The sequence below is a fragment of the Pseudomonas knackmussii B13 genome, assembly GCF_000689415.1.
Lineage (GTDB): Bacteria > Pseudomonadota > Gammaproteobacteria > Pseudomonadales > Pseudomonadaceae > Pseudomonas > Pseudomonas knackmussii.
Genome location: NZ_HG322950.1, coordinates 5,192,202 through 5,249,872 on the forward strand (window position 1 = coordinate 5,192,202; position 57,671 = coordinate 5,249,872).

51 protein-coding genes, 2 tRNA genes and 1 pseudogene (2 of these 54 cut by a window edge) are annotated in these 57,671 nt (G+C 63.9%); 25 read left to right on the plus strand and 29 right to left on the minus strand.

Features of this window, described 5'->3' with window-relative positions:
* Window positions 1-689: the beginning of a penicillin-binding protein 1B gene (mrcB, locus tag PKB_RS24275; protein ID WP_084166718.1), read on the minus strand. Its footprint begins 1,642 nt before the window's first position; 689 of the gene's 2,331 nt are visible here — the first part of the coding sequence; it begins with the start codon at window positions 687-689; its stop codon lies off the left edge, out of view.
* 218 nt (window positions 690-907) lie between these two features.
* Between mrcB and PKB_RS24280 the strand changes: the two genes are divergently transcribed.
* The 3 genes from PKB_RS24280 to PKB_RS24290 all read left to right on the plus strand — a co-directional run bounded on the left by PKB_RS24280 (window position 908) and on the right by PKB_RS24290 (window position 3,850).
* Window positions 908-2,470: a bifunctional aminoglycoside phosphotransferase/ATP-binding protein gene (locus PKB_RS24280; RefSeq protein ID WP_043255239.1), complete on the plus strand. Its 1,563-nt coding sequence runs from the start codon at window positions 908-910 to the stop codon at window positions 2,468-2,470.
* Window positions 2,471-2,667: 197 nt separating this feature from the next.
* Window positions 2,668-2,955, plus strand: a complete 288-nt coding sequence (locus PKB_RS24285; protein ID WP_043255241.1) for a TfoX/Sxy family protein — start codon at window positions 2,668-2,670, stop codon at window positions 2,953-2,955.
* A gap of 94 nt (window positions 2,956-3,049) precedes the next feature.
* Complete coding sequence (locus PKB_RS24290; RefSeq protein ID WP_043255243.1) at window positions 3,050-3,850, plus strand: cyclic nucleotide-binding domain-containing protein; 801 nt, start codon at window positions 3,050-3,052, stop codon at window positions 3,848-3,850.
* Window positions 3,851-4,730: 880 nt separating this feature from the next.
* Here the strand turns inward: PKB_RS24290 and PKB_RS24295 are convergent.
* Both PKB_RS24295 and PKB_RS24300 read right to left on the minus strand, forming a co-directional pair.
* A complete protein-coding gene (locus tag PKB_RS24295) occupies window positions 4,731-5,498 on the minus strand; it encodes a heme ABC transporter ATP-binding protein (RefSeq protein WP_043255245.1) in 768 nt (255 codons plus the stop codon).
* Window positions 5,498-6,481, minus strand: a complete 984-nt coding sequence (locus tag PKB_RS24300; RefSeq protein ID WP_156958150.1) for a FecCD family ABC transporter permease — start codon at window positions 6,479-6,481, stop codon at window positions 5,498-5,500. Before PKB_RS24300 ends, PKB_RS24295 begins: the two co-directional genes overlap by 1 nt.
* Window positions 6,482-6,815: 334 nt before the next feature.
* On the opposite strand from PKB_RS24300, the gene PKB_RS24305 reads away from it, so the two are divergent.
* On the plus strand, window positions 6,816-7,142 hold the full coding sequence (locus tag PKB_RS24305; RefSeq protein WP_043255250.1) for a Rieske (2Fe-2S) protein: 327 nt from the start codon (window positions 6,816-6,818) through the stop codon (window positions 7,140-7,142).
* On the opposite strand, the gene sfsA is transcribed toward PKB_RS24305, so the two are convergent.
* Window positions 7,139-7,846: a DNA/RNA nuclease SfsA gene (gene sfsA, locus PKB_RS24310; RefSeq protein WP_043255252.1), complete on the minus strand. Its 708-nt coding sequence runs from the start codon at window positions 7,844-7,846 to the stop codon at window positions 7,139-7,141. The two genes, PKB_RS24305 and sfsA, sit on opposite strands and share 4 nt — an antisense overlap.
* The gene (locus PKB_RS24315) at window positions 7,846-9,018 is read right to left on the minus strand and encodes a pyridoxal phosphate-dependent aminotransferase (protein ID WP_043255253.1); all 1,173 of its coding nucleotides are present in this window, start codon (window positions 9,016-9,018) and stop codon (window positions 7,846-7,848) included. Before PKB_RS24315 ends, sfsA begins: the two co-directional genes overlap by 1 nt.
* A gap of 191 nt (window positions 9,019-9,209) precedes the next feature.
* Between PKB_RS24315 and dksA the strand changes: the two genes are divergently transcribed.
* From dksA to pgi, 11 genes are all read left to right on the plus strand, one after another.
* A complete protein-coding gene (gene dksA / locus PKB_RS24320) occupies window positions 9,210-9,653 on the plus strand; it encodes an RNA polymerase-binding protein DksA (RefSeq protein ID WP_043255255.1) in 444 nt (147 codons plus the stop codon).
* 95 nt (window positions 9,654-9,748) lie between these two features.
* The gene (gluQRS, locus tag PKB_RS24325) at window positions 9,749-10,636 is read left to right on the plus strand and encodes a tRNA glutamyl-Q(34) synthetase GluQRS (RefSeq protein ID WP_043255257.1); all 888 of its coding nucleotides are present in this window, start codon (window positions 9,749-9,751) and stop codon (window positions 10,634-10,636) included.
* Window positions 10,637-10,720: 84 nt separating this feature from the next.
* Window positions 10,721-10,897, plus strand: coding sequence for a hypothetical protein (locus tag PKB_RS29700; RefSeq protein WP_015478907.1), 177 nt, complete (start codon window positions 10,721-10,723; stop codon window positions 10,895-10,897).
* Window positions 10,881-13,832 (plus strand): sensor histidine kinase, encoded by a 2,952-nt coding sequence (locus tag PKB_RS24335; protein WP_156958069.1) that lies wholly within the window; start codon window positions 10,881-10,883, stop codon window positions 13,830-13,832. Before PKB_RS29700 ends, PKB_RS24335 begins: the two co-directional genes overlap by 17 nt.
* 26 nt (window positions 13,833-13,858) lie before the next feature.
* Window positions 13,859-15,298, plus strand: a complete 1,440-nt coding sequence (locus PKB_RS24340; RefSeq protein ID WP_043255261.1) for a sigma-54-dependent transcriptional regulator — start codon at window positions 13,859-13,861, stop codon at window positions 15,296-15,298.
* Between the two features lie 765 nt (window positions 15,299-16,063).
* A complete protein-coding gene (locus tag PKB_RS24345) occupies window positions 16,064-17,461 on the plus strand; it encodes a polynucleotide adenylyltransferase PcnB (RefSeq protein ID WP_043255263.1) in 1,398 nt (465 codons plus the stop codon).
* On the plus strand, window positions 17,458-17,943 hold the full coding sequence (gene folK / locus PKB_RS24350; RefSeq protein ID WP_043255265.1) for a 2-amino-4-hydroxy-6-hydroxymethyldihydropteridine diphosphokinase: 486 nt from the start codon (window positions 17,458-17,460) through the stop codon (window positions 17,941-17,943). Before PKB_RS24345 ends, folK begins: the two co-directional genes overlap by 4 nt.
* 123 nt (window positions 17,944-18,066) lie before the next feature.
* Complete coding sequence (gene panB, locus PKB_RS24355) at window positions 18,067-18,867, plus strand: 3-methyl-2-oxobutanoate hydroxymethyltransferase (RefSeq protein ID WP_043255267.1); 801 nt, start codon at window positions 18,067-18,069, stop codon at window positions 18,865-18,867.
* On the plus strand, window positions 18,864-19,715 hold the full coding sequence (panC, locus tag PKB_RS24360) for a pantoate--beta-alanine ligase (protein WP_043255270.1): 852 nt from the start codon (window positions 18,864-18,866) through the stop codon (window positions 19,713-19,715). The genes panB and panC overlap by 4 nt, the downstream gene beginning before the upstream one ends.
* Window positions 19,716-19,832: 117 nt before the next feature.
* Window positions 19,833-20,213, plus strand: a complete 381-nt coding sequence (panD, locus tag PKB_RS24365; RefSeq protein WP_043255272.1) for an aspartate 1-decarboxylase — start codon at window positions 19,833-19,835, stop codon at window positions 20,211-20,213.
* Between the two features lie 68 nt (window positions 20,214-20,281).
* Window positions 20,282-21,946 carry a glucose-6-phosphate isomerase gene (gene pgi / locus PKB_RS24370; RefSeq protein WP_043255274.1) on the plus strand — a complete coding sequence of 555 codons (1,665 nt, stop codon included), beginning with the start codon at window positions 20,282-20,284 and terminating at the stop codon, window positions 21,944-21,946.
* Between the two features lie 61 nt (window positions 21,947-22,007).
* Here the strand turns inward: pgi and PKB_RS24375 are convergent, their stop codons facing one another.
* Window positions 22,008-22,973 carry a GlxA family transcriptional regulator gene (locus tag PKB_RS24375; RefSeq protein ID WP_043255276.1) on the minus strand — a complete coding sequence of 322 codons (966 nt, stop codon included), beginning with the start codon at window positions 22,971-22,973 and terminating at the stop codon, window positions 22,008-22,010.
* A gap of 103 nt (window positions 22,974-23,076) precedes the next feature.
* Here PKB_RS24375 and PKB_RS24380 point away from each other — a divergent pair, with 103 nt between their 5' ends.
* From PKB_RS24380 to PKB_RS24420, 9 genes are all read left to right on the plus strand, one after another.
* Complete coding sequence (locus PKB_RS24380) at window positions 23,077-24,171, plus strand: DJ-1/PfpI family protein (protein WP_052355371.1); 1,095 nt, start codon at window positions 23,077-23,079, stop codon at window positions 24,169-24,171.
* 63 nt (window positions 24,172-24,234) lie between these two features.
* Complete coding sequence (gene acs / locus PKB_RS24385; RefSeq protein WP_043255280.1) at window positions 24,235-26,172, plus strand: acetate--CoA ligase; 1,938 nt, start codon at window positions 24,235-24,237, stop codon at window positions 26,170-26,172.
* Between the two features lie 93 nt (window positions 26,173-26,265).
* Window positions 26,266-27,144: an oxygenase MpaB family protein gene (locus PKB_RS24390; RefSeq protein ID WP_043255282.1), complete on the plus strand. Its 879-nt coding sequence runs from the start codon at window positions 26,266-26,268 to the stop codon at window positions 27,142-27,144.
* A gap of 114 nt (window positions 27,145-27,258) precedes the next feature.
* Window positions 27,259-28,437 (plus strand): acetyl-CoA C-acetyltransferase, encoded by a 1,179-nt coding sequence (locus PKB_RS24395; protein ID WP_043255284.1) that lies wholly within the window; start codon window positions 27,259-27,261, stop codon window positions 28,435-28,437.
* 77 nt (window positions 28,438-28,514) lie between these two features.
* Window positions 28,515-29,123 carry a response regulator transcription factor gene (locus PKB_RS24400; RefSeq protein ID WP_043255286.1) on the plus strand — a complete coding sequence of 203 codons (609 nt, stop codon included), beginning with the start codon at window positions 28,515-28,517 and terminating at the stop codon, window positions 29,121-29,123.
* 102 nt (window positions 29,124-29,225) lie between these two features.
* Window positions 29,226-32,438, plus strand: coding sequence for a DUF748 domain-containing protein (locus tag PKB_RS24405; RefSeq protein ID WP_043255287.1), 3,213 nt, complete (start codon window positions 29,226-29,228; stop codon window positions 32,436-32,438).
* A gap of 11 nt (window positions 32,439-32,449) precedes the next feature.
* Window positions 32,450-32,740, plus strand: coding sequence for a DUF2845 domain-containing protein (locus tag PKB_RS24410; RefSeq protein ID WP_043255288.1), 291 nt, complete (start codon window positions 32,450-32,452; stop codon window positions 32,738-32,740).
* 15 nt (window positions 32,741-32,755) lie between these two features.
* A complete protein-coding gene (locus PKB_RS24415) occupies window positions 32,756-33,058 on the plus strand; it encodes a DUF2845 domain-containing protein (protein ID WP_043255290.1) in 303 nt (100 codons plus the stop codon).
* A gap of 61 nt (window positions 33,059-33,119) precedes the next feature.
* Complete coding sequence (locus PKB_RS24420; protein ID WP_043255293.1) at window positions 33,120-34,568, plus strand: rhomboid family intramembrane serine protease; 1,449 nt, start codon at window positions 33,120-33,122, stop codon at window positions 34,566-34,568.
* A gap of 48 nt (window positions 34,569-34,616) precedes the next feature.
* Here the strand turns inward: PKB_RS24420 and PKB_RS24425 are convergent, their stop codons facing one another.
* From PKB_RS24425 to rlmE, 18 genes and pseudogenes are all read right to left on the minus strand, one after another.
* On the minus strand, window positions 34,617-34,814 hold the full coding sequence (locus PKB_RS24425; RefSeq protein WP_043255295.1) for a CsbD family protein: 198 nt from the start codon (window positions 34,812-34,814) through the stop codon (window positions 34,617-34,619).
* Window positions 34,815-34,842: 28 nt separating this feature from the next.
* A complete protein-coding gene (locus PKB_RS24430) occupies window positions 34,843-35,193 on the minus strand; it encodes a BON domain-containing protein (protein WP_043255297.1) in 351 nt (116 codons plus the stop codon).
* Between the two features lie 196 nt (window positions 35,194-35,389).
* Complete coding sequence (locus tag PKB_RS24435) at window positions 35,390-36,808, minus strand: tetratricopeptide repeat protein (RefSeq protein WP_043255298.1); 1,419 nt, start codon at window positions 36,806-36,808, stop codon at window positions 35,390-35,392.
* Window positions 36,809-37,041: 233 nt separating this feature from the next.
* Window positions 37,042-39,147, minus strand: coding sequence for a polyribonucleotide nucleotidyltransferase (gene pnp, locus PKB_RS24440; RefSeq protein WP_043255300.1), 2,106 nt, complete (start codon window positions 39,145-39,147; stop codon window positions 37,042-37,044).
* Between the two features lie 167 nt (window positions 39,148-39,314).
* Entirely contained in the window at window positions 39,315-39,584 is a 270-nt protein-coding gene (gene rpsO, locus PKB_RS24445; RefSeq protein WP_017518939.1) for a 30S ribosomal protein S15, read from the minus strand.
* Window positions 39,585-39,681: 97 nt separating this feature from the next.
* Window positions 39,682-40,596 (minus strand): tRNA pseudouridine(55) synthase TruB, encoded by a 915-nt coding sequence (gene truB / locus PKB_RS24450; RefSeq protein ID WP_043255303.1) that lies wholly within the window; start codon window positions 40,594-40,596, stop codon window positions 39,682-39,684.
* A gap of 3 nt (window positions 40,597-40,599) precedes the next feature.
* Window positions 40,600-40,989, minus strand: coding sequence for a 30S ribosome-binding factor RbfA (gene rbfA, locus PKB_RS24455; RefSeq protein WP_043255305.1), 390 nt, complete (start codon window positions 40,987-40,989; stop codon window positions 40,600-40,602).
* A gap of 106 nt (window positions 40,990-41,095) precedes the next feature.
* Window positions 41,096-43,630 carry a translation initiation factor IF-2 gene (gene infB, locus PKB_RS24460; protein ID WP_043255307.1) on the minus strand — a complete coding sequence of 845 codons (2,535 nt, stop codon included), beginning with the start codon at window positions 43,628-43,630 and terminating at the stop codon, window positions 41,096-41,098.
* Between the two features lie 27 nt (window positions 43,631-43,657).
* A complete protein-coding gene (gene nusA / locus PKB_RS24465) occupies window positions 43,658-45,139 on the minus strand; it encodes a transcription termination factor NusA (RefSeq protein WP_043255309.1) in 1,482 nt (493 codons plus the stop codon).
* 46 nt (window positions 45,140-45,185) lie between these two features.
* Window positions 45,186-45,644: a ribosome maturation factor RimP gene (gene rimP / locus PKB_RS24470; protein WP_043255310.1), complete on the minus strand. Its 459-nt coding sequence runs from the start codon at window positions 45,642-45,644 to the stop codon at window positions 45,186-45,188.
* 129 nt (window positions 45,645-45,773) lie between these two features.
* Window positions 45,774-45,850, minus strand: a tRNA-Met gene (locus PKB_RS24475).
* Between the two features lie 91 nt (window positions 45,851-45,941).
* Window positions 45,942-46,027, minus strand: a tRNA-Leu gene (locus PKB_RS24480).
* A gap of 11 nt (window positions 46,028-46,038) precedes the next feature.
* Window positions 46,039-46,431: a preprotein translocase subunit SecG gene (secG, locus tag PKB_RS24485; RefSeq protein ID WP_043255311.1), complete on the minus strand. Its 393-nt coding sequence runs from the start codon at window positions 46,429-46,431 to the stop codon at window positions 46,039-46,041.
* A gap of 3 nt (window positions 46,432-46,434) precedes the next feature.
* Window positions 46,435-47,190 (minus strand): triose-phosphate isomerase, encoded by a 756-nt coding sequence (tpiA, locus tag PKB_RS24490; RefSeq protein ID WP_043255313.1) that lies wholly within the window; start codon window positions 47,188-47,190, stop codon window positions 46,435-46,437.
* Window positions 47,191-47,255: 65 nt separating this feature from the next.
* Window positions 47,256-48,596, minus strand: a complete 1,341-nt coding sequence (gene glmM / locus PKB_RS24495; RefSeq protein ID WP_043255316.1) for a phosphoglucosamine mutase — start codon at window positions 48,594-48,596, stop codon at window positions 47,256-47,258.
* Window positions 48,593-49,462: a dihydropteroate synthase gene (gene folP / locus PKB_RS24500; protein ID WP_043255318.1), complete on the minus strand. Its 870-nt coding sequence runs from the start codon at window positions 49,460-49,462 to the stop codon at window positions 48,593-48,595. The genes glmM and folP overlap by 4 nt, the downstream gene beginning before the upstream one ends.
* A gap of 19 nt (window positions 49,463-49,481) precedes the next feature.
* Window positions 49,482-51,389 (minus strand): annotated as a pseudogene (gene ftsH / locus PKB_RS24505) (ATP-dependent zinc metalloprotease FtsH); the annotation flags it as partial.
* 198 nt (window positions 51,390-51,587) lie between these two features.
* Window positions 51,588-52,211 carry a 23S rRNA (uridine(2552)-2'-O)-methyltransferase RlmE gene (rlmE, locus tag PKB_RS24510; protein ID WP_043255320.1) on the minus strand — a complete coding sequence of 208 codons (624 nt, stop codon included), beginning with the start codon at window positions 52,209-52,211 and terminating at the stop codon, window positions 51,588-51,590.
* Window positions 52,212-52,289: 78 nt separating this feature from the next.
* On the opposite strand from rlmE, the gene yhbY reads away from it, so the two are divergent.
* Window positions 52,290-52,604, plus strand: a complete 315-nt coding sequence (yhbY, locus tag PKB_RS24515; RefSeq protein WP_043255322.1) for a ribosome assembly RNA-binding protein YhbY — start codon at window positions 52,290-52,292, stop codon at window positions 52,602-52,604.
* Window positions 52,605-52,658: 54 nt separating this feature from the next.
* On the opposite strand, the gene PKB_RS24520 is transcribed toward yhbY, so the two are convergent.
* The 5 genes in view from PKB_RS24520 to carA are tightly spaced (at most 26 nt apart) and all read right to left on the minus strand, a layout consistent with a single transcriptional unit that may run on beyond the window.
* Window positions 52,659-53,111 (minus strand): hypothetical protein, encoded by a 453-nt coding sequence (locus PKB_RS24520; protein WP_052355372.1) that lies wholly within the window; start codon window positions 53,109-53,111, stop codon window positions 52,659-52,661.
* Complete coding sequence (gene greA / locus PKB_RS24525; protein ID WP_043255325.1) at window positions 53,074-53,550, minus strand: transcription elongation factor GreA; 477 nt, start codon at window positions 53,548-53,550, stop codon at window positions 53,074-53,076. Before greA ends, PKB_RS24520 begins: the two co-directional genes overlap by 38 nt.
* A complete protein-coding gene (carB, locus tag PKB_RS24530; RefSeq protein WP_043255327.1) occupies window positions 53,547-56,768 on the minus strand; it encodes a carbamoyl-phosphate synthase large subunit in 3,222 nt (1,073 codons plus the stop codon). Before carB ends, greA begins: the two co-directional genes overlap by 4 nt.
* 19 nt (window positions 56,769-56,787) lie before the next feature.
* Window positions 56,788-57,441, minus strand: coding sequence for a leucine efflux protein LeuE (gene leuE / locus PKB_RS24535; protein ID WP_156958151.1), 654 nt, complete (start codon window positions 57,439-57,441; stop codon window positions 56,788-56,790).
* Between the two features lie 26 nt (window positions 57,442-57,467).
* Window positions 57,468-57,671, minus strand: partial view of a glutamine-hydrolyzing carbamoyl-phosphate synthase small subunit gene (carA, locus tag PKB_RS24540; RefSeq protein ID WP_043255332.1) — the 3' end only. 933 nt of this gene lie beyond the right edge of the window; the window shows 204 of its 1,137 coding nt (coding positions 934-1,137); its start codon lies off the right edge, out of view; it ends in the stop codon at window positions 57,468-57,470.

Genomic DNA, 57,671 nt, shown 5'->3' on the forward strand with positions numbered 1-57,671 from the left:
ACCAACTGCTGGGTCAGCGTGCTGCCGCCCTGGCGCAGCTGCCCGGCACTGGCGTTGACCCAGACGGCACGGGCGATCGACTTCACCGACACACCGTGGTGGGTCCAGAAGTCGCGGTCCTCGACGGCCACCAGGGTATCGACCAGATAGGGCGGCACTTCATCCAGCTTGATCAGGATGCGGTCTTCGTTGTGCGCCGGGTACATGCCGCCGATCAGCAGCGGCTCCATGCGCGCCACGGCCAGGTCGGAACCATCGGCGCGGCTCAGGCCCGCGACGGAGTCGCCGGAGAAGCGCACACGGATGCGCTGGGCCGGCTCGGCGCCTTCATAGAACTGGAAGCCGCGAGTGTTCAGGTCGACGGTATTGCCGGATACAGCCACGGCGCCAGGCCCACTGACACTGCCCTCGCGGCGATAGCCGAGCGCACCGAGCTCCTGCAGGAAGTCGGTTTCGTTCAGCTTGAGGCCGACGAAGAGTTCGAGCGGTCGGGCATACACCTTGGCCGGGATGGTCCAGCGCTTGCCGGAGAACTTCTCCTGGACGACCGCGTCCAGATAGACGGCGAAGCCGGCGAGCACGACAAGACCGACCAGGCCGAGTTTCAGGGCCCAGCCAAGCCATTTGCGCAGGCGCGGCGAGTCGTTACGTTTGGGAGTGCGGGAGCGGGAAGATCTAGGACGCGTCATGGCGGCGCATTATACGTAATTTATCCACAGGGGACAGACGCCACCGCAGGCGGCATCCGGGCTCTTGGGTCGAGGGCCGCCGATAAGGCGGCCGCAGCGACGCTGCCTTCGACCAGCACAAAGGCGATTGGTTGCCGGCCGGCCATCACAAGTTTGCACCCACGGCTCATGCCGCCATAATGCCTGGCCTTACGAACCGGACAGCCAAGGAAAATACCGTGAGCCAGACTCTGATCGCTGCCCTGCAGAACCCAGCCCTCTACCCGCATCCGGTAGAGCAGGTCCGGGTTATCGAAACCCACATTTCCTGGGTCCTGCTCACCGGCACCTATGTCTACAAGATCAAGAAGCCGGTCAACTTCGGCTTCCTCGACTTCACTGACCTCGCGGCGCGCAAGCATTTCTGCGAGGAAGAACTGCGCCTGAACCAGCGCCTGACCGACGGCCTTTACCTGGATGTTCTGCCGATCACCGGCAGCGAGAGCGAACCGCGCCTGGGTGGCGACGGCCCGGCCATCGAATACGCCCTCAAGTGCCGCGAGTTCCCCCAGAGCGGACTGCTCAGCGAAGTCCAGGCGCGCGGCGAACTGACGACCGACCATATCGACGCCCTCGCCCGGCAGATCGCCGAGTTCCACCAGCGCACGCCGCAGGTTCCTCAGGAAAACCCGCTGGGCACCGCGGAAGCGGTTATGGCTCCGGTGCGGCAGAACTTCGAGCAGATCCGCCCGCTGCTCAGCGACAAGGCCGACCTGCAGCAGCTCGACGCGCTCGAAAGCTGGGCGGAAAGCTCCTTCGAACGCCTGCTGCCCGTGCTCCAGTCACGCAAGGTGAACGGCTCGATCCGCGAATGCCACGGTGACATCCACCTCGGCAACGCGGCCCTGATCGACGGCAACGTGGTGCTCTTCGACTGCATCGAATTCAACGAGCCGTTCCGCTTCACCGACGTCTGCGCCGATTACGCCTTCCTCGCCATGGACCTCGAGGACCGCGGCCTGAAATGCCACGCGCGGCGCTTCGTCAACCAGTACCTGGAGCGCACCGGCGACTACCAGTCCCTGGAAATCCTCAACTTCTACAAGGCCTATCGCGCACTGGTCCGCGCCAAGATCGCGCTGTTCAGCCTGGCGTTCCAGAACGATGCCGTGCAGAAGGCCGCGACCCTGCGCCAATACCGCAACTACGCCAACCTGGCGGAAAGCTACAGCGCCATCCCGTCGCGCTTCCTGGCAGTAACGGTAGGCGTGTCCGCGGTGGGTAAGAGCTCCGTAGCCATGCGCCTGGTCGAAGCGCTGGGCGCCGTACGCCTGCGTTCGGACGTCGAGCGCAAGCGCCTGTTCGGTGAGCAGCAGTCCGGCCAGGAAGGCACCCTGAAAGGCGGCATCTATAGCGACGACGCCAGCCAGGCCACCTACCAGCGCCTGAACCAGCTCGCTGCCGACATCCTCCGCACCGGCTATCCGGTAGTGCTCGATGCCACCTTCCTCAAGCACGTCCAGCGCCAGGCCGCTCGCGAAGTCGCCGACGCCACCGGCGTGCCCTACCTGATCCTCGACTGTCAGGCGCCCGATAGCGTCATCGCCGGCTGGCTGGCTCAGCGCCAAGCGCAAGGTGTCGACCCGTCCGATGCCACCCTGGAGGTCGTGCAGGCCCAGCAAGCCGGACGCGAAGCCCTGGACAACGACGAGCTGGCCCACAGCAAGCGCGTCGACACCCAGGACAGCGCCAGCCTTGACGCGCTGGTCGCCAACATCCGCCAGCGCCTGCCGGGGATCTGACCCGCAGCCGGGGTCGATGCGTCGACCCCGGCCGTTCGTCGCGCATCCAGCAGCTCGGCGGCGAGCGATATCACAAAGCCACAATTTTCTTACAGCCCGCTACACTTTTTCTGAACATCAAGCGGGCCGTCCCTGCAGTTCAGGCCCTCGCCGCCATGCATGACTCACCACCGCGTGCCGCATCGCAAGGACCGACGATGAACGATGAACTGCTGCACCTGAAGAATCTCGGCAAAACCTCCACCCAGTGGCTGCATGCAGTGGGTATCCACAATGTCTCGGATCTGCGCCGGCTGGGCGCGGTGGGTGCCTATCGAGCGGTGCGGGCGCGTGGATTCCGCGCCTCAAAGGTGCTGTTGTATGCCATCGAAGGCGCCCTGCTGGATGTGCACTGGAACGATCTGCCCCCCGCCCACAAGGCAGCTTTGCTGGGCGAGCTGGAAACTTTTCCGATACAGAACCGGAGCCAGCTCACAAGCCGCTGACGAAAGGATTTACGGAACACGGTGACTGCCCCTATCGTTTCAGGGACTTTCGTGTGCCCTCGATTGCCACCGCCAGCCCAAGGAACCACGGCTCATGTATTTACTCGGCGAACAACCGGCCTATGCCGATCAATTGATCACCCGCCTGCAGAGCATTCCTGCCCAGCTTCTTTCAGGCCTGCAACCCTGTGGCGAGCCCATTCGCCTGGAGCGCACCGACGATCTGATCGCCGCAGTACCGGGTAACCAGCTGTTCCTGATCGAAAATGGCCTGCTGCACGCGGTAGTCGACGAGCGCCCCCTGTTCTACCTGCAGGAAGGCGATATCGTGGGCCTGCGCCAGGGCATCGACCTGCCGCCCTGCCGCTACAGCAGCGAAGAGCCTCTGTGCCTGATCCCCTACTCGCGCAACGAAGTGTTCGCACATATCCATGAGAGCCCGGAGCGCCAGGAGCTCTTCCTCCAATACCTGATCGGCCATACGGCGCTGCTCTCCGACGCTCTCGCACATCTCAAGCAGCCGGATATCCGCCCGTCCACCGGCTTCCGCCATTTCGCCGCCGGCGACCAGCTGATCCAGCAGGGCGACGAAGCCGAACACGTGTTCATCATCATCGAGGGCCACGCCGAGGCCTTCGTCGATGGGCAGAAGGTTGGCGACGTACAGAAGGACGAGATCTTCGGCGCGATGGCCGTGTTCACCGGCGAGAAACGCAGCGCCAGCGTCGTCGCCAGCGAACCCTGCACGGTGATGGTGATTCCCAAGGACCAGTTCCTCAGCCTGATGCAAAGCAATCCGCGAATTGCCCACAGCCTGATCGAGAGCATGGCCCGCCGCATCGACCTGCTGAACCGCGAAGTCACCCAGTTGCGCCAGCAACAGAGCGCAAGCTGAGCTCTCCACCGCCACAGAAGCCCGGCCCCGCGCCGGGCTTCTGCTTTTTTGGGAGCGACTTCGAGCGATGATGAAAATAGCGAGAGAAGAGGTTTACTCTCAAATGATAATGATTATTATTGGATTATCTGGTCGCGAGGCCAGACGATAAGCTCAAGAGACCACGCAGTCGGACTCTTCAGATTATCTCCTCATCAGGCTAATCACGGATTCGACCCGGCTCTTCGCCGGGTCTTTTTTTGCCTGCACTTTTGCCGGAGATACCCGCAGAGTTCCGATTAGCGAGCAGGCAGAAAAGCGTTGACATGCAAATGATAATTGTTATTATTCAAACCACTGGCTGCGAGGCCAGTCGATAAACTGAGCGGCCACCGCAGTCGGACGATCAGATTATCTCCTCATCAGGCTAATCACGGATTCGACCCGGCTCTTCGCCGGGTCTTTTTTTGCCTGCACTTTTGCCGGAGATACCCGCAGAGTTCCGATTAGCGAGCAGGCAGAAAAGCGTTGACATGCAAATGATAATTGTTATTATTCAAACCACTGGCTGCGAGGCCAGTCGATAAACTGAGCGGCCACCGCAGTCGGACGATCAGATTATCTCCTCATCAGGCTAATCACGGATCCGCCCCGCCTCTCCGCGGGGTCTTTTTTTGCCTGCACTTTTGCCGGAGATACCCGCAGAGTTCCGATTAGCGAGCAGGCAGAAAAGCGTTGACATGCAAATGATAATTGTTATTATTCAAACCACTGGCTGCGAGGCCAGTCGATAAACTGAGCGGCCACCGCAGTCGGACGATCAGATTATCTCCTCATCAGGCTAATCACGGTTTCGACCCGGCACATCGCCGGGTCTTTTTTTGCCCGCGAAAAAGCCCGCTCAGCGCACCACTACGAGCGGATGACCACGCTCCGGATGGCGCTGGACCAGCACATCCAGGCCAAACACGTCGCGCAGGGGCTCGGCTTGCAGCACCGCTTCGGGTGTTCCGGCCGCTCGCTCCAGGCCGTCGCGCAGCAGCAGCAACCGATCGCAATAGCGCGCCGCGAGGTTCAGGTCATGCAGCACCACCAGCACTGCCACTCCGCGCTCGGCGATTTCTCGCACAGCCTGCAGCAGGCTGTGCTGATGTAGTGGATCGAGCGCGGAAGTCGGCTCGTCCAGCAACAGGACCTGCTCGGCATTGCCCGGCCACAGTTGCGCCAACACCCGCGCCAGGTGCACGCGCTGGCGCTCGCCGCCGGACAACGCGAGATAGCTGCGCCCGGCGAGATGCCCGGCATCCGCCACGCGCAGGGCTGCTGCAACTATCTGCGCGTCGATCTGGCGGCCACTGGAATGGGGCAAACGGCCGAAGCCGACCACGGTTTCCACATCGAAGGCGAAGTTGAGCGAGGACGTCTGCGGCAACACTGCCAGTCGGCGCGCACGAGCTGTGCCCGCCCAGGACTGCAGGTCGCGCCCGTCCAGGCTCACCTGGCCAATGCTCGGCTTCAGCTCGCCGCTCAGCGCGCCAAGCAGCGTGCTCTTTCCGGCGCCATTGGGACCCAACACTCCTAGCACTTCACCTGCCTGCAGGGCCAGCGACAGGCCGTGCAGCACCGGCTTGCCGCCGCGCACTACCGTCAGGTTTTCCGCGCGCAACATCAGAGGCGACTCCGCAGCAGCAGATAAAGGAAGAATGGCGCACCAATCAGCGCCATGACGATGCCGATGGGCAATTCCGCAGGCGCCAGGGCCAAGCGCGCCAGCAAATCAGCGAGCAGCAGCAGGATCGCGCCACCGAGCATCGACGCCGGCAGGAGACGGCGATGATCCGGACCGACGACCAGTCGCAACAGATGCGGCACTACCAGGCCAATGAAGCCGATCATTCCAGCCGCAGCGACGGCAGCACCAACACCCAGCGCCGTGCAGAAAATCAGCTCGACCTTCAGGCGCTCGACATCGAAGCCCAGGTGGCGCGCCTCCGACTCACCCAGCAGTAGCGCGTTGAGCGCGTCCACCCGACGCGGCAGCCAGGCCGCCACCAGCATGCCCACCAGCAGCAGCGGCCAGAGGCGCGGATAGCTGGCTCCGTTCAGGCTGCCGAGATTCCAGAACGTCAGGCTGCGCAGGGTGGCGTCGTCAGCGAGATAGCTGAACAGGCCGATCAGCGCACTGGCCAGTGCGGTCAGGGCAATACCGGCGAGAAGCATGGTGGCGACGCTGGTCTGGCCGTCGCGGCGTCCCAGGCGATAGACCAGCCAGGTCACCACCAAACCGCCGAGGAAGGCGCAGAGGGAAAGCAGATAGGGAGCGAGGACCGCCGGCAATCCACCGATTGCCGCGCCAAAGACGATAGCCAGGGCTGCCCCCAGTGCGGCGCCGCTGGATACGCCGATCAACCCCGGGTCGGCCAGGGGATTGCGAAACAGTCCCTGCATGGCCACGCCGCACAACGCCAGCAAAGCGCCCACCAGCAATCCCATCAGTGCGCGCGGCAGACGCAGCTGCCCCACGATCAATTCGGCCTGCTCCAACCCTTCAACCTTCACCGGCACTCCAGACAGATGCAGCAACGCACGCAGCGTATCGCCCAGCGGCAGGCTGACCGAACCCAGCGCCAGGGCCAGCCAGAACACCAGCAGCAGCGCGGCGCAAAGGCCGAGGAAAAGGGGACGAGCTGGAACCGGTCGGGTCAAAGGGCGGTCATCCGCACGAAGAAGTTGCGCGGAAGGATAAGAGCCCGCCGATAGGCCCGCCAGCCCGACGCGGCAGAGCGGGATCGCGGCAAATGCCCGCAACGACTCGCAACATTGATAATGATTTGCATTTACAAAACAAACCTTATAAGGTCGCGCCGCTTTTCGAGCGTCACTTTTCCGCCGATCGCCTGTCACTTGTCTTGTATGGGCGGAACGGCGAGTCTGCGCGCTCTACTTCTTCAGCACACGGATGTGCTCCCTAAATAGCGGGACTCCCATGCAACTGCTTTGCCCCACCGACGAACTGAGCGAAGGCTGCAGCCGAGGCTTCACCCTCGCCGGGCAGCACCTCGTCGCCGTGCGTCGCAATGGCCGTGCGCATGTCTACCGCAACCGTTGCCCGCACCGCGGCACGCGGCTGGAGTGGGAAGCCGACCGCTTCCTCGACTCCACTGGCAGCCTGCTGCAATGCGCCCACCATGGGGCGCTGTTCCTGATCGAGTCGGGCGAATGCATCCAGGGCCCGTGCCTGGGCCACACGCTCGACGCCCTGCCCTGCCGCGAAGACCCGCAGGGCTTGTGGGTGGAGCTGGAAGCGCTCTAGGCGCGCACGTCCAACCGCCGGACCAGGCGTAACTCTTGCGGATCGAGATCAGCACCATAAGCCAGCACCTCGACACCCGCCTCACGCGCTTCGCCAAGGGCATTGGCATAGGCCGGATCGATCTCGACCGCCGGGCGTACCGCTTCGATGCCGGACAGGTTCACGCAATACAACAACACCGCGCGCGTCCCTTCCCGGGCCATAGCGGCGAGCTCACGCAGATGTTTGGCGCCGCGCGTAGTAACTGCGTCCGGGAAAGCAGCCACGGCGGTGTCGTCGAAGCCCAGGGTGACGCTCTTCACTTCGACAAAAACTGGCCCCTCGGCGAAGTCCAGACGGAAGTCGGCGCGGCTGTTCTCCACGCCATAAGCGACTTCGCGGCGTAGTTCGGCGAATCCGGCCAGTTCTGCGATGTCACCCGCCAGCAGGGCTTCCTCCACCAGACGATTGGCACGCCCGGTGTTCACGCAGGCCAGCCGCCCCTGTGGCGTCTCGGCAAGCTCCCAGGTGCCCGGCAGCTTGCGCTTGGGGTCGCTGGAGCGGCTGAACCACACTCGGCAACCTTCGCTCATGCAATTGAGCATCGAGCCGGTGTTCGGGCAGTGGATGGTCAGTTGCTCACCACTGGCGGTTTCGATGTCGGCAAGGAAGCGCTTGTAGCGGCGCAGCAGGCGCGCCTCCTCCAACGCCGGGACGAAGCGCATCAGGGACGCCAGCTCTTCAGTCCGCGAGCGATACGGTCGACCGCTTGCTGCAGGCGCTCCAGGTTCTGCGTGTAGGCGAAACGCACATGGTGGTCGGCTTGGTAGCGACCGAAGTCCACGCCGGGAGTGAAGGCCACGTGCTCGGTCTCGATGAAGTGCTGGCAGAAGCGATAGGCATCACCGCCGAAGGCGCTGATGTCGGCATACAGATAGAAGGCTCCCTCGGGCTCCACGGCAATCCCGAAGCCAAGGTCGCGCAGAGCCGGCAGCAGGAAATCACGACGGCGGGCGAACTCGGCACGACGTTCCTCGAGGATCGCCAGGGTGTCCGCCTCGAAGCACGCCAGCGCGGCGTACTGGGCCACGCTCGGTGCGCTGATGTAGAGGTTCTGCGCGAGCTTCTCCAGTTCTCCCACCGCTTCTGGCGGCGCCACCAGCCAGCCGAGGCGCCAGCCGGTCATGCCAAAGTACTTGGAGAAGCTGTTGAGGACGAAGGCCTCGTCGTCCACTTCCAGCACGCTGCTGGCGTCCACGCCGTAGGTCAGGCCATGGTAGATCTCGTCCACCACGAGGTGCCCGCCGCGCGCCTTCAGCACGGCCGAAAGCGCTGCCAGTTCATCCTTATGTAGCAAGGTGCCCGTAGGATTCGCAGGCGACGCCAGCAAAGCGCCTACACTGTCTTGATTCCAGTGCTGCTGGATGTGTTCGGGAGTCAGCTGATAGCGGCTCTGCGGGCCGACCGGAACCAGCTGAGCCGCGCCCTCGACCAAGCGCAGGAAGTGACGGTTGCACGGATAACCGGGGTCGGCCAGCAGCCAGTGCTTGCCCGGATCGACCAGCAGGCTGCTGGCCAGCAGCAAGGCGCCGGAGCCGCCGGGCGTGATCAGGATGCGTTCGGGGTCGACGTTCAGGCGGTAACGCGAGGCGTAGAAGCCGGCGATGGCTTCGCGCAGCTGCGGCAGCCCACGCGCAGCGGTGTAGCGCGTGTGGCCGACACCCAGCGCAGCCTGACCGGCGGCGACTATGGGCGCGGCGGTGCTGAAGTCCGGCTCGCCGATTTCCAGGTGGATGACGTCGTGGCCGGCGGCCTGGAGCTCGTTGGCTCGCGCCAGCAGCGCCATGACGTGGAAAGGCTCGATGGCGCGGCTGCGCGCACTGAAAGAAAAGGCCATACGAAATACCGAACTTTGCGACGAAGAGGCGATTCTAACCAAGCCCATCGCGGGTGGCAGCAGGCAAGACAACCGGGAGTAGCATCGCGGTTATCGATCTGGTAAGTTCGCCCGCTTGCGAGCGCGGGGCCGGCGACGACCGGCGAGGGACCATCCGCGACAGGACTAGCGAGAGTGAGAGGCGGTCATCCATGCCCACCAAAGCAAAACAGCAGAGCAGCCAACTGATTCGTGGCTTCGAGCCCTACCAGGAAACCAAGGGCGAGGAGTACATGAGCGAGCGCATGCGCGCCCACTTCACCTCCATCCTCAACAAATGGAAAGTTGAGCTGATGGAAGAAGTCGACCGCACCGTGCACCACATGCAGGACGAAGCGGCCAACTTCCCCGATCCGGCCGACCGCGCCAGCCAGGAAGAGGAATTCAGCCTCGAACTGCGTGCCCGCGATCGCGAGCGCAAGCTGATCAAGAAGATCGACGAAACCCTGCAGCTGATCGAAGACAACGATTACGGCTGGTGCGACTCCTGCGGCGTGGAAATCGGTATCCGCCGCCTGGAAGCCCGCCCGACCGCGACCCTGTGCATCGACTGCAAGACCCTCGCGGAAATCAAGGAAAAGCAACTCGGCTCCTGAGTCGACGGCTTTTCGCGAATGGGGCGCCTAGGCGCCCCTTTGCATTTGTGCGGCCCAACCGGCCGCTGTAACACACCCCAAACACGCGCCGCGCCATGCCTGAATCCCGCTACATAGGCCGCTTCGCCCCCACACCCAGTGGCTACCTGCACTTCGGCTCGCTGGTCGCCGCCGTCGCCTCCTACCTGGATGCCCGCGCGGTCGGCGGCCGCTGGCTGGTGCGCATGGAAGACCTCGCCCCGCCGCGGGAAATGCCCGGCGCACAGGACGCCATCCTGCAGACCCTGGAGCGCTACGGCTTCGAGTGGGACGGCCCGGTGGAGCGCCAGAGCTCCCGCGGCGAAGCCTACGAGGCGGTGATCCAGCAATGGCTGCTTAGCGGCCTGGCCTATGCGTGCACCTGCTCGCGCAAACAGCTCGAAGGTACCGGCGGCATCTATCCCGGCACCTGCCGAAACGCACAGCATGACTGGCATGGCGACGTCGCCATCCGCATCCGCGTACCGGAGCTTGAATACGCCTTCATCGACCGCGTGCAGGGCGAGTTCCGCCAGCACCTGGGCCGCGAAGTCGGCGACTTCATCATCCGTCGCCGCGACGGCCTCTTCGCCTACCAATTGGCCGTGGTGTTGGACGATGCCTGGCAGGGCGTGACCGACATCGTTCGCGGCGCCGACCTCCTCGACAACACCCCGCGCCAGCTGTACCTGCAAGAGCTGCTCGGCATCGCCCATCCGCGTTACCTGCACGTCCCGCTGATCATCCAGCCGGATGGCCACAAGCTGGGCAAGTCATATCGCTCGCCACCGCTCCCCGCCGAACAGGCCGCGCCCCTTCTGGTTCGCGCCTTGCGCGCGTTGGGCCAGGCGGCGCCGCAAGCGCTGGTCCACTGCACGCCGCGCGAGGTCCTCGACTGGGGCATCGCGCACTGGGATGCAGGGCGAATTCCCCGCAGCCTGACGCTGGAAGACGCTCGGCTCTAAGATGGAAGCAGGGGCACCGTGCCCTGGCTTGCAGGCGCCTACCGGCAGCCTGTAGCCTGCCGACCGCACATTGAGAGGCCTGTCATGTACATCTACCGACTGGTGCTGCTTCTGGTCGTGGGCATCTACCTGTTTTCGCCCGCCATCATGGATTGGTGGATCGACCCCCACGGCGCCTGGTACCGCCCTTACCTGCTGTGGCTGATCCTCATCGTCGTGACCTTTATCCTGCAGAGCCAGCGCGATGCCGATGAGCTTTAGCCTTGCCCAGCTGATCCTGATCAGCTTCGTCTACCTTCTGATTCTCTTCGGCGTGGCCTGGATCACCGAACGCGGTTACATCCCGCGACGGCTGGTGCGTCACCCGCTGGTCTACACCCTGTCGCTGGGCGTCTATGCCAGCGCCTGGGCCTTCTACGGCACCGTCGGGCTGGCCTATCAATATGGCTACGGCTTCCTGGCGATCTACCTGGGCGTGTCCGGTGCATTCCTGTTGGCGCCGGTTTTGCTCTATCCGATCCTGCGAATCACCCGCGCCTACCAGCTGTCTTCGCTGGCAGACCTCTTCGCCTTCCGCTTCCGCAGCACCTGGGCCGGCGCGCTGACCACGCTGTTCATGGTGATAGGCGTGCTGCCGATGCTGGCACTGCAGATCGAAGCGGTGACCAACTCGGTGCGCCTGCTGACCCGCACCAACGACACCAACAGCACCGCCCTGGCCTTCTGCGCGCTGATCACCCTCTTCGCAATCCTCTTCGGCGCTCGCCATATCGCCACACGCGAGCGCCACGAAGGGCTGGTGATGGCCATTGCCTTCGAGTCGCTGGTCAAGCTGATCACCATGGGGGCGGTTGGATTGTTCGCCCTCTACGGCGTGTTCGGCGGCCCCGACGGCCTGGAGGTCTGGCTGCTGCAGAACCAGGAGGCACTGAGCACATTGCATACGCCGCTGGCGGAAGGCCCCTGGCGCACGCTGCTGCTGGTGTTCTTCGCTGCCGCCATCGTGATGCCGCACATGTATCACATGACCTTCACCGAGAACCTCAACCCGCGCGCACTGCTCACCGCGAGCTGGGGCCTGCCGCTGTTCCTGCTGCCGATGAGCCTGGCGGTGCCGCCGATCCTCTGGGCCGGCCTGCACCTGGGCGCGGCGACCAACCCGGAATACTTCACCCTCGGCCTGGGCATGGTGGTGAACAGTCCGGCGCTCGCCCTAGCCGCCTTCATCGGCGGTATTTCCGCGGCCAGCGGGCTGATCATCGTGATGACCCTGGCGCTCTCCGGCATGGTGCTCAACCACCTGGTGCTGCCGCTGTACCAGCCACCCGCCGAGGGCAACATCTACCGCTGGCTGAAATGGACCCGCCGCGGCCTGATCGCCACCATCATCCTGCTCGGCTACTTCTTCTACCTGCTGCTCGGCTCGGAGCAGGAGCTGTCGAACCTCGGCATCGTCTCCTTCGTCGCCACCCTGCAGTTCCTTCCCGGCGCGCTCTCCGTGCTTTATTGGCCGGCGGCCAATCGCCGTGGATTCATCGCAGGTCTCGTCGCCGGCATGCTGGTCTGGGGCGTGACCATGCTGGTGCCACTGATCGGCAACCTGCAGAGCATCTACCTGCCGATCTTCGACTCGCTGTACGTGCTCGACGAAGCCAGCTGGCACCTTGCAGCGCTGGCCTCGCTGGCCGCCAACGTGCTGGTGTTCACCCTGGTCTCGCTGTTCAGCGAAGCCAGCGACGAAGAGAAAGGTGCGGCCGAAGCCTGCGCCGTCGACAACGTACGCCGTCCGCAGCGCCGCGAGCTGATCGCCAGCTCGCCGCAGGAGTTCGCCGGGCAACTCGCCAAGCCGCTGGGTGCCAAGGCCGCGCAGAAGGAAGTCGAACAGGCCCTGCGCGACCTGCACCTGCCCTTCGACGAACGCCGCCCATATGCCCTGCGCCGCCTGCGCGACCGAATCGAGGCCAACCTCTCCGGCCTGATGGGCCCCAGCGTCGCCCAGGACATGGTGGAAACCTTCCTGCCCTACAAGGCCGGCGGCGAAAGCTACGTCACCGAGGACATCCACTTCATCGAGAGCCGCCTGGAGGACTACCACTCGCGGCTCACAGGCCTGGCCGCCGAACTCGACGCCCTGCGCCGCTATCACCGGCAGACCCTTCAGGACTTGCCGATGGGCGTCTGCTCGCTGGCCAAGGACCAGGAAATCCTCATGTGGAACCGCGCCATCGAGGACTTCACCGGCGTCGATGCGCAGCGCGTGGTCGGCTCGCGCCTGTCGGCCTTGCCCGAGCCCTGGAAAGGCTTGCTGGAAGGTTTCATCGAAGCGCCAGACCAACACTTGCACAAACAGCGCCTGGCTATCGACGGCCAGACCCGCTGGTTGAACCTGCACAAGGCGGCCATCGAAGAGCCACTTGCTCCCGGTAACAGCGGCCTAGTGATCCTGGTCGAGGACCTCACCGAGACCCAGCTGCTGGAAGACAAGCTGATCCACTCCGAGCGCCTGGCCTCCATCGGCCGCCTGGCAGCCGGCGTGGCGCACGAGATCGGCAACCCGATCACCGGCATCGCTTGCCTCGCCCAGAATCTGCGCGAGGAACGCGAAGGCGACGGCGAGCTGACCGAGATCAGCGGGCAGATCCTCGAACAGACCAAGCGTGTCTCGCGCATCGTCCAGTCACTGATGAGCTTCGCCCATGCTGGCGGCAAGCAGGTCGAAGTCGAACCTGTATGCCTGGCCGACGTCGCCCAGGAAGCCATCAGTTTGCTATCATTGAACCGCCGCAGCGTCGAAGTGCAGTTCTTCAACCTCTGCGATCCCGAACACTGGGTCGAAGGCGATGCCCAACGCCTCGCTCAAGTCCTGATAAACCTGCTGTCCAATGCCCGCGACGCTTCACCGCCGGCCGGCGCCATCCGGGTCCGCACTGAGGCCTCGGAGAACACCGTCGACCTGATCGTCGAGGACGAAGGCAGCGGCATTCCGAAATCCATCATCGAGCGACTGTTCGAGCCCTTCTTCACCACCAAGGACCCCGGCAAGGGGACCGGCCTGGGGCTCGCACTGGTCTATTCGATCGTGGAAGAGCATTATGGGCAGATCACCATAGACAGCCCGGCTGACCCCGAACGTGAATGCGGTACGCGCATTCGCGTCACCTTGCCGCGGCATCCTGGCCCGACGGCCGAGCAGTAGACGAGCACGTCGAGAGAGCTGAATACATGGCACATATCCTCATCGTCGAAGACGAAACCATCATCCGTTCGGCCCTGCGACGGCTGCTCGAACGGAACCAGTACCAGGTCAGCGAAGCTGGCTCGGTACAGGAAGCGCAAGAGCGCTACAGCATTCCTTCCTTCGACATGATCGTCAGCGACCTGCGCCTGCCCGGCGCGCCCGGCACCGAGCTGATCAAGCTGGCCCAGGGCATCCCGGTGCTGATCATGACCAGCTACGCCAGCCTGCGCTCGGCAGTCGACTCGATGAAGATGGGCGCGGTTGACTACATCGCCAAACCCTTCGACCACGACGAGATGCTCCAGGCCGTGGCACGCATCCTCAAGGATCGCCAGGAAGGCCGCAGCACCGCAGGCGAAACCCGCGGTAACGGCAAGGCCGCACCCGAGCGCGGTAACGGTAACGCCGCACCGGCTGAAGGCGAAATCGGCATCATCGGCTCCTGCCCGCCCATGCAGGAGCTCTACACCAAGATTCGCAAGGTCGCCCCCACCGACTCCAACGTGCTCATCCAAGGCGAGTCCGGTACCGGTAAAGAGCTGGTGGCGCGCGCACTGCACAATCTATCCAAGCGCACCAAGGCGCCGCTGATCTCGGTGAACTGCGCAGCGATTCCGGAAACCCTGATCGAATCCGAACTCTTCGGCCACGAGAAAGGCGCATTCACTGGCGCCAGCGCCGGCCGCGCCGGCCTGGTAGAAGCTGCGGACGGCGGCACCCTGTTCCTCGATGAGATCGGCGAACTGCCGCTGGAAGCCCAGGCCCGCCTGCTGCGTGTGCTGCAGGAAGGCGAGATTCGCCGGGTCGGCTCGGTGCAATCGCAGAAGGTCGACGTGCGCCTGATCGCCGCTACCCACCGCGACCTCAAGACCCTGGCCAAGACCGGGCAGTTCCGCGAAGACCTCTATTACCGCCTGCACGTCATCTCGCTGCGCCTGCCGCCGCTGCGCGAGCGCGGGGCGGACGTCATGGAAATCGCCCGCGCCTTCCTGGCGCGTCAGTGCTCCCAGATGGGGCGCGCGCCGCTGAGCTTCTCCCACGAGGCCGAACAGGCGATCCGCCACTACCCGTGGCCGGGCAACGTGCGTGAACTGGAGAATGCTATCGAGCGTGCGGTCATCCTCAGCGAAGGCCAGGAGATCCCGGCCGACCTGCTGGGCATCGACATCGAGCTGGACGACCTGGAGGACGATCTGGCAGACGAGCTGGACAGCCGCTCCAGCAGTGTGGCGAGCAACACCCACGAGCCCACGGAAGACCTGTCGCTGGAGGACTACTTCCAGCACTTCGTGCTCGAGCACCAGGACCACATGACCGAGACCGAGCTGGCCCGCAAGCTGGGTATCAGCCGCAAATGCCTGTGGGAACGTCGCCAGCGTCTGGGCATCCCGCGCCGCAAATCGGGTGCGTCCGCCGACTCCTGATACACGCACAGCTGTTACCGCCGACATGGCGCGTAACAAAAGCCGGGTTCATCGGTAACGGGAACCCGGCTTTTTTGTGCCTCACCAGAAGGGAGTGAATCTCGTAAGTGCTTGAAAAATAAGGATTTACAAAAGTTGGCACGGCATCTGCTTTGTTATTGGCACAACAACAATAACAAGCTCAAAACCAAGACAACAAAAACAACACGTAACGACTCCAGCACAACAAAAACAAAATCGCGGAGGCGCAGCTAACTGATTCTTTTGGAGGAGAGTAGCTGTCGGGAGAGATCCCGCAACCGGTCGAAGAACAATAAAACTGCCCCGAGGCAGCGACGAAACTGGTTGGATCGCAAGATCACTGCTCACTCAGCGACCAAAGCAATCCGTTTGCTCTTGTGAGTCCTGAATAGGATACGCCCCAAGGCGATTGACCTTGGGGGACGGGTCAACAAACAAAAACAACAAGCCCGATACCATAACAAGAACAAAGAAAGCACCTACTTTGGGGGGGAGCTCAGGCTCCCCCAGTAGCTTCTCCCTCTCCCCTGCTTCCTCGCTCTCTTCTCTCCCCTTTCGTTCACCATCCGCGCCCCCGATGCTAGAATTCGTGCCCGTTCGGCTGCACAAGGCATCAGAATTGCTGCCTATTGTTTCCGCCAGCCATGCTTTTCAAGCATGATGCTGCCTGTCGAATCCGACTGACGGCGCGGCGCCCTGCGTTGCGAAACGCGATCCAATCATCCTGTTCCCTATAGTGCCTACATGCTGAAAAAGCTGATCCAGTCCATCCGCTCACCCCTGCGCCTCAAGCGCACCGTCCGCACCACGCCGGAAATCGTCGGCAGCAACCAGCATTCGCTGCGCCGCGAACAGTTCAGCCGGAACGCGGTCAACGTGGTCGAGCGCCTGCAGCGGGCGGGATACCAGGCCTATATCGTCGGCGGCGGGGTGCGCGACCAGCTGCTCGGCATCGCCCCGAAAGACTTCGACGTCGCCACCAGCGCCACCCCCGAGCAGGTACGCGCGGAATTCCGCAACGCGCGGGTGATCGGCCGCCGCTTCAAACTGGTCCACGTACATTTCGGCCGCGAGATCATCGAGGTCGCCACCTTCCGCGCCAATCATCCGCAGGAAGAAGGCGACGGTGACAGCAACCAGGCGTCGCGCAACGAGGCGGGTCGCATCCTCCGCGACAACGTCTACGGCACCCTGGAAGACGATGCCCAGCGCCGCGACTTCACCATCAATGCCCTGTATTTCGACGTCAGCGACGAGCGCATCCTCGATTACGCCCACGGCGTGCACGACATCCGCAATCGCTTGGTCCGCCTGATCGGCGATCCCGAACAGCGTTACCTCGAAGACCCGGTGCGTATGCTCCGCGCCGCGCGTTTCGCCGCCAAGCTGGACTTCGAGATCGAGAAACACAGCGCCGCGCCGATCCGCAAGCTGGCGCCCATGCTGCGCGAGATTCCTTCCGCGCGACTGTTCGACGAAGTGCTCAAGCTGTTCCTGAGCGGCCGTGGCGAGCGCACCTTCGAGCTGCTGGTCGAGTACGAGCTGTTCGCCCCGCTGTTCCCGGCCAGTGCGAAGGCCCTGGCCCGCGATCCGGAATACGCCGGCAAGCTGATCCGCCAGGCACTGGCGAACACCGACGAGCGCATCCGCCAGGGCAAACCGGTAACGCCGGCGTTCCTCTTCGCCGCGCTGCTCTGGCCGGCACTGCCGGCGCGCGTGGCCCATCATCAGGATCGCGGTGTGCCGCCGATTCCGGCGATGCAGGAAGCCGCCCACGAGCTGATCAGCGAGCAGTGCCAGCGCACTGCCGTGCCCAAGCGTTTCACCATCCCGATCCGCGAAATCTGGGACATGCAGGAGCGCCTGCCGCGCCGTCAGGGCAAGCGTGCCGACCTGCTGCTGGAAAACCCTCGCTTCCGCGCCGGCTACGACTTCCTCCTGCTGCGCGAGAGCGCCGGCGAGGAAACCGGTGGCCTGGGCGACTGGTGGACCGATTACCAGGACGCCAGCGACGGCGAGCGCCGCGGCATGATTCGCGGCCTGGCCAGCAGCCAGGAAGATGGCGCAGCCCCGCGCAAGCGCCGTCGTGGCGGTAGCCGCAAGCGCCGTCCGCGCACCGGCGAAGGCGCTGGCAACGAGTGAGCGAGCGCGTCTACATCGGACTGGGCAGCAACCTGTCCGAGCCCCTGCGCCAGCTGCAAAGCGCCATCGAAGCCATTCGAGAGATCCCTGCCACCCAGGTAGCGGCGGTTTCGCCGTTCTACATCAGCGACCCGCTCGGCCCGGCCGACCAGCCGCGCTATGTGAACGCTGTAGCCGCGCTGGACACCGAGCTTGCGCCCCTCGCGCTGCTCGACGCCCTGCAAGCCATCGAGCTGGAACAGGGCCGCGTGCGCAAGGATGAACGCTGGGGGCCGCGCACCCTGGACCTGGACATCCTGCTGTTCGGCGAGCGCCAACTCGACGAGCCGCGCCTTACCGTGCCGCACTACCACATGCACGCCCGCGCCTTCGTGCTCTATCCGCTGGCCGACCTCGCGCCAGAGCTGCGCCTGCCCGATGGCCGCAGCCTGTCGGAACTGCTGGCCGATTGCCCATTCCAGGGCCTCGAACGGCTATCCTGATCGTCACTCCAGTTGGCGGTAACGCCGTAACAGTCCGGTAACACCTGCGATTGACTTCGCTTCCCCCCATCCGGACTATAGGTGCCCCGCGCCGGCCCAGCCGGCCCAACGAGGACCCTTTCCATGCCTGATGTCACCCTGACCACCCTGCAAGGTCTGAAGCAGAGCGGCGAGAAGATCGCAATGCTGACAGCCTACGATGCCACCTTCGCCCACGCCGCCTGTACGGCCGGGGTGGAGATGCTGCTTGTCGGCGACTCCCTCGGCATGGTGCTGCAAGGACACGACAGCACGCTGCCGGTCACGGTCGAGGAAATGGCCTACCACACTGCCTGCGTGAAACGCGGCAACCGTGGCGCGATGATCGTCACCGACCTGCCCTTCGCCTCCGGAACCTCGCTGCAGCGCCTGCTGGATGACGCGGTCAAGGTCATGCAGGCCGGCGCCCACATGGTCAAGCTGGAAGGCGGCGCCTGGCTCGCCGAGCCGATCGTGCGCCTGGCGCAGATGGGCGTGCCGGTGTGCGCGCACCTGGGCCTGACCCCGCAATCGGTCAACCTGTTCGGCGGTTTCAAGGTTCAGGGCCGCCAGGAGGCCCAGGCACGCCAGCTGCGCGCCGACGCCATCGCTCTGGAGCAGGCCGGCGCCGCCATGCTGCTGCTGGAATGCGTACCCAGCGCCCTTGGCAAGGAAATCAGCGAAGCCGTGAAGATCCCGGTGATCGGCATCGGCGCCGGCAACGGCACCGACGGCCAGGTCCTGGTGCTGCACGACATGCTCGGCCTGTCGCTGACCGGCCGCTCGCCGAAGTTCGTGCGCAACTTCATGGAAGGCCAGCCGGACATCCCGGCCGCCCTTGCCGCCTACGTCGAAGCCGTAAAAGACACCTCCTTCCCCGGTCCCGAACACGGATTTTCCGCATGAACACCGTCAAGACCGTCCGCGAACTGCGCGCGGCCATCGCCCGTGCGCGCAGCGAAGGCAAGCGCATCGCCCTGGTTCCGACCATGGGCAACCTGCACGCCGGCCATGCCGCACTGGTGGCCAAGGCCGGGCAGCGCGCCGACTTCGTGGTCGCCAGCATCTTCGTCAACCCGCTGCAGTTCGGCCCGACCGAGGACCTGGACAAGTACCCGCGTACCCTCGCCGCCGACCAGGCCAAGCTGCTCGAGGCGGGCTGCCATCTGCTGTTCGCCCCCGGCGTCGAGGAGATGTACCCGGACGGCATGGACGGCCAGACCAAAGTCAGCGTCCCCGGCGTCTCCGAAGGCCTTTGCGGCGGCAGCCGCCCGGGGCACTTCGACGGCGTATCCACCGTGGTCTGCAAGCTGCTGAACATGGTGCAACCGGACATGGCGCTGTTCGGCGAGAAGGATTTCCAGCAACTCGCGGTGATCCGCAAGATGGTCCGCGACCTGAACATCCCCGTGCAGATCTTCGGCGAGCCCACCGTGCGTGCCGAAGACGGCCTGGCGCTGTCCTCGCGCAACGGCTACCTGAGCGCTGAGCAACGCGCCATCGCGCCGGTGATCCAGCGCACCCTGAAGCAGCTCGCCGAGCAACTGCGCGGCGGTTCGCGCGATTTCGCCGCGCTGCTCGAAGCAGGTCGCCAGCAGATCGAAGGCGCCGGCCTTCGCATGGATTACCTGGAAATCCGCGAAGCCCTCAGCCTGCGTCCGGCTGCCGTCGAGGACAAGCACCTGGTGATCCTCGCCGCCGCCTTCCTCGGCACCACCCGCCTGATCGACAACCTGCCCCTGCAGCTCGACTGAAGCCCCCTCCGGAACACCCGCCCAGGCCGCGCCACGCGCGGCTTGAGGGCGGATCGCCGGTTGGGCATACTCTGCCGCCGTTCGCGCCAAGCCCCCACAACAACAGGAGCGCCCGCCATGCACAGCATCATGCTCAAGGCCAAGCTGCACCGTGCCGAAGTCACCCACGCCGTCCTCGACTACGAGGGCTCCTGCGCCATCGACGGCGAATGGCTCGACCTCGCCGGCATCCGCGAGTACGAACAGATCCAGATCTACAACGTCGACAACGGCGAGCGCTTCACCACCTACGCTATCCGCGGCGAGGAAGGTTCGCGGATGATCTCGGTCAACGGCGCCGCGGCGCACAAGGCCAAGGTCGGCGACCGGGTGATCATCTGCGCCTACGCCCAGTACAGCGACGCCGAACTGGTCGACTACAAGCCGCGTATGCTCTACATGGCTCCGGGCAACCAGCTCAGCCACACCAGCAACGCCATTCCGGTCCAGCTGGCCTGATCGCGAAAGCCCGGAACACCCGGGCTTTTTCACGCTCAAACGCACGTCTCATTCGCCGAAGGTACGCCATGGAACACCACCTCACCCCGCTGGACGCCACTCGCCTTGGCAGCTGGCAGGCTCTCGTCGAACACCGCAAGGACCTGCAGCATTTCAGCATGCGCCAGGCGTTCGCCAGCGATCCGAAGCGCTTCGAACGCTTCTCGCTGAGCGCCTGCGGCCTGTTCCTCGACTTCTCGAAGAACCTGATCCGCGAAGACACCCTCGACCTGCTGGTCAAACTGGCGGAAGAGGCGCAGCTGGGTGAGGCCATCCAGTCGATGTTCCGCGGCGAGGTGATCAACGCCTCCGAGCGTCGTCCGGTACTGCACACCGCGCTGCGCCGGCCGATCGGCGACAAGGTGCTGGTGGACGGCGTCGACGTGATGCCGGAAGTGCACCGCGTGCTGCACCAGATGACCGAACTGGTCGCCGCTGTGCACAACGGCCTGTGGCGCGGCTACACCGAGAAGCCGATCACCGACGTGGTGAACATCGGCATCGGTGGTTCCTTCCTCGGCCCGCAGCTGGTTTCCGAAGCCCTGCTGCCGTTCGCCCAGAAAGGCGTGCGCTGCCATTACCTGGCGAACATCGACGGCAGCGAATTCCGCGAGATGACCGCCAAGCTCAACGCCGAGACGACCCTGTTCATCGTCTCGTCGAAGTCCTTCGGCACCCTGGAAACCCTGAAGAACGCCCAGGCCGCACGCGCCTGGTACTTGGCCCAGGGCGGCACCGAGGCGGAGCTGTACCGCCACTTCATCGCCGTATCCAGCAACAAGGAAGCGGCGACCGCCTTCGGCATCCGCGCCGAGAACATCTTCCCGATGTGGGACTGGGTTGGCGGCCGTTACTCGCTGTGGTCGGCCATCGGCCTGCCGATCGCCATGTCGGTCGGCATCAACAACTTCAAGGAGCTGCTGTCCGGCGCCTACAGCATGGACCAGCACTTCCAGACCGCGCCCTTCGCCCGCAACATCCCGGTTCTGCTGGGCCTGCTCGGTGTCTGGTACGGCGACTTCTGGGGCGCGCGCAGCCACGCGATCCTGCCGTACGACTACTACCTGCGGAACATCACCGACCACCTGCAGCAGCTGGACATGGAATCCAACGGCAAGAGCGTGCGCCAGGACGGCACCCCGGTTTCGGCGGGCACCGGCCCGGTGATCTGGGGCGGCGTCGGCTGCAACGGCCAGCACGCTTACCACCAACTGCTGCACCAGGGCACCCACCTGATCCCGGCGGACTTCATCGTCCCGGTGTCCAGCTACAACCCGGTCGCCGACCACCACCAGTGGCTGTACGCCAACTGCCTGTCGCAGAGCCAGGCCATGATGGTCGGCAAGAGCCGCGAAGAAGCCGAGGCCGAGCTGCGCGCCAAGGGCGTGGATGAAGCCGAAGTGCAGCGTCTGGCGCCGCACAAGGTGATTCCGGGCAACCGCCCGAGCAACACCCTGGTGCTCGAGCGCATCAGCGCCCGCCGCCTGGGCGCGCTGATCGCCATGTACGAGCACAAGGTGTACGTGCAGAGCATCCTCTGGGGCATCAACGCCTTCGACCAGTGGGGCGTGGAGCTGGGCAAGGAGCTCGGTAAGGCGGTCTACGGTCGTCTGGTCGGCAGCGAGGAATCGGCGGCAGAAGACGGCTCCACCCAGGGCCTGATCAACTACTTCCGCGGCCGTCACCGCGGCTGATCGGCGCCTCGCGACACCCGAGTGCCCACGCCCTGGCGACAGGTCGTGGGCACTGTCGTTTCTAGCGGCAGAAACGCTGGCGGTATTCGCTCGGCGTCACGCCCAGCGTCTCGACGAAGGCCCGGCGCAGGTTGTACTCGCTGCCGAAGCCAGTCCGCTCCGCCGTCCGCTTGAGCGAAGCGGAGTCGCCCTCCAGCAGGCGGCACGCCGCTTCCAGACGCAGCTGCAGCAGCAACTTCGCCGGGCTCACACCTAGCGCCGACTGGCAGTGCCTATGCAGCGTCCGCGAGGAAACTGCCATTCGCGCAGCCATTTCCTCGACATCCAGCGCCTCGTGCAGGTGCTCGCGCAGGCAGGCCACCAGACGTTCTGCCAGGCCGCCCGACGGCGCCTGCTGGGCCAACAGCTCGGCGCTGAACTGGCGCTGTCCGCCGGGGCGGCGCAGGTACATCACCAGCCCCTTGGCTACCCGCAGGGAAAGCTCGCGGCCGTAATCTTCTTCGACCAGGCTCAGGCACAGGTCCATGCCAGCGGTAACACCCGCCGAGCTATAGAAGCGTTCGTCTCGTACGAAGAGCGCGTCTTCCAGCACCCGCAAACGCGGAAACAGGCGCTGCAGTAGCGCGGCGTAACGCCAGTGCGTAACGACGGGACGTCCATCCAGCAGACCGGCCTGCGCCAGCAGGAAGGCGCCGGTGCAAATGGCGCCGCAGCGGCGAACGTGCGGCGCAGCATCACGCAGCCAGGCTGCCAGCCGCCCTTGCGCCAGCACCTTCTGTACTCCATAGCCGCCGGCCACCAGCAGCGTGCAACCCACCAGGCTCGCCGGCTCCGGCAGCGCTTCGCTCATCAACTCCAGCCCCGTACTGGAACGCACCAACCCGCCTTCCGGAGATACCGCGCGCAGCGCATAGGCTGCGCCAGGCTGATGCTCGGCGACCGAGGCGAATACATCCGCCGGCCCGCTTGCGTCGAGCAACTGGAAGTCGGGAAAGATCAGCAGGATCACCGAATGGGGAGCGGTCATGGCAGCAGCACTCACACGAGGATTGGCAGATATTCACCTATCAGTGTCATTTACGACATCCCTGGAACGAACAGACTGGTGGCCCACTTCCAGGAGAACGACCATGCGCATCCTGCTGCTGACCGCACTGCTGCTTTTTCAAGCCATAGTCGCCCGCGCCGAAGACGAACGAATGCCGAGCTTCCACCCACGTGTCGAAGGCGCGCGTCCGCTGGTAGCGGTGGTCGGCGAGAACCGCATGACCGAACTGGTCGACTTCCTGGTGCCCTACGGCGTACTGAATCGCGCGGGCATCGCCGAAGTGATGGCGCTGTCGACTGACGAAGGACCGCTGAACCTGATGCCGGCGCTTCGGGTCCGCGCACAGATGACCACCGCCGAATTCGCCCGGCGTTATCCACAAGGCGCGGACTACCTGATCGTCCCCGCCGTGCATGACAGCGGCGATTCCGGGCTCGTCCAATTCGTCGCCACCCAGGCAGCCAAAGGCGCGGTCATCGTCGGCATCTGCGATGGCGCCAAGGTGCTCGCCCAGGCTGGCCTGCTGGACGGGCGCCAGGCGACCGCCCACTGGTATTCGCGGAGGCAGCGTGAGCGCGACTTCCCCGCCGTGCGCTGGCAGAACGGGCGCCGTTACGTGGTGGACGGCAAGCGGGTCACCAGCTCGGGGGTCAGCGCCGCGCTGCCGGTGTCACTGGCGCTCGTCGAAGCTATCGGTGGGAGGGCCCGAGCGGAGGCTCTCGGCAGCGAACTGGGCATTGACGACTGGTCGCCACGCCTCGACGGCCAAGCCTCCAGCCTTGGCTTCGACGGTTACCTCGCGGCGGCGACGAACACCCTGGCGCTCTGGCGCCACGAAACCTTCGGCGTTCCCCTGCAGGCGGGCATCGACGAGATCGCCCTGGCCCTGCGCATCGACGCCTGGGCGCGCAGCTATCGCACGGATGTCCTGACGACGGGCGCAGCACCCGTCATCAGCCGCGCCGGCCTGGAACTGCTTCCGGACTCCGCCGCAACCGACCTGAGCCCGCTGCCCGGCCGTGCCCTGCCCGCAGGCGAAACCCTCGACGAGGCGCTGGATTTGCTCACCACGCGCTACAACCAGGAGACCGCGAAGCTGGTCGCCGCCCAGCTCGAATATCCGCGCCCCGACCGCCGCGCCGCCACGGACAGTCGAAAGACCATGGACTACCCTTGAACCCGCCACGGCCTGGATGCACCCTTAGGAGTCATCTCGGCTCGACAACAACAAGGATTCGCCATGTACGAGATCAGCCTTCACCCCGTGCCGGAAGCGACGCGCCAGCGCGCCCTTCTCGACAATGATGCCTACCTGCGGATGTACCAGCAGTCGGTAGAGAAACCCGATGAATTCTGGGGCGAGCAGGCCAAGGTCTTCCTCGACTGGTTCAAACCCTGGCACTCGGTGCACCACGGCGACCTCGCCCGCGGCCAGGCCAGTTGGTTCAAGGGCGGCCAGCTCAACGTCGCCTACAACTGCATCGATCGCCATCTGGAGAAGCGCGGCGACCAGGTCGCCATCATCTGGGAAGGCGACAATCCCAGCGAATCCGCGCACATCACCTACCGCAAGCTGCACAGCCATGTCTGCCGCCTGGCCAACGTGCTCAAGAGCCGTGGCGTGGAGAAGGGCGACCGGGTCTGCATCTACATGCCGATGATTCCCGAAGCGACCTACGCCATGCTGGCCTGCGCGCGCATCGGCGCCATCCACTCGGTTGTCTTCGGTGGCTTCTCGCCGGACTCCCTGCGCGACCGCATCCTCGACTCCGACTGCCACGTCGTGATCACCGCCGACGAGGGCGTGCGCGGCGGCAAGTACGTCCCGCTCAAGCAGAACGTTGAAAAGGCCCTGGGCGACTGCCCGAACGTTTCCACCGTGGTCGTCGTGCAGCGCACCCAGGGTGAAGTGCCCTGGGTCGAGGGCCGCGACCTCTGGTACCACGAGGCCCTGCACGGCGTGAGCGAAGACTGCCCGCCGGAACCGATGGATGCCGAGGACCCGCTGTTCATCCTCTACACCTCCGGCTCCACCGGCAAACCCAAGGGCGTGCTGCACACCACCGGCGGCTACCTGCTGGGCGCGGCCATGACCCACAAGTACGTGTTCGACTACCACGACGGCGACATCTACTGGTGCACCGCGGACGTCGGCTGGGTCACCGGGCACAGCTACATCGTCTACGGCCCGCTGGCCAACGGCGCCACCACGCTGGTGTTCGAGGGCGTGCCGAACTATCCGGACGCCTCGCGCTTCTGGCAGGTGATCGACAAGCACCAGGTGAACATCTTCTACACCGCCCCCACCGCCATCCGCGCGCTGATGCGTGAAGGCGAAGGCCCGGTGAAGAAGACCTCGCGCAGCAGCCTGCGCCTGCTCGGCTCGGTGGGCGAACCGATCAACCCGGAAGCCTGGGAGTGGTACTACCACGTGGTCGGCGAGACCCGCTGCCCGATCGTCGATACCTGGTGGCAGACCGAGACCGGCAGCATCCTCATCACCCCGCTGCCCGGCGCTACCGCGCTCAAACCCGGTTCGGCCACGCGCCCGTTCTTCGGCGTGCAGCCAGTACTGCTCGACGAGAAGGGCCACGAGATCGAGGGGCCGGGCTCCGGCGTGCTGGCGATCAAGGCCAGTTGGCCGAGCCAGATCCGCAGCGTCTACGGCGACCACCAGCGGATGATCGACACCTACTTCAAGCCCTACCCCGGCTACTACTTCACCGGCGACGGCGCACGCCGCGACGAAGACGGCTACTACTGGATCACCGGGCGGGTCGACGACGTGATCAACGTCTCCGGCCACCGCATCGGCACCGCCGAGGTGGAAAGCGCCCTGGTGCTGCACGATGCCGTGGCCGAAGCCGCGGTGGTCGGCTATCCGCACGACCTCAAGGGCCAGGGCATCTATGCCTTCGTCACGCCGATGAAGGGCGTTGAGCCCAGCGACGCGCTGAAGCAGGAGCTGGTCGCGCTGGTCAGCAAGGAAATCGGCAGCTTCGCCAAGCCCGAACTGCTGCAGTGGGCGCCAGGCCTGCCGAAGACCCGTTCGGGCAAGATCATGCGGCGCATCCTGCGCAAGATCGCCTGCGACGAGCTGGATAACCTCGGTGACACCTCCACCCTCGCCGATCCCAGCGTGGTCCAGGGATTGATCGACAATCGCCTGAACCGCTGATGCGACATCCGGTCACGGGCTGCAAGCAAGGCGGCGGCAGATTAAGCTGAAAGCGATCACCGCCGTGTTGCAGCCCGAGGCCTGAAGTCGTTCATGGAAAGCGTTCGCCGTCATATCGAAAGCCAGGTCCTGAGCCTGACCGGTCTCGCCCTAGGAGGAGTCGACTTCGAATCCCCCAAGGGCGACCCGGGCCTGTTCGGCCCCGATTCCGCCTGCTGGAAGGTCCATGGCGATTTCAGCTCCATGCTCATCGGCGGCATCAGCGCCCTGCTCCTGCAGATGCTGCATCCGAGCGCCCTCGGTGGGGTGTGGGATCACTCCAACTTCCGCGCCGACATGCTCGGCCGCCTGCGCCGCACCGGCCAGTTCATCTCCACCACCACCTACGGCTCGCAAGCCGACGCCGAGAAGCTCATCGCGCGGGTCATCCGCATCCACGAGAGCGTCACCGGCACCCTGCCCGACGGCACGCCCTACGCGGCCAGCGATCCGGAACTGCTGACCTGGGTCCACGTCGCCGAAGTCAGCTGCTTCCTCAAGTCGCACCTGCGCTACCTCAACCCGGACCTGCCCGGCAGCGAGCAGGATCGCTACTACGACGAGATCGCCCTGGTCGCCGAACGCCTGGGCGCGCGCAACGTGCCGCGCTCGCGGCAGGCGGTGGAGGAGTATCTGGAGCGCATGCGCCCGCACCTGCGCTACGACGAGCGCACCCGTGAAGTGGTCGATGTGCTGCTCAATGCGCCGGCGCCGAGCTCCTTCGCCAAGCCCTTCGGTGTGTTGATGATGCGCGCCGGTATCGACCTGCTGCCCGAATGGTCGGCCGACATGCTCGGCCTGTCCCTGCGTCCTATCCAGCGCCAGCTGATCCGCGCCAGCGTCAAGCGCAGCGTGCCGCTGCTGCGCTGGGCGGTGCGCAACGGCTCGCTGCATCGCGCACGCCGGCGCATGGGCCTGCCACCGCTGCGCTGAGCTCTCGCCAAGCGTGACCACTCGGTTCGGGGAGTGGCCCGCCACAGCCCCCTGTGCAACCATGGCCGATCGTTCGCGGCGGCGCTCTGCCGCCATCAGCTGAGGAATCACGCTATGCAAGATGTCGTCATCGTCGCTGCCACCCGTACCGCCATCGGCAGCTTCCAGGGCTCCCTTTCGTCCCTGCCCGCCCACGAACTGGGCGCCGCGGTGATCCGCCAACTGCTCGCACAGAGCGGCGTGGCCGCGGATCAGGTCGATGAAGTCATCCTCGGCCAGACCCTCACCGCCGGCGCCGGGCAGAACCCCGCGCGCCAGGCCGCCATCGCCGCCGGCCTGCCCAACAGCGTGCCGGCCATGACCATCAACAAGGTCTGCGGCTCCGGCCTCAAGGCGCTGCACCTGGCCGCCCAGGCGATTCGCTGCGGCGACGCCGAAGTGATGATCGCCGGCGGTCAGGAAAGCATGAGCCTCGCCCCCTATGTCATGCCCGGCGCCCGCACCGGCCTGCGCATGGGCCACGCCAAGCTGGTCGACAGCATGATCCAGGACGGCCTGTGGGATGCCTTCAACGACTACCACATGGGCATCACCGCCGAGAACCTGGTGGCCAAGTACGAGATCAGCCGCGAAGAGCAGGACGCCTTCGCCGCCGAGTCGCAGCGCAAGGCCGCCGAGGCTGTCGCTGCCGGTCGCTTCGAGGCGGAAATCACCCCCATCGAGATTCCCCAGCGCAAGGGCGAGCCGCTGCGCTTCGTCGTTGACGAGCAGGTTCGCGCCGGCACCACCGCCGACGCCCTGGGCAAGCTCAAGCCGGCCTTCAAGAAGGACGGCAGTGTCACCGCCGGCAATGCCTCGACCCTCAACGACGGCGCCGCCGCCGTGCTGCTGATGAGTGCGGCCAAAGCAAAGGCCCTGGGTCTGCCGGTGCTGGCGCGAATCGCCGCCTACGCCAATGCTGGTGTCGACCCGGCGATCATGGGCATCGGCCCTGTGAGCGCCACCCGTCGCTGCCTGGAGAAGGCCGGCTGGGCGCTGGCCGACCTCGACCTGATCGAAGCCAACGAAGCCTTCGCCGCCCAGGCCCTGGCAGTGGGCAAGGAGCTCGGCTGGGACGCGGCCAAGGTCAACGTCAACGGCGGTGCCATCGCCCTCGGCCACCCGATCGGGGCCTCCGGCTGCCGGGTGCTGGTAACGCTGCTCCATGAAATGCTCCGTCGCGATGCAAAGAAGGGCCTGGCGACCCTGTGCATCGGCGGCGGCCAGGGTGTCGCCCTGGCCATCGAGCGCTGAGCATTTTTCTCGGTGCGGTCGCCAGGACCGCACCGGCCGCACTAAGGTGGGCCCCTTGCAAGCATTGGGGAGCGCCCATGAACAAACGTGTCGTCCTGGTCGAAGATCACCCGGCCGTGCGCCTGGCAGTCCGCGCGCTGCTGGCGCGCGACCCGCAATTCGAGATCGTCGGCGAAGCCATGGACGGCAATACCGGGCTCAACCTGGTGCGCCAGGAGCGCCCTGACCTGGTGATCATCGACCTCGGCATTCCCGGCATGGACGGCCTGGACCTGCTCCCCCGCGTACAAGGCGTCGACCCGAACATCCGCCTGCTGGTGCTCAGCGCGCAGGACGAACGCCTCTATGCCAGCCGCGTGGAAGCGGCCGGCGGCCACGGCTTCGTCAGCAAGACCCGCGACACCTCCGCCATCCTCGACGCCGCGCGCCTTTTGGTCGCCGGTTACAACTGCTTTCCCAAACGAGCCGTCACTCCTCCCTCGCAAGACAGCCCCGTCGCCTTGCTGACCTCGCGCGAACTGGTGGTACTGCGGCGCCTGGTGTTCGGCCTGAGCAACAAGCAGATCGCCGATGAGTTGTTCCTCAGCCAGAAAACCATCAGCACCTACAAGACCCGCATCCTGGAAAAGCTGCAGTTGAGCAGCCTGGTCGACCTGGTCGAATTCGCCCGCGAGCACAACATCTAGGCACTATCCCTGGTTTTGCACTGGAGCCTTGTGCCGCATCCGGCTGAACTTCCGAGCCATGCCATACTCCTAGGCACGCCACGACGGAAAGCGACCCCCGCCATGACCAAAGGATTGATTCGTGTATGCGGCACCCTGGTGCTGCTTTTCCTCCTGTATTGCCTGCTCGGCTTCCTGATCCTCCCAGGCATCGCCCTGCGCGTAGCCAATCAACAGCTTGCGCAATACGCCACGCTGCCGGCTCATATCGAGCGCATCGAGCTGAACCCGCTCAGCCTGGAGCTGAACGTCTGGGGACTGCACGTTGGCCAAGGTGAGCAGGAGCAACTGGGGCTCAAGCACCTGTATGCCGACCTGCAGTGGGACAGCCTGTGGACTCGCCAGCTGCACCTGACCAACGTTCAGCTGGAAGGGCCGCACAGCGAAGTGCTGTTCGCCGAGGACGGCACGCTGAACCTCACCCGCCTGTTCAAGCTGCCGCCCAGCCAGCCTGCGCCGCAGGAGCCTCAGAGCAAACCGTTCCCGATCCACATCGAAAGCATCGCCCTGAGCCAGGGTAGCGTGCACTTCCTCGACAATCGGATGAGCGAACCGGTCGAGTTCGTCTTCGATCCGATGAACTTCGAGATGCACAACCTCAGCACGCTGCCCGACAGCGGTGCGCAAATGACGCTGGTCGCCGTCGGGCCGCACGGCGGCAAGCTCGACTGGAAAGGCGACCTCAGCCTCATCCCGCTGACCTCGAAGGGCAACCTGTCGATCCAGGGCATCCCGCTCAAGGCCTGGTGGCCCTATGTGCGCGACAACGTGCCGATGGATTTGCAGCAGGGCATCCTCAGCGTCGCCACCGAGTACAAGCTGGACCTCAGTCACGACACCCAGCTGCTGCTGGAGAAATCCAGCGCCAACCTGCACGACCTCGACCTCAAGGACCCGGCCGGCAAGCAGCTGGTGAAGATGACCAGCCTCGACGTGAGCGACACCAGCATCGACCTGGCCAAGCGCGAAGTGGTGGTCGGGCAGATCCGCAGCCAGGGCCTAGAAACCTCCGCGGCGCGCGAGAGGGACGGCCAGCTGGACTGGCAGAAACTCTTCGCCAACTTCCAGAAGCCTGTGCGCAAGTCGGCACAGGCCGCCGAACAGAAAGCCCCAGGCACGGATGTACAGGCCCCCGCACAGGCCCACGAGGGCGAGCAGAAGCCCGCGATGGCGCAAGCCCCTGCCAGCGAGCCGGCCAAAGACGCTGCGCCGGTGCCGAGCAAAGGCGAGGCTGCTCCGGCAGCGGAGAAGGCCACCGTCCAGGCAGCGGCAAAGCCCACGGCCGAGCCGGATGCCCATGCCCAGGCAAAGGCCGAAGCAAAGGCCCAGATCAAAGCCCAGGCACAGGCCGACCAGGCCGAAGCCGCCGCAAGCAAGCCAGCAAGCCCGCCACCGGAACCGGCCAAGCCCGTCGAACCGCAGAAGCCCTGGCACGTCGTGCTGCGCGACACCCAACTGCGCGGCTACAAGGTCCACCTCGCCGATCGCGTACCAGCCAAGCCGGTGGCGCTGGACATCGGCCCGCTCGACCTCGACCTGCAGAACCTCGACAGCACGCTGACCAGTCCGCTGCAGCTCAAGCTGAAGACCGCCATCGGCAACAAAGGTCAGATCGAGGCCAGCGGCCAGGTCATCCCCAACCCCATCAGCGCCAAGCTCAAGGTCGCCACCCGCGACATCGACCTGCGCCTGGCGCAGTCGTACCTCGAGCCCTTCATCCGCCTGGAACTGCGCAGCGGCTTCCTCGCCAGCGACCTCGACGTCGACCTGAAGAACACCGCTCCCCTGGCCTTCAGCGTCAACGGCAGTGCCCAGGTAACCCAGCTGCACACGCTGGACACCCTTAAAAGCCGCGACTTCGTCAAATGGCAGAAACTCACCCTCAACGGCGTGGCCTACAACCATGGCGACAGCCTGGTGATCCAGAGCGTCAGCTTCGAGCAGCCCTATGCGCGCTTCATCATCAACGAGGACCGCACCACCAACATCAACGACCTGCTGATCCCGCAGCCGCAGTCGGGTAGCGCACCCGCCAGCGCCTCCGCGAAGCCCGCCGCCAGCAGCGAGAAGCCGCTGGGCATCCGCATCGGCGGCATCCGCATCAACGACGGCTCGGCGAACTTCGCCGACCTGACGCTGCGCCCGGACTTCGCCACGGCTATCCAGAGCTTGGGCGGCGAGATCGGCACCATCGACAACCGCAATCCGCAGCCCGCCGCGGTGAATATCACCGGCAAGGTCGACAAGTACGCCCCGGTCAGCATCAAGGGCAGCCTCAACCCCTTCTCGCCGCTGGAGAAACTGGACATCGCCACCAGCTTCAAACGCGTCGAGCTGACCACACTGACGCCCTACTCGGGCAAGTTCGCCGGCTACCGCATCCGCAAGGGACGGCTCAACCTGGACCTGCACTACCAGATCACCAAGGGCCAGATGAAGGCGGAGAACAAGGTACTGGTGGAGCACCTGCAACTGGGCGAGAAGGTCGACAGCCCGGACGCCGTGGACCTGCCAGTGAAGCTCGCGGTAGCCCTGCTCAAGGACACCAACGGCAACATCGACATAGAGCTACCGGTGGAAGGCGACCTGAACAACCCGCAGTTCAGCGTCATGCCGATCGTCTGGCAGACCCTGCGCAACCTGGTGCTGCGGGCCGTGCAGGCGCCCTTCAAGTTCATCGCCGGGCTGGCTGGCGGTGGCGGCGACGAGGATCTTGGCGCGGTCTCCTTCACTGCAGGCTCCGCCGACCTGACCCCGGCCGCCCAGACCAACCTGGACAAACTGGTTGGCGCGCTCAAGCAGCGCCCGTCCCTGAAGCTCGAAGTGGAAGGCGTCAGCGCCGCCGCCAGCGACGGCCCGCTGCTCGCCGAGCAGCGCCTGCAGCAGGATTTCCGCGACAACTACTACAAGATGCTGCAACGCCGCGGCGACAAGGTGCCCAGCGATTCGAGCAAGCTCGAAGTACCGGAAGACGTGCAGCCCGCCCTGCTCGAAGGCATCTACCGCACACGCCTGAAACAACAGCCGCCGGCAGAATGGCAGCAACTGAGCAAGGACGAGCGCACGGCCAAGATGCGCAAGGCCGTGGTCGACTCCTGGAGCGGCAGCGCGCTGCTGCTGCGCAAGCTCGCGCAGCAGCGTGGCGCGCAGATCAAGGACTACTTGGTGTCCAAGGGCGGACTGGGGGATGATCGTATCTATCTGATCGACGTCAGCCAGGGCGAGGCCGACAAGAACGGCGAAGTCGCCACCCAACTCCACCTGGACAGCGATTGAGGCAGTCCGCGATGAAACCCCTTCCCCTTTTGGCCGGCGCCCTGCTCCTGGGCGCTGGCTTCGCTCACGCCGACAGCATGCGCTGCGGCAGCTCGCTGGTGGACGTTGGCGACCGCGCCTGGGAGGTCGAGCAGAAGTGCGGCCCGCCGGTGCACCGGGACGAAGTCGGCTACACCGTCGGCGAGTACGACCGCCGCGAATACCGCATCGAGGAATGGGTCTACGGCCCGAACAACGGCGCAACCTACATCCTGACCTTCGAAGCCAATCGCCTGACCCGCATCGAATTCAAGCGCGACTGACCTCGCGGAGCCCCCATGCGCCTTGCCGCCCTTCTCCCTGTTCTGTTCCTCTTCGCCGCCGCTCAGGCCAGTGCCGACAGCATGCGCTGCGGCAGCACCCTGATCAGCAGCGGCGACACCACCAGCGACGCCTACTCCCGCTGCGGCGAACCGACCGACCGCTCCTACCTCGGCACCCGCATCGTGGTTGGCGACTGGGGCCAGCGCGAGGAAGTGCGGGTCGAGGAATGGATCTACGGCCCGTGGAACGGAATGCTGTATTTCGTGATCTTCAAGGGCAACCGCGTCGACTCCATCCAGAGCAAGCGCAGCGACTGACAGCCTCGGGGCGCGGTGATAGTCTCGCGCCATCATTGCGCCTGCCAGGGATAGGACGCCCATGCTCATCGTTCCCGCCGAACACCCGCTGGACTGGAAGAAGCCACCGCAGATCACGCTGCTGCTGATCCTGCTCAACTGCCTGATCTTCTTTTTCTACCAGGGCGGCGATGACGCCCGGCAGCAGCATGCGGTCGACGTCTACCTGCAGCAGGACCTCCTCGGCCACGAGCGCCCGCTGTTCGCCGAATCCTTCGCCCGCCGCGAGAAGCTCGACATCACCCAACAGCAGCAGATCGAGCGCATGCGTCGCCAGGACCTGGCCTGGGTGATCCTCCGCGACCTCGAGTTCGGCCACGAACTTCGCAGCCTCCCGGCCTACCAGCAGGATCCAGCCTGGCAAGCGGCGCGCGAACAGGCCGAGGCCGCGCGCAACCAGCTCAGCTCGCTGCGCTTTGGCTTCATCCCGGCGCACTTCACCCTGCAGGGGCTGGTCGGCTCGATGTTCCTGCACGGCGACTTCTGGCACCTGTTCGGCAACATGGTGTTCCTCTTCGTCTTCGGCTTCGCCCTGGAAGTGGCGCTTGGCCGCGCAATGTACCTGGCGCTGTATCTGCTCAGCGGCCTGTGCTCGGGCCTGCTGTGGTGGGCGCTGGACCCGGTGTGGGTCACGGGGATTGGCGCCTCCGGCGCGATCTCCGGGCTGATGGGCATGTACATCGGCGTCTACGGTCTGAAGCGCATCCGTTTCTTCTACTGGCTGGGCCCGATGCTGGGCTATTTCCGCGCGCCGGCGCTGTGGATCCTGCCGCTGTGGATGGGCAAGGAACTGTTCGGCCTGCTGCGCGCCGCCGACCACGTCAACTACTACGCGCACCTCGGCGGGCTCGCCTCGGGTTTTCTACTGGTGTGGCTGCCCCGCCAGTTCGGTCGAATCAAGGTCGACGAAGCCTATCTGGCCAAGGAAGACCCGGATGCCCCGTTCAAGCGTGAGCTCGCCGCGCTGGACGCGCTGATCGGCCGCTTCGCCCTGGACCAGGCCTCTACCCGTGGGCTGGAGCTGCTGGCGCGCTATCCCGGTCGCCTGCTGCTGATCGAGCGCCTCTACGGTGTCGCCCGCTCTCGTCAGGACGGCGCTCTCTACAACGCGCTGCTCAAGCAACTGTTCGCCCTGCCGACAGCGGAGGGCGCAGCCCTACTGCGCCGTCTGGCTGACGACAGTGCGGGGGAAGATCAGCGCCTGCTTCGCCATCCGCAGGTGCAACTGCACCTGCTGCAGAAGCTCCTGCAAATGAGCGACACCCAGCGCGCCCTCGCCGCCTGGCGGCGGGTGGCCCGGAGCGGCCAGCAGCTGGCGCAACTGCCGCAGCTCACCCTGCAACTGGCCAAGCAGCTTGGGCCGCAGCGCGATAGCCGCGTCCTCGCCGAACTGGATCAGTTCCTGCGCAAGGCCTATCCGAACGCCGAGCAGACTCGCCAGCTCGCCCTCTACCAGCAGCAGGCGCGCTGACAAAAAGAAAGGCCCCTCCGACGGATACCGGAGGGGCCTTGAGAACGGCTACAGACGATCGCTGAATTCACGTACTTCCTTTTCCGCGCGCTCGCGCGTCCAGCCGTAACGCTCCTGCAGCTTGCCAACCAGATACTCGGCGTGTCCGTCCGCCGCCTTCAGATCATCGTCGGTCAACTTGCCCCACTGCTCCTTGAGCGTGCCGGACAACTGCTTCCATTTACCTTTGATCACATCGCTATTCATGACGGGGCTCCTCTACAGCTGGGCGAGCTCAATCCACGGCCTTCAGGCCATCGGCCGATACAGCCTTCACTCCCTTGATGCCTTTGGTGGTCTGGATCGCCAACTGACGTTCGGCGTCCGTCTTCACCGTGCCGGACAGGGAAACCACACCCTGGTTGGTTTCCACCTTGATGCTGGTGCCGCTGATGTCCTTGTTGGCGATCAGGCTGGATTTCACCTTGCTGGTGATCCAGGTATCGGAAGCCATCTCTTCGGTTTTCTGCACGGTTTCATTCGCGGCGAGGGTCGTCGGTTGCGCGAACACCGAACCGGCGAACGAGAAACTGATGGCGGAGGCAGTAGCAGCGGCAAGGGCCAGTTTGCGGAAACGGGGTTTCATGGCGATCTCTCCTATTGCTTGCGAAGAACTGCAGCCATGCCTGGCGGCAGTGACAGGAGCGATATCGCAAGCCTCGGGCCAACTTTTGCCATCAAAATAAACCATTGAATATCAAATACTTAACTTGAAATTCAGAAACCAATGGCTGGGCAAATTGCACAATGAGCCGCAGCTCACCGTGCAATTTGCAGTATCCCTAGCTGCCTTGCGCAGCCATGCGCGCGAGCACCCGCTCCAGTGCTTCGACTTCACCGAGCAGCGGGCTTTCGGGGTAGCGCTGGCGGATGAAGGCGAGCAGTTTGCCCGCCGCATCCGCTTGGCCGAGCCCCTCTGCGAAACCACGGGCCGCCAGCAGATACGCGCGGGCACCATGCGGGTACTGCGGGAAACGCTGGTGCAGGTTGCGCAGCAGGCTTAGGCCTTCGCGGGTCTTGTGCCGGTCCAGGAGGACGCCGGCGATGCGCTCGCAGATCAGGGGGTCGTCCGGCAGGAAGTCGGCTTGAAGTTGGCGCGCATTGAGGAAGGCGTTGGCCGCCAACTGCGGGTTGCTCCGGCAGGCCAGCGCCAGGTAGCCCGGCAGGTGTGCCAGACAATCACCGCGCTCGTTGAGCACGTACAGCAGTTGGTGATAGCGCTCATTGAGCCGCAAGTCTTCCGGGTCCTGGCGCAAGGCCGAGCTGAGGATTTCCACAGCAGCGCCGCCCTGCCCTTCCTTGACCCGGACCTCGGCTTCCGCGAGCGCCTTGCGACGGCGCCATTCGGCCTCGGGGAAGCCCTGGGCCGCGTCGTCGCCGGCGACCACGTAGCCCAGAGCGCCCTGATACTGGAACACCGCGTATCCCATCATGGCGCACATCACCACGCCGAAATACCCGAACAGCAAGGCCAGAACCGGCAGCAACACCACCCGTGGCAGGCCGAAACCCAGCAGCCAGGCCAGGTAGCTCGGCGACTGCCAGAGGATGAAGAGAAACAGGCAAAGGATCAGGTAACGCCAACCCATGGCGGCGATCACCTGGCCTACTTCCGCCGGGCTCAGCGCGGCGCCCAGCGACTTGTCCAGCGCCAGGCGGATGATGCTGGCCGGCAGCACCAGGACCAGCGCGACGTTGACGCTCCAGAACAACGGCGGGCTCTCGAAGTCGGCCGCCAGCCAGAGCAGCACCATGGCCACGCCGAACACGCCGAGCTGACGCAGGAAGGCGCCGAAGCTGGAGCCATCGAAAGCCTCGGCCAGGCTCGGTGCGTCGTTGCTGCCGAGGCTGGCTTGCTCGATCACGCTGTGCAGGTATTTGGTGGCGATGCTCAGCAATGCCAGCCAGAACACGAGAACGCTCGGCATGAACAGGCTGGCCAGGGCCAGCGCGCCGGCGAACATCAGCGGGCCGGGTTGCAGCGCATAGGCGAAGAATTTCGGCAGGCGCTCCCAGAAAGGTTCGGCACTGTTGGCCGCGCCCAGGTAGCGCAGCTGGCCACGACACAGCGGGCAGGACGGCGCGTACTCCGGCACATCGGCATTGAGCGGCACACAGCAGTCGCCGAAGTGGCGCTCGCAGGGCGCGCAATGCCAGGTAGCGGGTTGCGCCTGGTGGTAGTGGCAGTGTTGCTTGTCCATCGGCCGCGGGTTCCTTCCGTGCTGGCGAGGCGCCATTGTCCAGGCAAAAAAAGAGGGCCCGCAAGGGGCCCTCTTTTTATTTCGCTACTGCTTGGAATCTGATCACGATCTCGCGAGCTAGAGCAGAACAAGGCGAAAACAGGTGAGGGAGCGCAGTTTAGACAGCTAAATGAGCATCACTCGCCTGTTTTCAACGCCGTTATGCCGACGCGCAGCAGATTGTGGCAGGTTCCTTAGACGCCGGAGGCTTCTGCAGCGGCCACGTCCTTGATGGACAGCTTGATGCGGCCGCGGTTGTCCACGTCCAGCACCAGGACTTTGACTTCCTCGCCTTCCTTCAGGACGTCGGTGACCTTGTCGATGCGCTTGTCGCTGATCTGCGAGATGTGCACCAGACCGTCTTTGCCCGGCAGGATGTTGACGAAGGCGCCGAAGTCGACGATGCGCTCGACCTTGCCGACGTAGATCTTGCCGATCTCGGCTTCGGCGGTGATGCCGAGGACGCGCTGCTTGGCAGCTTCAGCGGCTTCCTTGGTTTCGCCGTAGATCTTCACGCTGCCATCGTCCTCGATGTCGATCGAGGCCTTGGTCTCTTCGCAGATACCACGGATGGTGGCGCCGCCCTTGCCGATGACGTCGCGGATCTTGTCCGGATCGATCTTCATCATGAGCATGGTCGGGGCGTTTTCCGACAGCTCGGCGCGCGGCTGAGCGATGACCTGGTTCATCTGGCCGAGGATGTTCAGGCGAGCTTCCAGGGCCTGGCCCAGGGCGATCTCCATGATCTCTTCGGTGATGCCGTTGATCTTGATGTCCATCTGCAGGGCGGTAACGCCCTTGTCGGTACCGGCGACCTTGAAGTCCATGTCGCCCAGGTGGTCTTCGTCACCCAGGATGTCGGTCAGGACGGCGAACTTGTCACCTTCCTTCACCAGGCCCATGGCGATACCGGCAACCGGCGCCTTGACCGGCACACCGGCGTCCATCAGCGCCAGGGAAGCACCGCACACGGAAGCCATGGAGCTGGAACCGTTGGATTCGGTGATCTCCGATACCACGCGGATGGTGTAGGGGAACTCGTCCTGCGACGGCAGCATGGCGGCAACGCCACGACGGGCCAGACGGCCGTGACCGATCTCGCGACGGCCCGGGCTGCCCATGCGGCCGCACTCGCCCACCGAGAAAGGCGGGAAGTTGTAGTGCAGCATGAAGGCGTCCTTGCGCTCGCCTTCCAGGGTGTCCAGCAGCTGAGCGTCACGGGCGGTGCCGAGGGTGGCAACGACCAGGGCCTGGGTTTCGCCACGGGTGAACAGCGCCGAACCGTGGGTCTTGCCCAGTACGCCAACTTCGATCTTCAGCGGGCGAACGGTGCGGGTGTCGCGGCCATCGATACGCGGTTTGCCGGTAACGATGTTCTCGCGAACGATGCGGTATTCCAGCAGGCCGAAGACGTCTTTGACTTCAGCGGCCGGGTACTGGCCTTCGCCTTCGCCGGCGAACTTGGCGAGGACTTCCTCGCGCAGGGCGTCCAGGGCCGCGTAGCGTTCCTGCTTGACGGTGACGGTGTAGGCCTCGGAGATCGCAGCGCCGAACTCTTCCCGGATGGCGTTGATCAGGGCGGTGTTCTCTGCCGGAGCGCTCCAGTTCCAGGTCGGCTTGCCGGCTTCGGTGGCCAGTTCGGCGACGGCGCGGATGACAGCCTGGAACTCTTCGTGGGCGTACAGCACGGCGCCCAGCATCTGGTCTTCGGTCAGCTCGTCGGCTTCGGATTCAACCATCAGCACGGCGTCGGAGGTACCGGCCACGACCATGTCGAGGCTGGAGCTCTGCAGTTGCTCGTAGGTCGGGTTCAGGATGTAGCCGATTTCCGGGTGGAAGCCGACGCGAGCGGCACCGATCGGGCCTGCGAACGGAATGCCGGAGATCGCCAGAGCGGCGGAGGTGCCGATCATGGCAGCGATGTCCGGATCGGACTTCTTGTTGGTCGAAACGACGGTGCAGACGACCTGCACTTCGTTCATGAAACCTTCGGGGAACAGCGGGCGGATCGGACGGTCGATCAGGCGCGAGGTCAGGGTTTCCTTCTCGGAAGGACGGCCTTCACGCTTGAAGAAGCCACCCGGGATGCGGCCGGCGGCGTAGGTTTTCTCCTGGTAGTGCACGGAGAGCGGGAAGAAGCTTTTGCTCGGGTCTGCCTGCTTGGCACCGACGACGGTGACCAGCACGGTGACGTCGTCCATGGTGACCAGGACGGCACCGGTGGCCTGGCGGGCGATGCGGCCAGTCTCGAGGGTTACGGTCGACTGACCGAACTGGAATTTCTTGATTACCGGGTTCACGGTTTTTCTACCTTCTCTTTGTTGCCTTGGGGGAAATCGTGGAAATGCCGGGAGTCGGACCCGATGCCATTCCCAAAAAAGCGAGAAGCCGGGAGCCCGAAGCCCTGCATCGGCAAATACCGACGCAGAACCCCAGACTCCCAGCTTCTCACTTCAGGCTTGCCGTCTTAGCGACGCAGGCCCAGGCGACCGATCAGGGCGCTGTAACGAGAGGTGTCCTTGCTCTTCAGGTAGTCCAGCAGCTTACGACGCTGGTTAACCATGCGGATCAGGCCACGACGGGAGTGGTGGTCTTTGCCGTTGGCCTTGAAGTGATCCTGCAGCTTGTTGATGTTGGCGGACAGCAGTGCAACCTGCACTTCCGGAGAACCGGTGTCGCCTTCAGCTTGCTTGTACTCGTTAACGATCTGGGCTTTCTCTTGGACGCTCAGTGCCATGATGGGCTTTCCTCTGAGGTAACAGGCCAGGGACTTCTCCCTGTGTTCATATAAGAGGAGTGACCGTGCCTGCTGACAGCCACCCTCGGTTCCGGTCTTATGACCGAATCAGTCGACGCGGGGCGATTCGCCCGTCGTCTGTCGCTTCACCGATTCCGATGAAACGACCTTCATGATCCTGCACACGCATAAGGCCAAACTTCGGCGCCTCGGGTGCGCGTACCGGCTGCCCGTGCAGCCAGTAGTAGGCGCTGTGCTCGGAAAGCTGCAGCAGCGGCCAGTGCTCCAGGCCGGCGTCTACCGGCAACAGGAAGCGGTCGAGGGCTTCGTTGCCACCCTCGGCATGGGCTTTTTCCAGCTCTTCCAGCGTGATCGCCTGGGGCAGAGCGAAGGGACCGGCCTGGGTACGGCGCAATGCTGCTACGTGTGCACCGCATCCCAACACCTGGCCAATGTCCTCGACCAAGGTACGGATATAGGTGCCCTTGCTGCAGGCAACCGACAGGGTCGCGTCAGGCGACTCGAAGGCCAGCAAATCCAAGCGCGCAATAGTAACAGAACGCGCCTCGCGCTCCACTACTTCACCGGCCCGGGCCAACTTGTACAGCGGCTGGCCGTCCTTCTTGAGTGCCGAGTACATCGGCGGAACCTGCTCTATCTCGCCGCGGAAGCGCGGCAGCACGGCCTCCAGCGCTTCCCGACCGACGGTCACCGCGGATTCCTCGACGATTTCGCCCTCGGCGTCGCCGGTGGTGGTGGTGATGCCCAGGCGGGCAACGGTTTCGTAGGCCTTGTCGGCATCCAGCAGGTACTGCGAGAACTTGGTGGCCTCACCGAAGCACAACGGCAGCACGCCGGTCGCCAGAGGATCGAGGCTGCCGGTGTGCCCGGCCTTCTCGGCATTAAGCAGCCAACGCACCTTCTGCAGGGCCTGGTTGGAGCTCATGCCGCGCGGCTTGTCGAGCACCAACACGCCGTTGACCGCACGGCGGATACGTTTTACCTGGGCCACGCCTTACTCCTCGGAACCGCCGCCGTGGCGACGATCTTCCGCCACCGCCCGCTCGATCAGGGCCGACAGCTCGGCACCACGACGAATGCTCGCGTCGTAGGTGAAGTGCAGTTGCGGCACGGTGCGCAGCTTCATCGCCTTGCCCAACTGCATGCGCAGGAAGCCAGCGGCGTCATTGAGGATGGAGGTGTTCTGCTTGATCACCTCGGCGTTGTCGTCCTGGCCCATCACGGTGATGAACACCTTGGCATGGGACAGATCGCGCGCCACGTCGACGCCGGTGATGGTCACCAGGCCCAGGCGCGGATCCTTGATCTCGCGCTGGATCAGCAGCGCCAGTTCGCGCTGCATCTGATCGCCGATACGCTGTGTACGGCTGTACTCTTTGGCCATTTTCCTAACCTGCTTCCGCTGCCTTGGCGGCACCGGACAAATAAGCGGCAAACGCCCGGGAAAGCTGGAAAGCCGTCCCGGGCGCTGCGATTACGCTCGTTGCCTCTTAGAGGGTACGAGCGACTTCGACCTTCTCGAACACTTCGATCTTGTCGCCGACGCGAACGTCGTTGTAGCTCTTCACGGCGATACCGCATTCCATGCCGTTACGAACTTCGGCAACGTCGTCCTTGAAGCGACGCAGCGATTCCAGTTCGCCTTCGAAGATCACCACGTCGTCGCGAAGTACGCGGATCGGACGGTTGCGGTGCACCAGACCCTCGGTGACCATGCAGCCGGCGACGGCGCCGAACTTCGGCGAACGGAACACGTCACGCACTTCGGCGATACCCAGGATGTTCTCGCGAACATCGCTGCCGAGCATACCGGTCAGGGCTTTCTTGACGTCTTCGATGATGTCGTAGATCACGTTGTAGTAACGCATGTCCAGGCCTTCGGCCTCGACGATCTTGCGCGCACCGGCGTCAGCACGGACGTTGAAGCCGAACAGCACCGCGTTGGAGGCCAGCGCCAGGTTGGCATCGGACTCGGTGATACCACCGACGCCGCCACCGACCACGCGAACTTGCACTTCGTCGTTGCCCAGGCCGCTGAGCGAGCCCTGCAGAGCTTCCAGAGAGCCACGCACGTCGGCCTTGAGGACGATGTTGAGGGTTTTCTTCTCGTCCTGGCCCATGTTCTCGAAGATATTTTCGAGCTTCGCGGACTGCTGACGAGCGAGCTTGACCTCGCGGAACTTGCCCTGACGGAACAGAGCGACTTCGCGAGCCTTCTTCTCGTCGGCGACCACGGTCACTTCGTCACCGGCGTCCGGCGTGCCGTCCAGGCCGAGAATCTCGACCGGAATCGACGGGCCGGCTTCCTTGATCGGCTTGCCGTTCTCGTCGAGCATGGCCCGCACGCGGCCGTAGTTGACACCGCAGAGGATCATGTCGCCCTGACGCAGGGTACCGTCCTGAACCAGCACGGTAGCCACCGGACCACGGCCCTTGTCGAGACGGGACTCGACCACCACGCCACGGCCCGGGGCCGACGGAGTGGCTTTGAGCTCGAGTACTTCGGCCTGCAGCAGCACGGCTTCGAGCAGTTCGTCGACGCCGGTACCCATCTTGGCGGATACGTGGACGAAGGGAGCGTCGCCGCCCCACTCTTCCGGGATCACATCCAGCGCGGCCAGGCCGTTCTTGATGTTGTCCGGGTTGGCATCGGGCTTGTCGATCTTGTTCACCGCGACCACGATCGGCACGCCAGCGGCTTTCGCATGCTGCACGGCTTCCTGGGTCTGCGGCATCACGCCGTCGTCCGCCGCCACCACGAGGATGACGATGTCGGTCGCCTGGGCACCACGGGCACGCATCGCGGTGAACGCGGCGTGGCCGGGGGTGTCGAGGAAGGTGACCATGCCGCGGTCGGTTTCCACGTGGTAGGCGCCGATGTGCTGGGTGATGCCGCCGGCTTCACCCGCTGCAACCTTGGCACGACGGATGTAGTCGAGCAGGGAGGTCTTGCCGTGGTCGACGTGACCCATAACGGTCACTACCGGCGCACGCGATACGGCCTCGCCTTCGAACTTCAGCGACTCGGCCAGTTGCTCTTCCAGGGCGTTCTCGCTGACCAGCTTGACCTTGTGGCCGAGTTCTTCGGCGATCAGTTGGGCGGTTTCCTGGTCGAGGACCTGGTTGATGGTCACCGGAGTGCCCATCTTGAACATGAACTTGACGACTTCGGCGCCCTTCACCGACATCTGCTGAGCGAGCTCAGCAACAGTGATGGTCTCGCCGATACTCACTTCGCGCACAATGGGTCCTGTCGGGCTCTGGAACCCGTGCTGGTTACGCTTCTTCAGCTTCGCCTTGCCGCGACCACCGCCACGACGACCGAAACTGTCGTCGTCATCCGAACCGGAGCGCACAACGCGCGGAGCGGAAGTCTTTTCCTTTTCCTTGATCGACGGGCGATGCTGGGCATGCTTGCGATCGCGGCGATCGTCTTCGTCATCGCGCTTCGGCGGACGGCGGACTTCGCCTTCCTTCCGGCGCTCGTCGCCGGCAGCCGGAGCGGCGACGGGTGCGACAGGGACGGCGACCGGAGCGACGACAGGCGCCGGAGCAGCAGCCGGAGCACTTGCCTGGGCAGGCACTTCGGCCTGACGGCGGGCTGCGTCTTCGGCAGCGCGACGGGCTTCGACTTCGGCCTTCTGACGGGCCTCTTCCTCAGCCTTCAGGCGGGCAGCCTCTTCAACGGCGCGCTGCTCTTCCAGCTCGCGTTGACGCTCGGCCTCGATTTCGTCGGGGCTGCGCTTGACGTAGGTCTTCTTCTTGCGGACCTCAACGCTCACCGTCTTGCTGCCAGCCACTCTCAGGGTCGAGGTGGTCTTGCGCTGCAGGGTGATCTTGCGCGGTTCTTCCAGGCGATCGCCGTGGCTACCTTTAAGGTGCGCCAGCAGAGCCTGCTTTTCAGTATCGGTCACAACCTGCTCGGCATCGCTGTGCGGGAGGCCCGCTTCGCGCATCTGCTGCAGCAGGCGCTCAACCGGGGTATCGACCGTCTTGGCCAGTTCTTTCACCGTGACTTGCGTCATGCATTTCTCTCCTCAGGCCGCGAATGCTTACTCGAACCAATGGGCCCGGGCGGCCATGATCAACTTGCCGGCACGCTCTTCGTCCATGCCGTCGATGTCGAGCAAGTCGTCAATCGACTGCTCGGCAAGATCTTCACGGGTGGTTACGCCACGCAGCACCAGGTCCAGGGCCAGCTCTTTGGTCATGCCATCGAGGCTGAGCAGGTCTTCGGCCGGTTGAGCGTCAGCAAGTTTTTCTTCAGTTGCGATGGCTTTGGTCAGCAGACGATCCTTGGCGCGCGAGCGCAGCTCGTTGACGATGTCCTCGTCGAAGCCGTCGATGCTGAGCATCTCTTCCATCGGTACGTAGGCGATTTCTTCCAGGGTGGTAAAGCCTTCCTCGACCAGCACCTGAGCCAGTTCTTCGTCCACATCCAGCTCGTCGATGAAACGCTGCAGGATGTCGCCGGTCTCGGCCTGCTGCTTGGCCTGGATGTCGGCCTCGGTCATCACGTTCAGGGTCCAGCCGGTCAGTTGGCTGGCCAGACGGACGTTCTGGCCGCTGCGGCCGATGGCCTGCGCCAGGTTGTCCTCGGCGACGGCGATATCCATGGTGTGGGTATCTTCGTCGACGATGATCGCGGCCACTTCGGCAGGCGCCATCGCGTTGATCACGAACTGGGCAGGGTTATCGTCCCACAGCACGATGTCCACGCGCTCGCCACCGAGTTCGCCGGAAACGGCCTGTACGCGCGAACCGCGCATGCCGATGCAGGCGCCCTGCGGGTCGATACGTTTGTCCTTGGAGCGCACGGCGATCTTGGCGCGCGAACCCGGATCACGGGCAGCTGCCATCACGTCGATCAGTTGCTCGGCGATTTCCGGCACTTCGATGCGGAACAGCTCGATCAGCATCTCCGGCGCGGTACGCGAGAGAACCAGTTGCGGACCGCGGTTCTCGCTGCGAATTTCCTTCAGCAGGGCACGCACACGGGTGCCGACGCGGAAGGTCTCGCGCGGAATGATCTGGTCACGGGCCAGCAGCGCTTCGGCATTGTTGCCGAGGTCGACGATGACGTTGTCGCGGGTGACCTTCTTCACGGTGCCGGAGATGATTTCACCAACCTTCTCGCGGTAGGCGTCGACCACCTGAGCGCGCTCGGCTTCACGCACCTTCTGCACGATGACCTGCTTGGCGGTCTGTGCGGCGATGCGGCCGAACTCGATGGATTCGATCTTCTCTTCGATGACGTCACCGGCCTTGAGGTCCGGATGGCTCTCGCGAACGTCATCGACGGTGAGCTCGGAGGCAGGATTGGAGTAATCCTCGTCCTCGACCACGGTCCAACGGCGGAAAGTGTCGTAGTTGCCGTTGGCGCGGTTGATCTGCACCCGCAGGTCGACCTCGTCCTCGAAACGCTTCTTGGTGGCGGTTGCCAGAGCCAGTTCCAGCGCTTCGAAAATCACGCCGGGCGGTACACCCTTCTCGTTGGATACCGACTCAACAACCAGCAGTACTTCTTTGCTCATCGTACGCCTCGCCTTTCAATCCATTGGAATCCGCGCAACACGCGGCTCACTCAAATCGGGGAATGATGTTGGCCTTATCGATCGAATCGATCGGCAGCAGGTATTCATGGTCATCCACGAGGACCACCACGTCCTGCTCCTCCACACCACGGAGAACGCCCTGGAAATTGCGCCGCCGCTCGAAGGGGATGCGCAGCCTGATCTTCACTTGCTCGCCGACATACCGAGCGAACTGCTCCAGCGTGAACAGCGGTCGATCCATCCCCGGAGAGGAAACCTCGAGGGTGTATTCGCCACTGATCGGGTCCTCGACATCGAGCACCCCGCTGACCTGCCGACTGACTGTTTCGCAGTCTTCGATCAGGATCCCTTCAGCACGATCGATATACACCCTGAGCAGGGAGTGACGACCTTGGGAAATGAACTCCAGGCCCCAGCACTCATAGCCGAGCGCCTCTACCACAGGGGCCAACAAGGCCTGCAACTGTTCTAGCTTGCTCGACACCTGATCGCCTCGCGTATGCCGTAGAAACAAAAAATGGGCGAAACGCCCATCCCTAAAGGAGCCACCCTAGACTGGTGGCGCGGACTGTCCAGCTAGCAAAAAGCCCCTGAAAAGGGGCTCTGCCAAAACTGGTTGCGGGAGCTGGATTTGAACCAACGACCTTCGGGTTATGAGCCCGACGAGCTACCAGACTGCTCCATCCCGCGTCAAAGCTGGTGCAAAATTATACGGTTACACCCTAATCAGGTCAACCGAAACACCTGAAACGAAAGGCCCGCATAGCGGGCCTTCGTCATATGGTACCGAGGAGGGGACTCGAACCCCTACAGCCTATGGCCACTACCACCTCAAGGTAGCGTGTCTACCAATTCCACCACCTCGGCAAAAACTTGCCTTACTTCTTCTCAGGAGCCGCCGGAACGTCAGAGTTGCCAGCTGCCGGAGCCTGTTGCTGCCCCTGGGTTGCCGGCACATCGGATGCCGCCGGAACCTTCTCCTGCTTCTGCTCCATCACTGCCGGATCAGGAAGACCAACGTGACGTAGCATATCAGCTTTTTCTTTAGCGAAATACGCTAAACCCAAGCTAGTAATGAAAAAAATTGCAGCGAGCACACCAGTAAAACGACTCAGGAACGTAGCAGAGCCTTGGCTACCGAAAACGGTACCCGAAGCGCCCGAACCAAACGAGGCACCAGCATCCGCGCCCTTACCATGCTGCAGCAGGACCAGTACAACCAGACCCAGCGCCATCAGCAGGTGAATCACGATTACAACTGTTTCCAGCATCTGTCAGTTTCCTGCGGCGCGACAAATCGCACCAAACTCATCCGCATTGAGGGAGGCACCACCAATCAGCCCCCCATCGATGTCCGGCATGCCGAACAGTTCGACCGCATTCGCCGCCTTGACGCTACCGCCATACAGCAGGCGAACACCGCGGGCGACTTCGGCATTTTCTGCCGCCAATTGCGCGCGGATGGCCGCATGTACTTCTTGAGCCTGCTCAGGAGAGGCGGTCAGGCCCGTCCCGATTGCCCACACTGGCTCGTAAGCCACAACGGCGCGGGAGAAAGCCCCGACACCCAAATCTTCTATCACGGTCCCCAGCTGACGCCCGACGACTTCCAGGGTCTTTCCAGCTTCGCGCTGCTCGCGGGTCTCCCCCACGCACAACACCGGAACCAAACCGCAGGACTGCGCTGCGGCAAACTTACGACTGATGACACCGTCGCTTTCACCCAGAATCTGGCGGCGCTCAGAGTGCCCAACCAGAACCAGCGTGCAACCGGCATCGCTCAGTTGACTTGCAGCAATCTCGCCCGTCAGGGCGCCCTGCATCGGCTCGACTGCGCAATTCTGCGCACCCACAGCCAAGGCTTTGCCGTCCAGGCCTTGAATCACCTGATTGATGTACAGACAGGGCGGCAGAACCGCCACGTCGACACCTGTAGGCAGAGCCAGTTGTCGCAAGCCTTTGATCAGCTCCGCAACACTGGTGCGGGTACCGTGCATTTTCCAGTTCCCGGCCACTAAGGGTCGACGCATGCTGTACCTCGCTGAGCAAAGTGGGCGCAGATGTTAATCGACAAAAATCGAACTGACAAGCGAAATCAAGCACATACCTCTGTAACGACTTTCGCCAGCTGCTCGGCGTAAGCACGTACGCGAGCTTCTTCGTCGCCTTCGACCATCACCCGCACCAGCGGCTCGGTACCGGATTTGCGCAGAAGCACTCGGCCACGGCCCGCCATGCTTTCGGTCACGCGTTCGCACGCCTCCTTGACCGCAGGATGCTCGATCGGGTCGACATCGCGACGCTGGAAGCGGACGTTGATCAGCACCTGCGGGAACATCCGAATGCCTTGGCGCGCCTCGGCAAGCGTCTGGCCGCGCGCCTTGAGTGCCATCAGAACCTGCAGCGCAGCGATGATCGCATCGCCAGTGGTGGTGTGCTGACCACAAACGACATGGCCTGAGTTTTCACCGCCCAGGTGCCAGTTGCGCGCCATCAATTCAGCCATGACATAGCGGTCGCCGACCTTGGCACGAGTGAATGGAATCTGCAGATCTTTCAGAGCCAGCTCCAGGCCGAGGTTGCTCATGAGCGTCCCGACGACGCCACCATCCAGGCGGCCGCGCTCCTGCATGTCACGAGCGATCAGGAAGAGAATCTCGTCACCATCCACCACCGCGCCTGTATGGTCGACCATAAGCACGCGATCGCCATCGCCATCAAAGGCGATGCCCATGTCCGCCTGCTCGGCGATAACCGCGGCCTGAAGCGGGGCGATATGCGTGGAGCCGCAATTCTCATTGATGTTCAGGCCGTTGGGCTGAACGCCATGTACGGAAACCTGTGCACCCAGCTCGCGGAACACACTAGGCGCCACCTTGTAGGTCGCACCATGGGCGCAATCGATTACTAGCTTGAGCCCAGAGAAATCGGTACTGCTCGGCACGCTGCTCTTGCAGAACTCGATGTAGCGGCCAGCCGCATCGTTGATGCGCGAGACCTTGCCCAGACGCGCTGACTCGACCACCGTCATGGGCGTGTCGAGCAGTTGTTCGATGACCATCTCGACTTCATCGGGCAGCTTGGTGCCCTGACCGGAGAAGAACTTGATCCCGTTGTCGTCGTGCGGGTTGTGCGAGGCACTGATGACGATCCCCGCTTCGGCGTGGAACGTGCGAGTCAGATAGGCGATGCCCGGGGTCGGCATTGGCCCCAGCAGCATCACATCAGCGCCAGCTGCGGATAGACCGGCTTCCAGCGCTGATTCGAACATGTACCCGGAAATTCGCGTGTCCTTGCCCACCAGCACACGACACTTGCCCTGCTGCCGGAAGGCCATACCCACAGCCCAACCCAACTTGAGCACGAAGTCCGGCGTAATCGGTGGCGTGCCGACGCGGCCACGAATGCCATCGGTACCGAAGTATTTCCTGCTCATAGCGTCAGACCTTCTTCCTTAGCTTGTTCGACCGCATCGATCATGCGGACCACATCGACCGTCTCGGCGACGTCATGTACTCGAATAATGCGCGCCCCCTTGCTAACCGCCAGAGCAGCAAGGGCAAGGCTGCCATAGAGACGATCACCGACCTCGCGACCGAGCGCACGACCGATCATGCTCTTGCGCGACACTCCGACCAGCAGCGGGCAGCCCAGTTCCAGCAGGCGCTCCATACGCTGGAACAGCACAAGGTTATGCGCCTGCGTCTTGGCAAATCCGAAACCAGGATCGAGCACGATGCGCTCACGGGGAATGCCAGCCGCTTCGCACACAGCCATGCGCTCCACAAGGAAATCCCGCACCTCGGCGAGGATGTCCGGATAGCGCGGATCGTTCTGCATGTTGCTCGGCTCGCCGCGCATGTGCATGAGACAGATCGCCATTCCGGTATCCGCAGCCGCATCGACGGCACCATCGCGCTGAAGGGAACGAACGTCGTTGATCAGACCAGCCCCCAGGCGACCGGACTCGCGCATCACCGCGGGCGTCGATGTATCGACGGAAATCACCACATCCAATTCGCGAGCGATAGCCTCGACGACTGGCGCTACGCGCTCCAGCTCTTCTGTCGGAGTGACCAGGCGCGCGCCCGGGCGAGTCGACTCTCCGCCAACATCGATAAGGGTCGCACCAGCCTCGACCATCTCTGCTGCGCGCTGCAGCGCTCGGTCCAGCTGATTGAAACGACCACCATCGGAAAACGAGTCCGGCGTGACGTTGAGGATTCCCATGACATGGGGGCGCGTTAAATCAAGAACCCGGTTGCCGCAAGGCAACCGGGTTGGGTACAGCTTGGAGCTCATCAATCGTTCTCAGTGTTCCGCCAGCAGGACCGCCGATGGGCTTTTCCTTGCGACCAGCATCGTCGCGACTGGTAGTGGTCGACCCAGTGGAGCCAGAACCACCCTGCCAATCACGAGGCTCGCGCGGTTCCCGTCCAGCCATGATGTCGTCGATCTGGTCCGAGTCGATGGTTTCGTACTTCATCAACGCATCGGCCATCATGTCGAGCTTGTCGCGATTCTCGTCCAGCAGACGCTTGGCGGTGCCGTAGCAGTCGTCGATGATGCGACGGACTTCCTGGTCGATCAGCTTGGCGGTCTCACCGGAAACATTGGAGTGCTGGGAACCGGCACTGCGCCCCAGGAACACCTCGCCCTCTTCTTCCGCGTACATCAACGGACCGAGCTTCTCGGAGAGGCCCCACTTGGTAACCATGTTCCGCGAGAGCTGGGTGGCACGCATGATGTCATTGGAAGCGCCAGTGGTAACACCTTCGAAACCGAGCGTCATCTCCTCGGCGATACGGCCGCCGAACAGCGAGCATATCTGGCTTTCCAGGGCGCGTTTGGAGAGGCTGTAGCGATCTTCCTCGGGGAGGAACATCGTCACGCCCAGCGCGCGACCGCGCGGGATGATGGAAACTTTGTAGACCGGGTCGTGCTCGGGCACGAGGCGGCCGACGATAGCGTGACCGGCCTCGTGGTAAGCGGTATTCCGCTTTTCTTTCTCGGACATGACCATGGTCTTGCGCTCGGCACCCATCATGATCTTGTCCTTGGCCAGCTCGAATTCACGCATGTCGACGATGCGCTTGTTGGCGCGGGCGGCGAACAACGAGGCCTCGTTGACCAGGTTGGCCAGATCGGCACCGGAGAAGCCCGGAGTACCGCGCGCGATCACGGCTGCGTCGACATGATCGCCCAGCGGAACCTTGCGCATGTGCACCTTGAGAATCTGCTCGCGGCCACGAATGTCCGGCAGGCCAACCACTACCTGGCGGTCGAAGCGGCCCGGGCGCAGCAGCGCCGGGTCGAGGACGTCCGGGCGGTTGGTCGCGGCGATCACGATGATGCCGTCGTTCATCTCGAAGCCATCCATCTCGACCAGCAACTGGTTGAGGGTCTGCTCACGCTCGTCGTGACCACCGCCCAGGCCGGCGCCACGATGGCGACCAACGGCGTCGATCTCGTCGATGAAGATGATGCACGGCGCGTGTTTCTTGGCTTGGTCGAACATGTCGCGAACACGGGACGCACCCACGCCGACGAACATTTCGACGAAGTCGGAGCCGGAGATGGTGAAGAACGGGACTTTCGCCTCGCCAGCGATCGCCTTGGCCAGCAGGGTCTTACCGGTACCGGGCGGGCCGACCATCAGCACGCCGCGCGGAATGCGGCCACCGAGGCGCTGGAACTTGCCCGGATCGCGGAGGAATTCGACCAGCTCGCTGACCTCTTCCTTTGCCTCGTCGCAACCGGCGACGTCAGCGAAGGTGGTCTTCACCTGATCTTCGGAAAGCAGGCGTGCCTTGCTCTTGCCGAAGCTCATCGGGCCACCACGGCCGCCGCCGCCGCCCTGCATCTGGCGCATGAAGAACATGAACACGGCGATGATCACGAGGATCGGGAAGCTGGCGACCAGCAACTGAGTCCAGATGCTCTGCTGCTCCGGCTGCTTGCCTTCGATGACCACGTTGTTGTTGACCAGATCGCCGATCAGGCCATTGTCCTGGATCGCCGGACGAATGGTCTTGAAGGTGTCCCCATCCTGGCGCTTGCCAGTGATGACGTAACCGTCGACGGTAACCCGCTCGACCTTGCCTTCCTTCACCTGCTGGATGAAATCCGAATAGTTGAGCGTTTGCGGCTCGTTCGGACTGGAGAAGTTGTTCATCACGGTGACGAGGACCGCCGCGATGATCAACCACAGGATCAGGTTCTTTGCCATGTCGTTCAATTGACTACCCTCTGAAGCCGGCTCCGCCCTGGAAACCGCTTCGCACGACGGCCGGACTCCTTCCGGCCAACTTACTACACAACTCCCGCCCAGGCGGAAGGCGTCTGTAACCCTTTATGAACCCCGGCTCGAGCCGACACAAGCCTTACTTACGCACACTGGACAGGCTGGAAGCCCATTCGTCGCAGTCTAGGCTCCGCGGAATCCGCGTGCGAGCAGATATTGCTCACGGGAGCGGTCGCGGGAGGACAGGGGCTTGCGCATCTGTACCTTCTCGAAATTCTCGCGAACCATCTTCAGGTAAGTGTCGAACCCTTCACCCTGGAATATCTTGATCAGAAAATCGCCGCCCGGGCGCAACACCCGGGTGCAGAGGTCCAGTGCCAGCTCGCAGAGGAACATCGCACGGGGCATGTCCACAGCGGGCAGCCCACTCATATTGGGGGCCATATCGGAAATCACAAGGTCTACCGGATTTTCTCCGATGGCCTCGAGCAACTGGGCGAAGACCTCGTCTTCGGTGAAGTCGCCCTGGATGAAGGTGACGTCCGGAATGCTGTCCATCGGCAGGATATCGGAAGCGATCAGGATGCCCTTGTCGCCGATGACCCGACTGGTGACCTGCGACCAGCCGCCTGGCGCCGCGCCGAGGTCGACCACGGTCATTCCCGGGCGCAGGATGCGATCCTTCTCCTGGATTTCCAGCAGCTTGTAGCTGGCGCGCGAGCGGTAGCCGTCGCGTTGCGCCATCTTCACGTAAGGATCGTCGAAATGTTCTTTTAGCCAGCGATGGCTAGTCTTGGAACGGGCCACGTATTACCTCGTCTGAGCGGCACCCGGATAAATGTGAATTCGGGTAAGATATCCGCCTTTTTTCCCAGGGGTCTGATTATGGCGCTCACTCAGGAGCAGAAGAAACAGTTCAAATCTATCGGCCACCATCTGAAGCCTGTATTGACCGTAGCCGAAAACGGTCTTACCGAAGGCGTGATGGCCGAGCTCGAGCGTGCGCTCAATGATCACGAACTGATCAAGGTACAGTTCCGCATCACAGAGCGCGACGATCGCCGCGCGCTGATCGATGAACTGTGCCAGAACGGCAGCTGCGAGCTGGTCCAGGTCATCGGCAAGATGGCACTGGTCTATCGCCGCAACTCCAAGCCGAACCGCAATCTGTCGAACATCAGCCGCTTCAGCGGCCTGTAAGACTCGGGATCGGGCCGGGCGCCACGGCGCCCGGAGATTCCAGCCTGCCTGCGCTTAGCGCACGGCATCTCGCCCAGGTACCGGCTGCAGCACCAGCAGCACGCCGCACAGAGCCAGCACCAGGTAGTTGAACAGCAGCCAACGCTGGGCATCCGGCGCGATGCGATCGACCACCAGGTAGCTGACCACCATCACCAAAACCGTCAGCAGCAACTGCCCTCGCATTTCGCGCCAGAGGCTGGCGAAGCCGTGCGCAGCTACTAGCAGCACGACCTGCAGCAAAGCGCAGAAACCGGCGAATCCGACCAGCAATGGAGTGAGGGCGTCGGCGACTGACTGCACGAGCAGCGGTGCCAGGCCGACCTTCTCCAGCGCAGGCAAAACCACAAAGCGCAGTAGCCAGAGACCGCCGACCCAGAATGTCTGGGCCAGTAGCCAGCTGGCTGCTGCAGCTTTGTAGGGACGCGGATCAGGCGTGACGGACTTCAACGATCTCGTACTCGACATCGCCACCCGGGGTGCGCACCAGCACGGCATCCCCTTCGGTCTTGCCGATAAGCGCGCGGGCGATCGGCGAGTTGACCGAGATCTTGCTGGCCTTGATGTCGGCCTCGTCGTCGCCAACGATCTGGTAGGTCACGGTCTCGTCAGTTTCGACATTGGCGATATCCACGGTGGTACCGAAGATCACCTTGCCGGTGTGCGGGATGGTAGTGACGTCGATGATCTGTGCGTTGGACAGCTTGGCCTCGATATCGCGGATACGTGCCTCGGACATGCCCTGCTGCTCGCGCGCGGCATGGTACTCGGCGTTCTCCTTGAGGTCGCCCAGCTCACGCGCTTCGGCGATGGCCTGGGTGATCTGCGGGCGCAGAACGGTCTTCAGATACTTCAGTTCATCTTCCAGGGCGCGAGCGCCCTGGACGGTCATGGGGAACTTGCTCATGCGTTGATTCCTGCATGCAGATCCTGCAGGCGGCGTACGGTCTTCTCGGGACCGAACTTGAGCGCTTCGCAGATCGCCTGACCAGCCGCGATGGTGGTGGTGCAGTAGATCTTGTGCTGCAGGGCGTTACGACGGATGGAGTAGGAGTCGGCGATCGACTGGCGACCCTCGGTGGTGTTGATGATCAGGGTGACTTCGTCATTCTTGATCATGTCGACTACGTGAGGACGACCTTCGGTCACCTTGTTCACGCGGCGAACCGGCAGACCGGCGGCCTCGATAACCTTGGCGGTACCGGCGGTGGCGACCACTTCGAAGCCCAGGGCGATCAGGTCGCGGGCGACCTGCACGGCTTGCGGCTTGTCGTCTTCGCGGACGCTGATGAAGGCGCAGCCGGCGTTCGGCAGGATTTCGCTGGCACCCAGCTGGGCCTTGGCGAAGGCTTCGCCGAAGCTGTCGCCGACACCCATGACTTCACCGGTGGACTTCATTTCCGGGCCGAGGATCGGGTCGACGCCCGGGAACTTGGCGAACGGGAACACCGCTTCCTTGACGCTGTAGAACGGCGGGATCACTTCTTCGGTGAAGCCGACTTCGGCCAGGGTCTTGCCGGCCATCACGCGGGCCGCGACCTTGGCCAGGGATTCGCCGATGCACTTGGAAACGAACGGCACGGTACGCGAGGCGCGCGGGTTCACTTCGATGACGTAGATGTCTTCGCCCTGAACGGCCATCTGCACGTTCATCAGGCCTACGACGCCCAGCTCCAGGGCCATCTTCTTGACCTGCTCGCGGATCTCGTCCTGGATGTGCTTCGGCAGCGAGTACGGCGGCAGCGAGCAGGCGGAGTCACCGGAGTGCACGCCGGCCTGTTCGATGTGCTGCATGATCGCACCGATCACCACGGTGTCGCCGTCACAGACGGCGTCGATGTCGACTTCGATGGCGCAGTTCAGGAAGCGGTCGAGCAGCACCGGGCTGTCGTTGGAGACCTTCACAGCCTCGCGCATGTAGCGCTTGAGCTCTTCTTCCTGGTAGACGATTTCCATCGCGCGGCCGCCCAGTACGTAGGACGGGCGCACGACCATCGGGTAGCCGATGTTCTTCGACAGGGCCAGGGCCTCTTCTTCGCTGCGCGCGGTGGCGTTGGCCGGCTGACGCAGATTCAGGCGCTGGACCATCTGCTGGAAGCGCTCGCGGTCTTCGGCGCGGTCAATGGCGTCCGGGCTGGTGCCGATGATCGGCACGCCAGCTTCTTCCAGGGCACGGCAGAGTTTCAGCGGAGTCTGGCCGCCGTACTGCACGATGACGCCCTTGGGCTGCTCGACACGGACGATCTCCAGCACGTCTTCCAGGGTCACCGGCTCGAAGTACAGGCGGTCGGAAGTGTCGTAGTCGGTGGAGACGGTTTCCGGGTTGCAGTTGACCATGATGGTCTCGTAGCCGTCTTCGCGCATCGCCAGCGCAGCGTGGACGCAGCAGTAGTCGAACTCGATGCCCTGGCCGATACGGTTCGGACCGCCGCCCAGGATCATGATCTTGTCGCGGCCGGACGGATTGGCTTCGCACTCTTCCTCGTAGGTCGAGTACATGTAAGCGGTGTCGGTGGCGAATTCGGCGGCGCAGGTATCCACGCGCTTGTACACCGGCAGCACTTTCAGCTTGTGGCGGTGGGCACGCAGGTTCTTCTCGGTGACGCCGAGGAGCTTGGCCAGGCGCGAGTCGGAGAAGCCCTTGCGCTTGAGCTTGCGCATCAGGTCGGCATCGATGCCGGACAGGCCGAGGGTCTTGACCTTCTCTTCGTCCTTGATGAGGTCTTCGATCTGCACCAGGAACCACTCGTCGATCTTGGTCAGGTTGAAGACTTCCTCGATGGACTTGCCGGCGCGGAAAGCGTCAGCCACGTACCAGATACGCTCGGCGCCCGGCACGGTCAGCTCGCGCTTGAGGATGCCTTCGGCTTCCGGGTCGGTCAGGTCGAGTTTCGGGTCGAAGCCGGCGACGCCCACTTCCAGGCCGCGCAGGGCTTTCTGCACCGACTCCTGGAAGGTACGGCCGATGGCCATGACTTCGCCCACGGATTTCATCTGGGTGGTCAGGCGGGCGTCGGCTTTCGGGAATTTCTCGAAGGCGAAGCGCGGCACCTTGGTGACGACGTAGTCGATAGCCGGCTCGAAGGACGCCGGGGTGCGGCCGCCGGTGATGTCGTTCTGCAGCTCGTCGAGGGTGTAGCCGACAGCCAGCTTGGCGGCGATCTTGGCGATCGGGAAGCCGGTGGCCTTGGAGGCCAGGGCCGAGGAGCGGGACACGCGCGGGTTCATCTCGATCACGACCATACGGCCAGTGTTCGGGCAGATGCCGAACTGCACGTTGGAACCGCCGGTTTCCACGCCGATCTCACGCAGCACCGCCAGGGAGGCGTTGCGCATGATCTGGTATTCCTTGTCGGTCAGGGTCTGTGCCGGCGCAACGGTGATGGAGTCACCGGTGTGCACGCCCATCGGATCGAAGTTCTCGATGGAGCAGACAATGATGCAGTTGTCCTTCTTGTCGCGGACAACCTCCATCTCGTATTCCTTCCAGCCGATCAGCGATTCGTCGATCAGCAGTTCGTTGGTCGGCGACAGGTCCAGGCCGCGGGCGCAGATCTCTTCGAACTCCTCGCGGTTGTAGGCGATGCCGCCACCGGTGCCGCCCATGGTGAAGGACGGACGGATGATGCAGGGGAAGCCGACCTGATCCAGTACGCCGTAGGCTTCTTCCATGGTGTGGGCGATGCCCGAGCGCGGGCAGGCCAGGCCGATGGACTTCATGGCCTTGTCGAAGCGCGAACGGTCTTCGGCCTTGTCGATGGTATCGGCGTTGGCGCCGATCATTTCCACGCCGAATTTCTCCAGCACGCCGTGGCGCTCGAGGTCGAGGGCGCAGTTCAGCGCGGTCTGGCCACCCATGGTCGGCAGCAGCGCGTCAGGACGCTCTTTCTCGATGATCTTGGCGACGGTCTGCCACTTGATCGGCTCGATGTAGGTGGCGTCGGCCATGGCCGGGTCGGTCATGATGGTGGCCGGGTTGGAGTTCACCAGGATGACGCGGAAGCCTTCTTCCTTCAGGGCCTTGCAGGCCTGTGCGCCGGAGTAGTCGAACTCGCAGGCCTGGCCGATGACGATCGGGCCGGCGCCGAGGATCAGGATGCTCTTGATGTCTGTACGCTTGGGCATGGGACTCTCGTTGCAATATTCAGGAAAGGGTTGCGCTGGCCAGCTTCACGCCAAAGCCGACGAACAGGGCGCCGACGCCACTAGAGGCGCCGGCAGCCAACCGTTGCCGCCGACGGAACCATGCCGCCAGACGCACACCGGAGAAAATCAGGAAACTCAGGTACAGGGCGCTGATGATCTCGAGGATCGTGCCCAGGACCAGGAACGACACTCCGGGATAGGCGTATCCGGGGTCGACGAACTGGATGAAGAAGGAAACGAAGAAGAGGATCGCCTTCGGGTTGGACAGGCTCAGCAGCAGCGCCTTGCGGAACGGCTGGTTGACGTCGACCTGCTTCACCGGCGCAGCGGCCTGCTCGACCGGCTGGCGCAGCTTCTGCAAACCACCCCGGAGCATGCCGATACCGAGGTAGAACAGGTAGGCCGCGCCTACGTACTTCAGCCCGAGGAACAGCACCGGCTCGGCCTTGAGCAGTGAGGCGATACCCAACGCCGACAGCGCCATGAGCACGGCGTCACCGAGGAACACCGCGCTCGCCGCCCGGTAGCCGGCGCCAACGCCGCGCTGGGCGGCGGTGGCGAGCACGAACAGCGAGTTCGGGCCCGGCAGCAGGACGATGAACAACGTACCCAGGACGTAGGTCCAGAGGTCGGTGATCCCCAGGGTCGGCATCATCTTCGTTTACCTCTTCGCGGCCTTCAGCGGCGCTCGGCCATCGCCGCGATGAAGCGGTCGAACAGCGGAGCGACGTCGTGCGGGCCAGGGCTGGCTTCCGGGTGACCCTGGAAGCTGAAGGCCACCTTGTCAGTGCGCTCGATGCCCTGCAGGGTGCCATCGAACAGCGACTTGTGGGTGGCGCGCAGGTTGGCCGGCAGGGTCGACTCGTCCACGGCGAAGCCATG

Coding starts and splice junctions, on each gene's coding strand:
- nusA (WP_043255309.1), bottom strand. CDS start 45,139: ATGAGCAAAGAAGTACTGCTGGTTGTTGAGTCGGTATCCAACGAGAAG.
- PKB_RS24400 (WP_043255286.1), top strand. CDS start 28,515: ATGAACAAACGTGTCGTCCTGGTCGAAGATCACCCGGCCGTGCGCCTG.
- leuE (WP_156958151.1), bottom strand. CDS start 57,441: ATGCCGACCCTGGGGATCACCGACCTCTGGACCTACGTCCTGGGTACG.
- PKB_RS24405 (WP_043255287.1), top strand. CDS start 29,226: ATGACCAAAGGATTGATTCGTGTATGCGGCACCCTGGTGCTGCTTTTC.
- rpsO (WP_017518939.1), bottom strand. CDS start 39,584: ATGGCACTGAGCGTCCAAGAGAAAGCCCAGATCGTTAACGAGTACAAG.
- sfsA (WP_043255252.1), bottom strand. CDS start 7,846: ATGCGCTTCGTCCCGGCGTTGGAGGAGGCGCGCCTGCTGCGCCGCTAC.
- acs (WP_043255280.1), top strand. CDS start 24,235: ATGTACGAGATCAGCCTTCACCCCGTGCCGGAAGCGACGCGCCAGCGC.
- PKB_RS24295 (WP_043255245.1), bottom strand. CDS start 5,498: ATGTTGCGCGCGGAAAACCTGACGGTAGTGCGCGGCGGCAAGCCGGTG.
- gluQRS (WP_043255257.1), top strand. CDS start 9,749: ATGCCTGAATCCCGCTACATAGGCCGCTTCGCCCCCACACCCAGTGGC.
- PKB_RS24410 (WP_043255288.1), top strand. CDS start 32,450: ATGAAACCCCTTCCCCTTTTGGCCGGCGCCCTGCTCCTGGGCGCTGGC.
- greA (WP_043255325.1), bottom strand. CDS start 53,550: ATGAGCAAGTTCCCCATGACCGTCCAGGGCGCTCGCGCCCTGGAAGAT.
- panD (WP_043255272.1), top strand. CDS start 19,833: ATGCACAGCATCATGCTCAAGGCCAAGCTGCACCGTGCCGAAGTCACC.
- secG (WP_043255311.1), bottom strand. CDS start 46,431: ATGCTGGAAACAGTTGTAATCGTGATTCACCTGCTGATGGCGCTGGGT.
- PKB_RS24415 (WP_043255290.1), top strand. CDS start 32,756: ATGCGCCTTGCCGCCCTTCTCCCTGTTCTGTTCCTCTTCGCCGCCGCT.
- panC (WP_043255270.1), top strand. CDS start 18,864: ATGAACACCGTCAAGACCGTCCGCGAACTGCGCGCGGCCATCGCCCGT.
- PKB_RS24435 (WP_043255298.1), bottom strand. CDS start 36,808: ATGGACAAGCAACACTGCCACTACCACCAGGCGCAACCCGCTACCTGG.
- PKB_RS24425 (WP_043255295.1), bottom strand. CDS start 34,814: ATGAATAGCGATGTGATCAAAGGTAAATGGAAGCAGTTGTCCGGCACG.
- PKB_RS24285 (WP_043255241.1), top strand. CDS start 2,668: ATGAACGATGAACTGCTGCACCTGAAGAATCTCGGCAAAACCTCCACC.
- PKB_RS24390 (WP_043255282.1), top strand. CDS start 26,266: ATGGAAAGCGTTCGCCGTCATATCGAAAGCCAGGTCCTGAGCCTGACC.
- PKB_RS24340 (WP_043255261.1), top strand. CDS start 13,859: ATGGCACATATCCTCATCGTCGAAGACGAAACCATCATCCGTTCGGCC.
- tpiA (WP_043255313.1), bottom strand. CDS start 47,190: ATGCGTCGACCCTTAGTGGCCGGGAACTGGAAAATGCACGGTACCCGC.
- PKB_RS24305 (WP_043255250.1), top strand. CDS start 6,816: ATGCAACTGCTTTGCCCCACCGACGAACTGAGCGAAGGCTGCAGCCGA.
- PKB_RS24375 (WP_043255276.1), bottom strand. CDS start 22,973: ATGACCGCTCCCCATTCGGTGATCCTGCTGATCTTTCCCGACTTCCAG.
- infB (WP_043255307.1), bottom strand. CDS start 43,630: ATGACGCAAGTCACGGTGAAAGAACTGGCCAAGACGGTCGATACCCCG.
- PKB_RS24430 (WP_043255297.1), bottom strand. CDS start 35,193: ATGAAACCCCGTTTCCGCAAACTGGCCCTTGCCGCTGCTACTGCCTCC.
- yhbY (WP_043255322.1), top strand. CDS start 52,290: ATGGCGCTCACTCAGGAGCAGAAGAAACAGTTCAAATCTATCGGCCAC.
- PKB_RS24420 (WP_043255293.1), top strand. CDS start 33,120: ATGCTCATCGTTCCCGCCGAACACCCGCTGGACTGGAAGAAGCCACCG.
- PKB_RS24315 (WP_043255253.1), bottom strand. CDS start 9,018: ATGGCCTTTTCTTTCAGTGCGCGCAGCCGCGCCATCGAGCCTTTCCAC.
- pgi (WP_043255274.1), top strand. CDS start 20,282: ATGGAACACCACCTCACCCCGCTGGACGCCACTCGCCTTGGCAGCTGG.
- rbfA (WP_043255305.1), bottom strand. CDS start 40,989: ATGGCCAAAGAGTACAGCCGTACACAGCGTATCGGCGATCAGATGCAG.
- PKB_RS24380 (WP_052355371.1), top strand. CDS start 23,077: ATGCGCATCCTGCTGCTGACCGCACTGCTGCTTTTTCAAGCCATAGTC.
- folP (WP_043255318.1), bottom strand. CDS start 49,462: ATGAGCTCCAAGCTGTACCCAACCCGGTTGCCTTGCGGCAACCGGGTT.
- PKB_RS24520 (WP_052355372.1), bottom strand. CDS start 53,111: ATGTCGAGTACGAGATCGTTGAAGTCCGTCACGCCTGATCCGCGTCCC.
- PKB_RS24290 (WP_043255243.1), top strand. CDS start 3,050: ATGTATTTACTCGGCGAACAACCGGCCTATGCCGATCAATTGATCACC.
- carB (WP_043255327.1), bottom strand. CDS start 56,768: ATGCCCAAGCGTACAGACATCAAGAGCATCCTGATCCTCGGCGCCGGC.
- PKB_RS24345 (WP_043255263.1), top strand. CDS start 16,064: ATGCTGAAAAAGCTGATCCAGTCCATCCGCTCACCCCTGCGCCTCAAG.
- PKB_RS29700 (WP_015478907.1), top strand. CDS start 10,721: ATGTACATCTACCGACTGGTGCTGCTTCTGGTCGTGGGCATCTACCTG.
- panB (WP_043255267.1), top strand. CDS start 18,067: ATGCCTGATGTCACCCTGACCACCCTGCAAGGTCTGAAGCAGAGCGGC.
- dksA (WP_043255255.1), top strand. CDS start 9,210: ATGCCCACCAAAGCAAAACAGCAGAGCAGCCAACTGATTCGTGGCTTC.
- glmM (WP_043255316.1), bottom strand. CDS start 48,596: ATGAGCAGGAAATACTTCGGTACCGATGGCATTCGTGGCCGCGTCGGC.
- PKB_RS24335 (WP_156958069.1), top strand. CDS start 10,881: ATGCCGATGAGCTTTAGCCTTGCCCAGCTGATCCTGATCAGCTTCGTC.
- PKB_RS24395 (WP_043255284.1), top strand. CDS start 27,259: ATGCAAGATGTCGTCATCGTCGCTGCCACCCGTACCGCCATCGGCAGC.